Source organism: Haloterrigena gelatinilytica, from assembly GCF_013342145.1.
Lineage (GTDB): Archaea > Halobacteriota > Halobacteria > Halobacteriales > Natrialbaceae > Haloterrigena > Haloterrigena gelatinilytica.
The window spans coordinates 557,743-612,213 of sequence record NZ_JABUQZ010000001.1 but is presented as its reverse complement, the minus strand read 5'-3'; the positions used below and the strand labels follow the sequence as shown (position 1 = coordinate 612,213).

General features: G+C 65.8%; 56 protein-coding genes, 2 tRNA genes and 2 pseudogenes (2 of these 60 cut by a window edge). 23 read left to right on the top strand and 37 right to left on the bottom strand.

What is annotated here, in order from left to right:
- The 6 genes and pseudogenes from HTZ84_RS03025 to mvk form a co-directional block, all read right to left on the bottom strand.
- Window positions 1-657, bottom strand: partial view of a glutamate--tRNA ligase gene (locus HTZ84_RS03025; RefSeq protein ID WP_174679328.1) — the start only. Its footprint begins 1,068 nt before the window's first position; only the first 657 of its 1,725 coding nucleotides appear in the window; it begins with the start codon at window positions 655-657; its stop codon lies off the left edge, out of view.
- 592 nt (window positions 658-1,249) lie between these two features.
- Complete coding sequence (gene idsA3, locus HTZ84_RS03020; protein ID WP_174679327.1) at window positions 1,250-2,299, bottom strand: geranylfarnesyl diphosphate synthase; 1,050 nt, start codon at window positions 2,297-2,299, stop codon at window positions 1,250-1,252.
- A 1-nt stretch (window position 2,300) separates the two neighbouring features.
- Window positions 2,301-3,653 (bottom strand): ribonuclease J, encoded by a 1,353-nt coding sequence (locus tag HTZ84_RS03015; protein ID WP_174679326.1) that lies wholly within the window; start codon window positions 3,651-3,653, stop codon window positions 2,301-2,303.
- Between the two features lie 276 nt (window positions 3,654-3,929).
- Window positions 3,930-4,684 (bottom strand): annotated as a pseudogene (locus HTZ84_RS03010) (SDR family NAD(P)-dependent oxidoreductase).
- Window positions 4,685-4,747: 63 nt separating this feature from the next.
- Entirely contained in the window at window positions 4,748-5,494 is a 747-nt protein-coding gene (locus HTZ84_RS03005) for an isopentenyl phosphate kinase (protein ID WP_174679325.1), read from the bottom strand.
- Complete coding sequence (gene mvk, locus HTZ84_RS03000) at window positions 5,491-6,477, bottom strand: mevalonate kinase (protein WP_174679324.1); 987 nt, start codon at window positions 6,475-6,477, stop codon at window positions 5,491-5,493. The genes HTZ84_RS03005 and mvk overlap by 4 nt, the downstream gene beginning before the upstream one ends.
- A 102-nt stretch (window positions 6,478-6,579) precedes the next feature.
- Between mvk and HTZ84_RS02995 the strand changes: the two genes are divergently transcribed.
- The 3 genes from HTZ84_RS02995 (at window position 6,580) to HTZ84_RS02985 (ending at window position 9,973) form a co-directional block, all read left to right on the top strand.
- Window positions 6,580-7,503, top strand: a complete 924-nt coding sequence (locus tag HTZ84_RS02995; RefSeq protein ID WP_174679323.1) for a thiamine-phosphate synthase family protein — start codon at window positions 6,580-6,582, stop codon at window positions 7,501-7,503.
- A gap of 387 nt (window positions 7,504-7,890) precedes the next feature.
- A complete protein-coding gene (locus HTZ84_RS02990; RefSeq protein WP_174679322.1) occupies window positions 7,891-9,015 on the top strand; it encodes a DUF354 domain-containing protein in 1,125 nt (374 codons plus the stop codon).
- Between the two features lie 7 nt (window positions 9,016-9,022).
- A complete protein-coding gene (locus HTZ84_RS02985) occupies window positions 9,023-9,973 on the top strand; it encodes a glycosyltransferase family 4 protein (RefSeq protein WP_174679321.1) in 951 nt (316 codons plus the stop codon).
- 58 nt (window positions 9,974-10,031) lie between these two features.
- On the opposite strand, the gene HTZ84_RS23000 is transcribed toward HTZ84_RS02985, so the two are convergent.
- The 14 genes from HTZ84_RS23000 to HTZ84_RS02920 form a co-directional block, all read right to left on the bottom strand.
- Window positions 10,032-10,154: a hypothetical protein gene (locus HTZ84_RS23000; protein WP_256402104.1), complete on the bottom strand. Its 123-nt coding sequence runs from the start codon at window positions 10,152-10,154 to the stop codon at window positions 10,032-10,034.
- A 134-nt stretch (window positions 10,155-10,288) separates the two neighbouring features.
- The gene (gene rpsB / locus HTZ84_RS02980; protein WP_174679320.1) at window positions 10,289-11,095 is read right to left on the bottom strand and encodes a 30S ribosomal protein S2; all 807 of its coding nucleotides are present in this window, start codon (window positions 11,093-11,095) and stop codon (window positions 10,289-10,291) included.
- A complete protein-coding gene (eno, locus tag HTZ84_RS02975; protein ID WP_174679319.1) occupies window positions 11,092-12,297 on the bottom strand; it encodes a phosphopyruvate hydratase in 1,206 nt (401 codons plus the stop codon). Before eno ends, rpsB begins: the two co-directional genes overlap by 4 nt.
- Window positions 12,294-12,479, bottom strand: a complete 186-nt coding sequence (locus HTZ84_RS02970; RefSeq protein ID WP_174679318.1) for a DNA-directed RNA polymerase subunit K — start codon at window positions 12,477-12,479, stop codon at window positions 12,294-12,296. The genes eno and HTZ84_RS02970 overlap by 4 nt, the downstream gene beginning before the upstream one ends.
- A 2-nt stretch (window positions 12,480-12,481) precedes the next feature.
- Entirely contained in the window at window positions 12,482-12,676 is a 195-nt protein-coding gene (locus HTZ84_RS02965) for a DNA-directed RNA polymerase subunit N (protein ID WP_008894548.1), read from the bottom strand.
- 12 nt (window positions 12,677-12,688) lie between these two features.
- Window positions 12,689-13,087 carry a 30S ribosomal protein S9 gene (locus HTZ84_RS02960; protein WP_174679317.1) on the bottom strand — a complete coding sequence of 133 codons (399 nt, stop codon included), beginning with the start codon at window positions 13,085-13,087 and terminating at the stop codon, window positions 12,689-12,691.
- Window positions 13,081-13,524, bottom strand: coding sequence for a 50S ribosomal protein L13 (locus HTZ84_RS02955; protein ID WP_174679316.1), 444 nt, complete (start codon window positions 13,522-13,524; stop codon window positions 13,081-13,083). Before HTZ84_RS02955 ends, HTZ84_RS02960 begins: the two co-directional genes overlap by 7 nt.
- Window positions 13,521-13,874 carry a 50S ribosomal protein L18e gene (locus tag HTZ84_RS02950; protein WP_008894545.1) on the bottom strand — a complete coding sequence of 118 codons (354 nt, stop codon included), beginning with the start codon at window positions 13,872-13,874 and terminating at the stop codon, window positions 13,521-13,523. The genes HTZ84_RS02955 and HTZ84_RS02950 overlap by 4 nt, the downstream gene beginning before the upstream one ends.
- A gap of 155 nt (window positions 13,875-14,029) precedes the next feature.
- Window positions 14,030-14,114, bottom strand: a tRNA-Leu gene (locus HTZ84_RS02945).
- Between the two features lie 133 nt (window positions 14,115-14,247).
- A complete protein-coding gene (locus HTZ84_RS02940; RefSeq protein WP_174679315.1) occupies window positions 14,248-14,997 on the bottom strand; it encodes a DNA-directed RNA polymerase subunit D in 750 nt (249 codons plus the stop codon).
- 4 nt (window positions 14,998-15,001) lie between these two features.
- A complete protein-coding gene (locus tag HTZ84_RS02935; protein ID WP_006182145.1) occupies window positions 15,002-15,391 on the bottom strand; it encodes a 30S ribosomal protein S11 in 390 nt (129 codons plus the stop codon).
- 3 nt (window positions 15,392-15,394) lie between these two features.
- Entirely contained in the window at window positions 15,395-15,916 is a 522-nt protein-coding gene (locus HTZ84_RS02930; protein ID WP_174679314.1) for a 30S ribosomal protein S4, read from the bottom strand.
- Window positions 15,916-16,437 carry a 30S ribosomal protein S13 gene (locus HTZ84_RS02925; RefSeq protein ID WP_174679313.1) on the bottom strand — a complete coding sequence of 174 codons (522 nt, stop codon included), beginning with the start codon at window positions 16,435-16,437 and terminating at the stop codon, window positions 15,916-15,918. The genes HTZ84_RS02930 and HTZ84_RS02925 overlap by 1 nt, the downstream gene beginning before the upstream one ends.
- 95 nt (window positions 16,438-16,532) lie before the next feature.
- A tRNA-Ser gene (locus HTZ84_RS02920) sits at window positions 16,533-16,615 on the bottom strand.
- A gap of 215 nt (window positions 16,616-16,830) precedes the next feature.
- Between HTZ84_RS02920 and HTZ84_RS02915 the strand changes: the two genes are divergently transcribed.
- Window positions 16,831-18,816, top strand: a complete 1,986-nt coding sequence (locus HTZ84_RS02915) for an AMP-dependent synthetase/ligase (protein WP_174679312.1) — start codon at window positions 16,831-16,833, stop codon at window positions 18,814-18,816.
- Between the two features lie 36 nt (window positions 18,817-18,852).
- Here HTZ84_RS02915 and moaA read toward each other — a convergent pair whose 3' ends face one another.
- Window positions 18,853-19,845, bottom strand: coding sequence for a GTP 3',8-cyclase MoaA (gene moaA, locus HTZ84_RS02910; protein WP_174679311.1), 993 nt, complete (start codon window positions 19,843-19,845; stop codon window positions 18,853-18,855).
- Between the two features lie 147 nt (window positions 19,846-19,992).
- Between moaA and HTZ84_RS02905 the strand changes: the two genes are divergently transcribed.
- Both HTZ84_RS02905 and HTZ84_RS02900 read left to right on the top strand, forming a co-directional pair.
- A complete protein-coding gene (locus tag HTZ84_RS02905) occupies window positions 19,993-20,655 on the top strand; it encodes a helix-turn-helix domain-containing protein (protein WP_174679310.1) in 663 nt (220 codons plus the stop codon).
- 104 nt (window positions 20,656-20,759) lie between these two features.
- A complete protein-coding gene (locus HTZ84_RS02900) occupies window positions 20,760-20,975 on the top strand; it encodes a hypothetical protein (RefSeq protein ID WP_174679309.1) in 216 nt (71 codons plus the stop codon).
- Window positions 20,976-21,094: 119 nt separating this feature from the next.
- On the opposite strand, the pseudogene HTZ84_RS23185 reads toward HTZ84_RS02900, so the two are convergent.
- From HTZ84_RS23185 to HTZ84_RS02880, 4 genes and pseudogenes are all read right to left on the bottom strand, one after another.
- Window positions 21,095-22,346 (bottom strand): annotated as a pseudogene (locus tag HTZ84_RS23185) (RNA-guided endonuclease InsQ/TnpB family protein).
- Between the two features lie 275 nt (window positions 22,347-22,621).
- A complete protein-coding gene (locus HTZ84_RS02890) occupies window positions 22,622-24,082 on the bottom strand; it encodes an RtcB family protein (RefSeq protein WP_174679308.1) in 1,461 nt (486 codons plus the stop codon).
- A 116-nt stretch (window positions 24,083-24,198) separates the two neighbouring features.
- Window positions 24,199-25,023 (bottom strand): DoxX family protein, encoded by an 825-nt coding sequence (locus HTZ84_RS02885; RefSeq protein WP_254611801.1) that lies wholly within the window; start codon window positions 25,021-25,023, stop codon window positions 24,199-24,201.
- A gap of 122 nt (window positions 25,024-25,145) precedes the next feature.
- Window positions 25,146-25,670 carry an archease gene (locus HTZ84_RS02880; RefSeq protein ID WP_174679307.1) on the bottom strand — a complete coding sequence of 175 codons (525 nt, stop codon included), beginning with the start codon at window positions 25,668-25,670 and terminating at the stop codon, window positions 25,146-25,148.
- 246 nt (window positions 25,671-25,916) lie between these two features.
- On the opposite strand from HTZ84_RS02880, the gene HTZ84_RS02875 reads away from it, so the two are divergent.
- The 6 genes from HTZ84_RS02875 to HTZ84_RS02850 all read left to right on the top strand — a co-directional run bounded on the left by HTZ84_RS02875 (window position 25,917) and on the right by HTZ84_RS02850 (window position 31,573).
- A complete protein-coding gene (locus HTZ84_RS02875) occupies window positions 25,917-26,393 on the top strand; it encodes a GNAT family N-acetyltransferase (protein ID WP_012943716.1) in 477 nt (158 codons plus the stop codon).
- A 265-nt stretch (window positions 26,394-26,658) separates the two neighbouring features.
- Window positions 26,659-27,834, top strand: coding sequence for a DNA primase small subunit PriS (priS, locus tag HTZ84_RS02870; RefSeq protein ID WP_174679306.1), 1,176 nt, complete (start codon window positions 26,659-26,661; stop codon window positions 27,832-27,834).
- Window positions 27,831-28,865 (top strand): hypothetical protein, encoded by a 1,035-nt coding sequence (locus HTZ84_RS02865; protein WP_174679305.1) that lies wholly within the window; start codon window positions 27,831-27,833, stop codon window positions 28,863-28,865. Before priS ends, HTZ84_RS02865 begins: the two co-directional genes overlap by 4 nt.
- Window positions 28,866-28,999: 134 nt before the next feature.
- Window positions 29,000-29,563 carry a sugar O-acetyltransferase gene (locus tag HTZ84_RS02860; protein WP_174679304.1) on the top strand — a complete coding sequence of 188 codons (564 nt, stop codon included), beginning with the start codon at window positions 29,000-29,002 and terminating at the stop codon, window positions 29,561-29,563.
- A gap of 106 nt (window positions 29,564-29,669) precedes the next feature.
- On the top strand, window positions 29,670-30,149 hold the full coding sequence (bcp, locus tag HTZ84_RS02855) for a thioredoxin-dependent thiol peroxidase (RefSeq protein WP_174679303.1): 480 nt from the start codon (window positions 29,670-29,672) through the stop codon (window positions 30,147-30,149).
- Between the two features lie 140 nt (window positions 30,150-30,289).
- Window positions 30,290-31,573: an MFS transporter gene (locus HTZ84_RS02850; protein ID WP_174679302.1), complete on the top strand. Its 1,284-nt coding sequence runs from the start codon at window positions 30,290-30,292 to the stop codon at window positions 31,571-31,573.
- A 197-nt stretch (window positions 31,574-31,770) separates the two neighbouring features.
- Here HTZ84_RS02850 and HTZ84_RS02845 read toward each other — a convergent pair whose 3' ends face one another.
- From HTZ84_RS02845 to HTZ84_RS02835, 3 genes are all read right to left on the bottom strand, one after another.
- Complete coding sequence (locus HTZ84_RS02845) at window positions 31,771-33,429, bottom strand: outer membrane protein assembly factor BamB family protein (RefSeq protein WP_174679301.1); 1,659 nt, start codon at window positions 33,427-33,429, stop codon at window positions 31,771-31,773.
- A gap of 252 nt (window positions 33,430-33,681) precedes the next feature.
- Complete coding sequence (locus HTZ84_RS02840) at window positions 33,682-35,946, bottom strand: CDC48 family AAA ATPase (RefSeq protein ID WP_174679300.1); 2,265 nt, start codon at window positions 35,944-35,946, stop codon at window positions 33,682-33,684.
- Complete coding sequence (locus HTZ84_RS02835) at window positions 35,943-36,191, bottom strand: DUF7127 family protein (RefSeq protein WP_174679299.1); 249 nt, start codon at window positions 36,189-36,191, stop codon at window positions 35,943-35,945. Before HTZ84_RS02835 ends, HTZ84_RS02840 begins: the two co-directional genes overlap by 4 nt.
- A gap of 219 nt (window positions 36,192-36,410) precedes the next feature.
- Between HTZ84_RS02835 and HTZ84_RS02830 the strand changes: the two genes are divergently transcribed.
- A complete protein-coding gene (locus HTZ84_RS02830; protein ID WP_174679298.1) occupies window positions 36,411-37,202 on the top strand; it encodes an alpha/beta fold hydrolase in 792 nt (263 codons plus the stop codon).
- A 116-nt stretch (window positions 37,203-37,318) separates the two neighbouring features.
- On the opposite strand, the gene panB is transcribed toward HTZ84_RS02830, so the two are convergent.
- Entirely contained in the window at window positions 37,319-38,131 is an 813-nt protein-coding gene (gene panB, locus HTZ84_RS02825) for a 3-methyl-2-oxobutanoate hydroxymethyltransferase (protein WP_174679297.1), read from the bottom strand.
- 137 nt (window positions 38,132-38,268) lie between these two features.
- Here panB and HTZ84_RS02820 point away from each other — a divergent pair, with 137 nt between their 5' ends.
- Entirely contained in the window at window positions 38,269-38,502 is a 234-nt protein-coding gene (locus tag HTZ84_RS02820; protein WP_174679296.1) for a DUF5822 domain-containing protein, read from the top strand.
- Window positions 38,503-38,512: 10 nt separating this feature from the next.
- Here the strand turns inward: HTZ84_RS02820 and HTZ84_RS02815 are convergent, their stop codons facing one another.
- The 3 genes from HTZ84_RS02815 to HTZ84_RS02805 form a co-directional block, all read right to left on the bottom strand.
- Window positions 38,513-39,052 carry an HAD family hydrolase gene (locus HTZ84_RS02815; RefSeq protein ID WP_174679295.1) on the bottom strand — a complete coding sequence of 180 codons (540 nt, stop codon included), beginning with the start codon at window positions 39,050-39,052 and terminating at the stop codon, window positions 38,513-38,515.
- A gap of 56 nt (window positions 39,053-39,108) precedes the next feature.
- Window positions 39,109-40,104, bottom strand: a complete 996-nt coding sequence (locus HTZ84_RS02810) for a restriction endonuclease (protein ID WP_174679294.1) — start codon at window positions 40,102-40,104, stop codon at window positions 39,109-39,111.
- A gap of 84 nt (window positions 40,105-40,188) precedes the next feature.
- A complete protein-coding gene (locus HTZ84_RS02805) occupies window positions 40,189-41,370 on the bottom strand; it encodes an acyl-CoA dehydrogenase family protein (RefSeq protein WP_174679293.1) in 1,182 nt (393 codons plus the stop codon).
- 150 nt (window positions 41,371-41,520) lie between these two features.
- Between HTZ84_RS02805 and HTZ84_RS02800 the strand changes: the two genes are divergently transcribed.
- Window positions 41,521-42,606 carry a twin-arginine translocation signal domain-containing protein gene (locus tag HTZ84_RS02800; RefSeq protein ID WP_174679292.1) on the top strand — a complete coding sequence of 362 codons (1,086 nt, stop codon included), beginning with the start codon at window positions 41,521-41,523 and terminating at the stop codon, window positions 42,604-42,606.
- Window positions 42,607-43,179: 573 nt separating this feature from the next.
- Window positions 43,180-44,322: a twin-arginine translocation signal domain-containing protein gene (locus tag HTZ84_RS02795; RefSeq protein ID WP_174679291.1), complete on the top strand. Its 1,143-nt coding sequence runs from the start codon at window positions 43,180-43,182 to the stop codon at window positions 44,320-44,322.
- Window positions 44,323-44,391: 69 nt separating this feature from the next.
- On the opposite strand, the gene HTZ84_RS02790 is transcribed toward HTZ84_RS02795, so the two are convergent.
- The 3 genes from HTZ84_RS02790 to HTZ84_RS02780 form a co-directional block, all read right to left on the bottom strand.
- A complete protein-coding gene (locus HTZ84_RS02790) occupies window positions 44,392-45,303 on the bottom strand; it encodes a dihydrodipicolinate synthase family protein (RefSeq protein ID WP_174679290.1) in 912 nt (303 codons plus the stop codon).
- 137 nt (window positions 45,304-45,440) lie between these two features.
- Window positions 45,441-46,118, bottom strand: a complete 678-nt coding sequence (locus tag HTZ84_RS02785; RefSeq protein ID WP_174679289.1) for a helix-turn-helix domain-containing protein — start codon at window positions 46,116-46,118, stop codon at window positions 45,441-45,443.
- Between the two features lie 336 nt (window positions 46,119-46,454).
- Complete coding sequence (locus tag HTZ84_RS02780; protein WP_174679288.1) at window positions 46,455-47,726, bottom strand: HAD family hydrolase; 1,272 nt, start codon at window positions 47,724-47,726, stop codon at window positions 46,455-46,457.
- Window positions 47,727-47,851: 125 nt separating this feature from the next.
- On the opposite strand from HTZ84_RS02780, the gene HTZ84_RS02775 reads away from it, so the two are divergent.
- The 4 genes from HTZ84_RS02775 to HTZ84_RS02760 all read left to right on the top strand — a co-directional run bounded on the left by HTZ84_RS02775 (window position 47,852) and on the right by HTZ84_RS02760 (window position 51,057).
- Entirely contained in the window at window positions 47,852-48,949 is a 1,098-nt protein-coding gene (locus tag HTZ84_RS02775; RefSeq protein ID WP_174679287.1) for a glucose 1-dehydrogenase, read from the top strand.
- A complete protein-coding gene (gene gfcR, locus HTZ84_RS02770) occupies window positions 48,946-49,596 on the top strand; it encodes a transcriptional regulator GfcR (protein WP_174679286.1) in 651 nt (216 codons plus the stop codon). The genes HTZ84_RS02775 and gfcR overlap by 4 nt, the downstream gene beginning before the upstream one ends.
- A 283-nt stretch (window positions 49,597-49,879) precedes the next feature.
- Window positions 49,880-50,176 carry a hypothetical protein gene (locus HTZ84_RS02765; RefSeq protein WP_174679285.1) on the top strand — a complete coding sequence of 99 codons (297 nt, stop codon included), beginning with the start codon at window positions 49,880-49,882 and terminating at the stop codon, window positions 50,174-50,176.
- Window positions 50,177-50,478: 302 nt separating this feature from the next.
- A complete protein-coding gene (locus tag HTZ84_RS02760) occupies window positions 50,479-51,057 on the top strand; it encodes a DUF4399 domain-containing protein (RefSeq protein ID WP_174679284.1) in 579 nt (192 codons plus the stop codon).
- 72 nt (window positions 51,058-51,129) lie between these two features.
- Here the strand turns inward: HTZ84_RS02760 and HTZ84_RS02755 are convergent, their stop codons facing one another.
- Window positions 51,130-52,092 (bottom strand): transcription initiation factor IIB, encoded by a 963-nt coding sequence (locus tag HTZ84_RS02755; RefSeq protein ID WP_006108914.1) that lies wholly within the window; start codon window positions 52,090-52,092, stop codon window positions 51,130-51,132.
- Between the two features lie 162 nt (window positions 52,093-52,254).
- Here HTZ84_RS02755 and rnhA point away from each other — a divergent pair, with 162 nt between their 5' ends.
- Window positions 52,255-52,848 carry a ribonuclease HI gene (gene rnhA / locus HTZ84_RS02750; RefSeq protein ID WP_174679283.1) on the top strand — a complete coding sequence of 198 codons (594 nt, stop codon included), beginning with the start codon at window positions 52,255-52,257 and terminating at the stop codon, window positions 52,846-52,848.
- Between the two features lie 67 nt (window positions 52,849-52,915).
- The gene (locus HTZ84_RS02745; protein WP_174679282.1) at window positions 52,916-53,554 is read left to right on the top strand and encodes a DUF7108 family protein; all 639 of its coding nucleotides are present in this window, start codon (window positions 52,916-52,918) and stop codon (window positions 53,552-53,554) included.
- Between the two features lie 39 nt (window positions 53,555-53,593).
- On the opposite strand, the gene HTZ84_RS02740 is transcribed toward HTZ84_RS02745, so the two are convergent.
- On the bottom strand, window positions 53,594-53,953 hold the full coding sequence (locus tag HTZ84_RS02740; protein WP_008894507.1) for a PadR family transcriptional regulator: 360 nt from the start codon (window positions 53,951-53,953) through the stop codon (window positions 53,594-53,596).
- A 204-nt stretch (window positions 53,954-54,157) separates the two neighbouring features.
- Here HTZ84_RS02740 and HTZ84_RS02735 point away from each other — a divergent pair, with 204 nt between their 5' ends.
- Window positions 54,158-54,471, top strand: the 5' portion of a protein-coding gene (locus tag HTZ84_RS02735) for an inorganic diphosphatase (RefSeq protein ID WP_008894506.1). It continues 217 nt past the right edge of the window; only the first 314 of its 531 coding nucleotides appear in the window; it begins with the start codon at window positions 54,158-54,160; its stop codon lies off the right edge, out of view.

Below are 54,471 nucleotides of genomic sequence, written 5' to 3'. Positions count from 1 at the left end.
TTCGCCGCTGTTCTTCAGCTCCGAGAACTCCTCGCCGGAACACGAGCAGGTGTAGGCCCCGCCGAGCTCGATCAGTTCGCGGGCGTGCTCGTAGTAGGTCTCGAGGCGGTCGCTCGCCTTGTAGGTCGCGTCGGGCTCGAAGCCGAGGTAGTCGAGATCCTCGAGGATGGCGTCGTAGGCCTCGAGATCGGGGCGTTTCGTCTCGGGATCGGTGTCGTCGAAGCGGACGCAGAACCAGCCGTCGTAGCGCTCCTTGTAGGTGCCGATGACGGCGGGCATCCGGGCGTGGCCGACGTGCCACGGGCCGTTGGGGTTGGGCGCGACGCGCATCCGGATTTCGTCGTATTCCTCTGCGTTGGGTAGGTCGGGGAGGTCGTGTTCGTCCGCCTCGTCCTCGGCCTCGATTTCGGCGAGTTCCTCGGGGGCGAGGTCCTCGAGTCGCTCGCGTTTCTCCTCGTACGAGAGGTCGTTGACCCGGCCGATGACGCCGCCGGCGATCCCCGGGATCTCGTCGCCGTGCTCGCGGAAGTCGGGGTTGTCGCCCATCAGCGGCCCCATGATCGCGCCGACGTCGGCGTCGCTCTCGTGTTTGACGGCGTTCAACAGCGCGTGCTTCTCGGCCTCGCGCTCGATGCGCTCGCGCAACTCGTCGTTCATTACGCTGCGATAGTCGTGCCCGGACCAAAACGTCCGCGATGTCCACGCGTCGTTTGCGGCTCGCTCCCCGCGAATCTCGAAGCGGCGACGTCGACGCTCGATTCGTTCCGACGACGGACCAGTCGTCTGGCATGCGGTGGCGCGCGCTGTCGACCGGCCGAGCGAAAGCGAGGCCGGGCAGCAAATTCGTGCGAGGGATGAGCGACCAACGGGAGTGAATCGGCTGGGGAGGGGGTGGCAACTCCCCGTTGCCACGGTATCAGAAGTCTATTTTCATTGATGGTTCTTTAGACCACGGTTCAGATTTCGTATGCTGTATCGTGGCACCAGTGATTCCACGTCCTCCCCAGCCGACTCGCTCACTCCTGTAGTCGCTCGCTCGTCCCTCACGCACTGTCGTCGACCCACCTCACTCACGTTCGGCGGGTCGACAGCACGTGCCACCGCAGATAGATGCATCGGGCCGTAACGATCCGTTCTCGACCCCTGCGGTCCCGCGTCCGAACCGAAGTCCCACCACTACTCGAGCGAACCACTCACACGACCGAAAAATAGCGCCGAAAAGCGGCGACCGAACGACGCTACCGAAGACTCAGTAGCCGCGTTCGATCAGGTAGTCCGCGATGTCCCGAAGCAACTCGCGGGCCTCGTTGTCCGGCAGGACCTCGAGTCGCTCCTTGCCCTGGGCGACGAGGTCCTGAGCCGTGGTGTTGGCGTACTCGATCGAGCCCGAGGCCTCGAGTTGGGCGACGGCGTCGTCGATCTCGGCTTCGGTGACGGCCTCGACGTCGTTCGTGTCGACGAGATTGTCGACGTCGACGCCCTGATCGCGGGCGTGGACCGTGATCAGCGTCTGTTTGTTCTCGACGAGGTCGCTGCCCCGCTGTTTACCGAGCTTCTCGCTCGGGACCGTCAGGTCGAGGACGTCGTCCTGGATCTGGAACGCCCGGCCGATGTCGAGCCCGTAGCCGTAGAGGGCGTCGACCGTCTCCTCGTCGGCCCCCAGCAAGATCGCGGGGAGACACGCCGAGGCGGCGTACAACACCGCGGTCTTCTGCTCGACCATCTCGAGGTACTCGTCGGGCGAGACGTCCGCGCGTTCCTCGAAGGTGACGTCCAGGGACTGGCCCTCGCAGATCTTGGTACAGGTCGTCGCGAGCACGTTGAGCGCTTCGACCGACCGGTCGGGTTTCGCGCCGGTCTCGAGCATGATCTCGAACGCCTTCGAGTAGAGCGTGTCGCCCGCCAGAATGGCGGTCTCGAGATCGTACTCCTCGTGGACGGCGGGGACGCCGCGGCGGAGGTCGTCGTCGTCCATGATGTCGTCGTGGATGAGGGTAAACGACTGGATGACTTCGACGCTGACCGCCGCGTCCATGATGTCGATGCGGTTCCCGTTTAGCGTCGGGAACTCGCGGTAGTCGGTGCCCAGGGGCTCGACGTCCAGCAGCGATTCGGCCGCCGTCAGCAGGACGGTCGGACGCAGTCGCTTGCCGCCGGCGTCGAGTAGGTAGCGCGACGCCTCGTAGAGCCGTTCGGGACGCTGGATCGGTAGCTCCTCCGGGATGGCCTCGTTGACCCGCTCGCGGCGCTCGCGGACGGCCTCGAGCACCGCCTCCTCTCGTGCCTCGGGACTGGTCATATCAGTCGACGAGTTGGATGAGGTTGCCGTTGCGCGTGACGTGGAGGTCACGGCCGAGCTGGTACCCCTCGCTCTCACAGAGGTTGACGTAGCTGGAGTAGCCGCTCATGTCCTGGTGAGCGGGGATGATGTGCTGGGGCTGGAGCGCGTCGAGCATCTCGTAGTGGCCCTCCTGATTGAGGTGGCCCGAGACGTGGATGTCGTCGTAGACGCGGGCGCCCTGCATACCGAGCAGCTTCTCGGCCTGGTAGCGCTGGCCCTCGTTGGTCGGCTCCGGAATGACCCGGGCCGAGAAGACGACCTTGTCGCCGTCGTCCAGCTCGTAGGGCGTCTCGCCGCGAGCCATTCGGGTGAGCATCGCGCGGGGCTCGCCCTGGTGGCCGGTGACGATGGGCAGGTAGTTCTCCTTGCCCTCGTTCATGATCCGCTTGAAGGTGCGGTCGACGGACTTGCGGTGGCCGAACATCCCGAGGTCGTCGGGGAAGTCGACGAAGTCGAGTCGTTCCGCCGTGCCGGAGTACTTCTCCATCGAACGGCCGAGCAGGACGGGCTGGCGGCCGATGTCCTTGGCGAACTCGACCAGCGACGTCACCCGCGAGATGTGACTCGAGAAGGTGGTGGCGACGATGCCGCCGTCGTAGTCCTCGATGCTGTAGAGGACGTCCCGGAGGTGCTCCCGGGCGACCTTCTCCGAGGGCGTGCGGCCCTTCTTGTTGGCGTTGGTACAGTCCTCGATGTAACACAGCACGCCGTTGCCTTCGCGGCCGATCTCGCGGAATCGCTCCATGTCGATCGGGTCGCCGATGACGGGCGTGTGGTCCATCCGTTTGTCGAGCCCGTAGACGACCGCGCCTTCGGGCGTGTGGAGGACGGGGTTGATCGCGTCGATGATCGAGTGGGTGACGTTGACGAACTCGAGTTCGACCTTGCCGGAGTCGCCGATCGACATCGTCTCGCCGGCGTCCATCTTCACGAGGTCGTTCTCGACGCCGAACTTCTGCTCGCCCTCGATCTGCTGTTTGACCAGTTCGATCGTGAAGGGCGTGGCGACGACCGGCGCGTTGTATCGGTGGGCCAGCTTCGAGATGGCGCCGATGTGGTCTAAGTGACCGTGAGTCGGGACGATCGCTTTCACGTCGCCCTCGAGATCCGACATCACTCGGTCGTCGGGGATCGCTCCCATGTCGATCAGGTCTAAGCTGTGCATCCGCTCGGTTTCGACGTTGTCGTGGATCAGGACCTGCGAGAGGTTCAGACCCATGTCGAAGATGACGACGTCGTCTCCGGCGCGAACGGCAGTCATCTGCCGTCCGACTTCCTCGTAGCCGCCGATTGTTGCGATTTCGATTTCCATAGTTCGTTGTACTGAAAGCCGCGATCGACTCTCATCGAAACGGTCCGCGGACTCCCGGTTGTGCGGCCCCGGCGTCTTACAGCGCGTCGGCCATCCCGCTATGCGCACGGGGAGGCAATCGCCTCCGATCGGTCGAGGTGTCACACCGTCGACCCCGAGCGCACTTGCCCGCGGGTTTCGCTAGTGGCCACTACACGCCGGGGTGTTAAAAACGCAGTGGGTTGGGCATCCCGCTCGAGCGCTCCCTCAAAAACGGCGAACGCGGCGGTCTCGGCCCTATCGACTGAGATAACCGCCGTCGACGCCGAACGCCTCCCCGGTGACGAACGACGCCTCGTCGCTACACAGCCACGCCGCGGCGTTCGCGACCTCTTCGGGCGTCCCGAGTCGATTCATCGCGTGCATCCCGCGATCTGGTCGCGCTCCTCCACGGCCACGTCCGCCTCGAGGAGCGGCGTCTCGATGAAGCCGGGGCAGACGCTGTTGATCCGAACGCCGGTTTCGCCGTTCTCGAGGGCGGCGCTTTTCGTGAGTCCGAGAACGCCGTGTTTGGCAGCGGCGTACGCCGAGGAAGTTTCGAACCCGACCTTCCCGAGAACCGAAGCGTTGTTCACGATCGCGCCGCCCGCGTCCTGTGCCTGCATCCGGGCGATCTCGGCTTTCATGCAGTTGAACACGCCGTTCAGGTTGACGTCGACGACGTCGTGCCAGCGCTCGGCGGGATACTCGTCGACGGTGGCCCGCTCGCCGCCGATTCCAGCGTTGTTGAACGCGCAGTCGAGGCGTCCGTACTCCTCGACGGCGGTATCGACCATCGCTTGCGCCGATTCCGGATCGGTCACGTCCGTCTCGACGAAGATCGCGTCGCCGCCGTCGCCCTCGATCGTCGCGACCGTCTCCTCGCCGCCGTCGACGTCCAGATCCGCGACGACGACGCGCGCTCCGCGCCGCGCGAACTCGAGGGCCGTCTCCCGTCCGATTCCCGATCCGCCGCCGGTGATCAGTGCGGTCGTCTGGTCGAACGAACCCATACCGGAAGACGACACGAAGAGGGAGAAAAAACGGAGCCAGTCGTGTGCGCTGTCGGTCGCCGACTACGACGAGTCGATCGTCGTCCCCGGCTCGTCGCCGGCGAGGAACGCCTCGAGGTCCTCGAGGCCGAAGATCGAGGCCTCGGCCTCGAGGGTCAGCAACGCCTGTACCTTCGCGGCCATGCCGCCGGTGACGTCGGTCGCCGCGCTCTCGCCCAGCACGCCGGCGACGTCCTCGTAGGCCGCGATGCGGTCGATCACCGCATCGTCGTCGTCCAACACGCCCGGCACCGTCGAGCAGAGGCCGATCCGGTCGGCCTCGAGGTCGCGGGCCAGCGCCGTCACGAGTTCGTCGCCGCTGACGACGGTCGCGCCCGCACCCGCGTGGGCGACCAGATCGCCGTGGAGCACGGGGACGAACCCCTCCGCGAGCAGCGTCGCGACCTGCCCGGTCGGCAACTCGAGGTCGCCCTCGACGTCTCGGTGGCCCGCCGAGAACGGGTGGACCGGCACCGCCTCGACGCCGCGCTCGAGCAGTCGGCTCAGGACGAACCGGTTCAGGGTCGTCATCGCCCCGTGGATGTCGAGGGCGGCGCCGGCGTCGCGGGTTCCCTCGGCGGTCGTGACGCCGTGCTCGCTGGCGTTGTGGTGGCCGAAGCTGCCGCCGCCGTGGACGATCACGAGGTCCTCGACGCCGCCCTCGAGCGCCGCGGCGACCGCGTCGGCGGCCCGCTCGAGGGCCTCGCCGTCGAGCGTCTCGGGACGGTCCTTGTCGGTGATGACGCTGCCGCCGAGTTTCAGGACGATCATTCGAGTCGGGCCACCCCCGTTTCGGCGAGTTCGGCGCGGAAGGCGTCCTCGCAGCCGGGCGTGTACGACAGCGCCGTCTCGGTCTCGTTGGTGTCGTCCAGCGAGACGATGCAGCCGCCGCCGCCGGCCCCCGTCAGCTTCGCGCCCATGGCACCGGCGTCGCGGGCCGCCCAGACCATCGAGTCGAGCGTTCGGGAGGAGACGCCGAGCGCCGAGAGGAGTCCGTGGTTGAAGTCCATCAGCCGACCGAGTTCCTCGATATCGCCCGCGGCGAGGGCGTCCTCGCCGCGCCGGACGATATCGCCGATGGCTTCGACCGTGTCGGCCGCGAAGTCGTACTCCTCGCGGAGGCCGCGGACGCCCGCGACGAGTTCGCCCGTGTCGCCCGCACCGCCGTCGAAGCCGATCACGATCGGGAGCTCCGGCGCCTCGAGCGAGCGGCAGTCGTCGCCCTCGACGCGGACGGCACCGCCCGTGGCCGAGCAGAACGTGTCGGCGCGGGAGGCCTGTCCGCCCTGGACCTCGTGTTCCGTTCGGTAGGCGCGTTCGGCCAGATCGTCGATCTCGAGGGTCGTGCCGAGTTCGCGGGTGCCGGCGTCGATGGCGGCGACGGCGACCGCCGCCGAGGAGCCCAGCCCCGCGCCCAGCGGGATGTCGCTCTCGATGGTGACGTCGAAGCCGACGTCGTCCTCGCCGGTAACCGACCGGACCTGCTCGATCGCGCTGTCGACGTAGCCCATCGCGGCGTTGAGCAGCGACTCCGAGACGTCGACGTCGGGCCGCCCCTCGGGCTCGCCGGCGTACTCGACCGTGAAGCCGTCCAGGCTCAGGTCCTCGGCGTGAACCCGGAGTTTGCTGTCCGCCCGTTGCTCGACGTCGACCCGCGCCCGTAACTCGATCGCACACGGGACCGCGGGCTCGCCGTAAACCACCGCGTGCTCCCCGAACAAGTACACCTTCCCGGGAGCGCTCGAGACTGCCATATCCCGCCGTTCGTCCGACGACGGTTAATAGCTACTCTTCTCGCGGCCCCGGGGTCCCGGAGGAGTCGGATTTAAGCGGGTGTCGCCGCAACGCGGTCGTATATGTCTCTCGTCCTGCCGAGCGAACTCGTCGTCGACCGCTTTCTCCCCACCGTGCGGGCGATGCTGGCGACTCGCCTCGCCGAACGCGGCATGACCCAACAGGAGATCGCAACGAAACTCGGCGTCACGCAGGCCGCCGTCAGCAAGTACGTCAGCGGCGAAAGCGGCGGCGACGACCGCTTTCGCGACCACCCCGAGACCGTCGCCACCGTCGACCGCATCGCCGACGGCCTCGCCGGCGGCGAGATGGACGGCTACGACGCGCTGGCCGAACTCCTGGCGCTGATCCGTGACTTAGAGGATCGCGGCCCGATCTGTGAACTCCACGAGGAAGAGATGCCCGCGCTACGGGGGCTCGGCTGTGATCTCTGCGTCCGCGGCCTCGATCCCGACGTCCGCGCCGAACGCGACGTCCTCGCGAACGTCAGGACGGCCGCCAGAACCCTCGCCTCGATCCCGGAGATGGCCGCGGCCGTCCCGAACGTGGGGACCAACGTCGGGATGGCCCTCCCCGACGCGCACGACGAGACCGACGTGGCCGCCGTCCCCGGCCGGATCTACGAGATCGGTCGCCGAATCGAAATCCCCGCCAACCCGGAGTTCGGCGCCTCGAAACACGTCGCGACTGCGATCCTCGCCGCCCGCTCGGTCGACCCCGCGGTTCGCGGCGCGGTCAACGTCGCGACCGACGACGCGCTCCTCGAGGCCGCCCGCGCGCTCGGGTTCGACCCCCTCGAGTTCGACGCCGACTACGAGGATCGGGGCGAACACCTCCGCGACCGGTTCGCCGAGCGCGGGAGCGTTCCGCGGGTGGCCTACCACCGCGGGGCGTTCGGGATCGAGCCGATCACCTACGTCTTCGGCGAAACGGCCGTCGACGCGGCCGACCTGGTCAGCGACCTACTTGCGGAGGCGTCGGCCTGACGGCACAGTAACCGACGCCGCGGGTGGGTCGGGAGTCGCCCGCGAGACTCCGATCGAATTCCGGCCGATACCCTCGACGGCGTCTCGGCAAGCTTGGTATGCGTGCAACTGTTTCGACGCCGTCGTTTCGCTCGCGAGCGACCGTTTCGTCGGCGAAACCCGGACGCGCGAATGTCACTCCGCTAAGGCGTGGGTGAGAATTCGGCCGGTGGGAATCGCCTCGGTCGCGACGGCGCCTCGAGACACTTATTATCCGCGAAACTATTTCTCCCCGTCATTTCGCTCGCGAGCGACCGTTTCACCGGTGAAATCCGGGAGGGATAATATCACTCGGCTATGAATACTATAATAATATGACCGACATGAGTCGCCTCGATCACGAGACAGATGGATATTATTATCACTATCCAGCACGCGGCGAACGTTCACCTCTTCAAGCACGTCGTCCGCGACCTCGAGACCGCGGGTCACGACGTCCACGTGTTCGGCCGCGAGAAGGGGGTTACGGGGAAACTCCTCGACGCCTACGACATCGATCACGAACTGCTCTGTGGGGAACCCGACGGCTGGCTCGGACTGGGACTGACGCAGTTGCGCTACGAGTACCGGCTCCTCCGCCGGGCGCGGGCGATCGATCCGGACTACATCGTCTCGAGCCACGGGATCGCCGCGACGCACGTCGCCAAACTGGTCGGCGCGGAGAGCCACGTCTACATCGACACCGAGACGGCGATCAACGGCGGCAACCGACTCACCCTCCCGTTCGCGGACGTGCTCTACACCCCGGACAACTTCCGCGAGGGCTACGGCGACGGTCACGTCACCTATCCCGGCTACCACGAACTCGCGTACCTCCATCCGGATCGGTTCGAGCCGGACCCGTCGGTCCTGCGACGCAACGACGTCGATCCCGACGAGCGGTACGCCGTCATCCGGTTCGGCGCGTGGAACGGCAACCACGACGTCGGGAAGGAGGGGATCTCTCCCTCGGCGCGTCGCCGGATCGTCGACGTCCTCGCCGACGACGGACGAGTGTTCGTCTCCGACGAGGGCGACGGCCCGCTGCCGGAGGACACCGAACCGCTTCCCGTGCCGCCGGCGGCGTTTCACCACCTGCTCGCGTTCGCCGACGTCGTCGTCGGCGAGGTCGCGACGACCACCCTCGAGGCCGGCCTCCTCGGCACGCCGACCGTTCGGATCAGCCCGTTCGCGGGCGCGGACGACATGGGCAAGTTCGACGAACTCGAGGCGTACGGCCTCGTCCGGTCGTTCCACACGAGCAGCGAGGCCGACGCGATCGAGACCCTCGAGCGGATCGTCAACGACCCGACCGCCGACGAAACCTGGGCGGACCGACGCGAGGCGATGCTCGAGGAGAAGATCGACGTCACCGCGTACGTGCTCAGCCGGCTCCTCGCGGACGTCGACGAACCGACGCCGGGGGCGCCCGCGCAGGCGGAGCGCGAGTCGGAGTCCGACGCGGACGAACGCGGCGAGCCGGTCCCTCAGTAACGCCACCATGATCCGCGTCCTGAGTCTCACCACGACCGACTGGCGCAGCTTCTATCAAAGCCAGATGACGGCCCTCGAGCGCGCCGGCGTCGAGGTGACGACGCTGCCGGTCCCCAGCGAACACCGGGCCCGCGAGGACGACGTCCAGCGGCGGACGCCGCTCGATTACGCCCGCTACCTCCCGCAGGTACTCCGAGCGGCGCGCGAGGACTACGACCTCGTCCACGCCAACTACGGACTCACGTTCCCGTTCGCCGTCGCGGCGTCGGCGCTGCCGGGGACCGACCTCCCGGTCGTCTGTACGCTCTGGGGCGGCGAGTATCGCGACAACCCGTACGCCGACGTCATCAGGTGGTTCACCGCGCGCGCCGATCGCGTCGTCGTTCCCTCGAACGCGATGGCCGATCGCGTCGATCGACCCTGTCACAACGTCCCGTTCCCGGTCGACACCGAGCGGTTCCGACCCGTTCCGCGGGACGAAGCGCGCGAGCGCGTCGGCTGGGAGACCGACGAGCGGATCGTCCTCTTCCCCTACGCCCCCTCGCGCGAGGAGAAGAACTATCCGCTGGCCGCACGGGTCGTGGACGGACTCCCCGACGACGTACGGTTGCGAACCGTCGCCAACCAGCCCTACGAGGAGGTGCCCTACTACCTGAACGCCGCCGACGCCGTCCTGATCACCTCGCGCTACGAGAGCGGACCGATGACGATCAAGGAGGCCGCGGCCTGTAACGTTCCGGTCGTCTCGCGCGACGTCGGCTTCGCCCGCGAGGTGCTCGAACCCGTCTCCGACTCCCACGTCGTCGCCGACGACGACGCACTCCAGTCGCGACTGGCCGACGTGCTCGCGGGCGATCGCCGATCGGACGGGCGAGCGCACGTCACCGAGTACACCGTCGACGAGATGGGGGACCGACTGCGCGCCGTTTACCAGCGCTGTCTCGAAAGCGAGGCGTAACGAACGGTCGGCGACGACTCACGCCGCTGCTCGCCTCGGTCGAACCGTCTCGACCGAGTCAGAAGCCGACGAAGGCGCGGTACGGGATGCCGACGGCGAAAATCGCGATCAGTGCCGCCGCGGCCAGCACGACCGGCAGCGGGATGACGTCCTCCTCGAAGTGAAACAGCGAATCGATCATAGTCGCCCGTTGTGCGGGTGCTCATGTAACTCCTTTGCTCAGCAGGTGTGACTCGAGCCCGCGACGCGGACGGCGCGGCCGCTCGGCGAGACGGTAAAGCGAGAGCGAAAACGATCAGTATCGGTTCGAACGGATTAGACGCCGCTTTCGAAGTCGTCGAGCGAGTAGGACGGCTCGGCGCCGCGTCGATCGAGGACTTCGTTGGCGAGCAGCCAGTAGACGACCGAGAGGGCCTTGCGACCCTTGTTGTTCGTCGGAACGACCAGGTCGACGTTGCTGACCTGGTTGTTCGAGTCACACATCGCGATGACCGGGATGCCGACCGTGATGGCCTCCTTGACGGCCTGGGCGTCGCCGATCGGGTCGGTGACGACCAGCACGTCCGGCTCGATGTAGCCGTCGTACTTGGGGTTGGTCAGCGTGCCCGGGATGAAGCGACCGGTGCGGGCGCGAGCGCCCACGGCCTCGGCGAACTTCTCCGCCGGGAACCGACCGTACTGGCGACTCGAGGTGACCAGGATCTGCTCGGGGTCGTAGTTGGCGAGGAAGTCCGCGGCCGTGCGGATGCGGCCGTCGGTCTTCGAGACGTCGAGCACGTAGAGACCGTCGGTCCGGACGCGGTGGATGAACCGCTCCATGTCCGAGGTCTTCTGCTGGGTCCCGATGTGGACACCGGCGCCCAGGTAGTCCTCGACGGGGATGAGGAGGTCGGCCTCCTCGTCGCTCATAACGTCGTCGTCGAGGGAGGGTCCGGCGTCTTCTTCCTCCTCGGTAGCTGGTTCGGCGTCGGCGTCGGCCTCCGCGGCCTCGGCGTCGGCGGATTGTTCGTCTACAGGCTCGACGTCCTCCTCGGCGGCGGGACCCGGCCCCTCGGCCGGCTCCTCGTCGATTTCCTCCTCGGCGGCGTCGAGCCCTTCTTGGGTTGCGTCGTTGTCTGTCATGTCGCGTCGTCTGCGATTCTGATGAGCTCGTTGAGTTTGGCGGTTCGCTCGCCGCCGACGGCGCCCGTCTTGATGAAGGGTGCGTCGGTCGCGACGGCGAGGTGTGCGATCGTCGTGTCCTCGGTCTCGCCCGAGCGGTGGGAGATGACCGGATCGTAGCCGTTCTGGGCCGCGAGTTCGATCGCGTCGAAGGCGTCGGTCAGCGTCCCGATCTGGTTCGGCTTGATCAGGATGCTGTTGGCCGCACCGCGGTCGATGCCCTCGACGAGTCGATCCGTGTTCGTGACGAACAGGTCGTCGCCGCAGATCAGCGTCTGGTCGCCGACCTCGTCGGTGAGGTCGGCGAAGGCGTCGTAGTCGTCCTCGTCGAGGGGGTCCTCGACGTAGACCAGATCGTACTCGCGGACGAGCTCCGCGATGTACTCGATCTGCTCGTCGGTGTCGCGGCTCCGGTCGCTGTACTCGTAGGTACCGGCGTCGCCGTCGTACAGCTCCGCGCCGGCGACGTCCAGTCCGAAGCCGATGTTGAAGCCGACCTCGTCCTGGACGATCGAGACCGCTTCGTCGACGATCTCGAAGGCCTCGCTGTCGTCGATCGACGGCGCCCACGCCCCTTCGTCGCCCTTGCCGCAGGGAACGTCGCGTTCCTCGAGCAGGTCGGCGACGGTGCTGTGAACGGTGGCGTTGGCGAAGACGGCGTCCTCGACGCTGGGTGCGCCGACGGGCGCAACGAGGAACTCCTGAATGTCGGTCGCGTCGGCGGCGTGTTCGCCGCCGCCGACGACGTTACCGAGCGGGATCGGGAAGTTCTGGCCGCGGAACGCGCCGCCTAAGTGCTGGAACAGCGGCGCGCCGAGCACGTCGGCACCGGCCTTCGCGGCGGCCATCGAGATGGCGACCGCGCTGTTGGCGCCGATCTCCGAGAAGTCGTCGGTCCCGTCGGCGGCGTGCAGTGCGGCGTCGACCTCGCGCTGGTTCCCCGCGTAGGCTTCACCGACGAGTCGCGGGACGGCGTCCTCGCGGGCCGCGGCGATCGCCTCGCTCGGCGGTCGCTCGACGGCCTCGTACTCGCCGGTGCTGGCACCGCTCGGCGCCGCGGCGCGGCCGAACCCGCCGCTTTCGGTCACCACGTCGGCCTCGACGGTCGGATTGCCCCGCGAGTCGAGGATCCGACGCAGGCGAACGTCAGTGATGAGCGTCATTTTCGGTCGTACCCCCGTTTGACGGTGAACGGAAGCGCCTCGGCGTCGTACTCTTCGGCGGCGATGAGGATCGGCTCCGACTGGTCGGTGTCGACCAGCACCGGCGCGCCGTAGGAGATCTGCAGCGCTCGAGCGCCGAGGATGCGTGCTTTCTCGTAGCGGTTGTGCTGTTGTTGTTGCATTGTTACTGGTACGGGGAGACGACGTCGACGAGGTCGCGGTGACTGACGAGCATGCGCCGACAGCAGTAGCGCTCGACGCCGAGTTCGTCGAGGACCTTCTCGGGATCCTCGTCGCCCTCGTTCGCTCGTTCGTCGAACTCCTCCCAGTGTTCGGCGACGACGTTGCCACAGGTGAAACACCGGACCGGTACCATCATGCTTGAATCACCTTAGCGGTAGGACTTCTGGTAGCGCGCCCGAGCGCCCGGGCCGCCCCATTTCTTCGGTTCGGACTGGCGAACGTCGTTGACCAGCAGCGACCGATCGAACTCCATGTAGGCGTCGCGGAGTTCGGCGTCGTTGGTGTGCTGGACGATGCCGCGTGCGATGGCGGTGCGGACGGCGTCTGCCTGTCCGCTAATGCCGCCGCCTTCGACGCGGATGTCGATGTCCATCTCGCTGCGCAGGTCATCGCCGGCGATGCGGAACGGCTCGAGCATCTTGAGCCGGGACATCTCCGGTTCGACCAGTTCGACTGGCTTGGAGTTGATTCGGACGCGACCCTCGCCCTCGCGAACGGTCGCGCGGGCGACGGCGGTCTTTTTCTTTCCACTCGTGTTCGTTACCATGTGACGTTAGCACCTAACTGTTCGGAGACTTCGCCCAGCTGGACGAAGCGGATGTTCGAAAGCCGGTCCAGCGACGTCCCCTCGAGCACTTCCGCTTCCTGGTCGCCCTCGTAGGGGTTGCCGACGTAGACACGGATGCTGTCGAGCGCCTCGCGGCCGCGGGGCTTCTTGTACGGCAGCATGCCGCGAACGGAGCGCTTGAAGATCGTGTCCGGCCGCTTCGGGTAGTAGGGACCGCTGTCGGACTGCAGCTGCAGTCGCTTGCGGTAGGTGCCGAAGACGTCCTCCTTGTCGCCGGTGATGATCGCGTCCTCGGCGTTGACGACGGCGATGCTCTCGCCGTCGAGTGCGCGCTGTGCGACTTCGCTGGCGACGCGACCGAGGATGCAGTCTCGGGCGTCGACGACGACGTCTGCGTCGAATTCCGCGATACTCATCGAATCACCCGGACGTTAGATCCATCGGGGTTTGCTTCGAGCGCCTGCTCGAGCGGTACTGATTCGCCGACCTGTTCGATCTTCGTCTCGGCCGAGGAACTGAAGTCGACGGCCGCGACGGTAACCGATTTCTGTAGTGCGCCGGAGCCCAGCACTTTGCCGGGAACGACGACGGTCTCTTCTTCGCGTGCGTATCGCTCGATGCGGCCCAGGTTCACCTCTGCGTGGGTGCGCCGGGGCTTCTCGAGTCGATCCGCGACATCTCGCCAGACGTCGGCGTCCGTCTCGCGGGACGTCGACTTCAGCTCGGCGATGAGATCGTTGAGCCTCGGATTAGTTTTGCTACTCATTGGTTTCCTCCAAAGATACGGAACCGACGGGACGAGGAACCGTCTCGTCGGTCGTGGAATCGCTGTCGTGTCGAACGGCCCGAACGCGCACAGCTCGGCGTCCGGTACGGACGGTCGGCTGTTCGGTCGTAGACGTTCGACGAGTGAGAAGTGGATGCAGGGAGCAGGATTTGAACCTGCGGACTCCTACGAGACAGCGCCCTGAACGCTGCGCCGTTGGCCTGACTTGGCTATCCCTGCTCGCACTTCTGTGTATCCGCCGCCCCTTCAAACCCCTTTCGATTCCATCGGACGAGCCCGCGCCGGTCTCGTTGCTAACGGCGCCGGCGAACGCGGGCTCTCGGTGTCGGGAATTGGGGCGGAACATCTGTTGCTATAGCTGTACTGCGTCTTCGAGTTCGGTCGCTCGGGACTCGATCGAGTCGGCGGCTCGCGTGACCAGTTCTTCGACGCTGAAGGAGCCGTCCGTCTCCACGTGGAAGACGAAGGCGTTGGGCACGTCCTCGACCTCGACCTCCTTCCCCGGATACCGGTTCGAGAGGTCGTGGTCGAACTCGCTCGTGGGAACGAGTTCGCCGTCGTCCTCGATGACGCCCCGAACGATTCGGGACTCTTCTTCCTCGAACTCGGGAAGGTCACCGACGACCTCCACCTGCTGGAGGTGTCGGTAGCCGACGGCCACGCCGCCCTGATGTTTGGCGTGGTCTTTCCCGTAATCGACGACGGCGTCGGCCTCGGCCTCGAGGCGCTGGTCGTCTTTGAGGTCGATGATCGGGACGTTCTCGTCGGCCGGTTGGACGAGCTCGTCGTTCGAGACGAGATCGCCCGAGTAGGCCGTGGCCGGCCCTTCGACGTCGATCGAGAGCGTGACGGTCTCGTCCTCGCCGAACTCGCCTTCCGGCGGCGTCGTCAGCGGAACGAGCCCGAGCCGGAGCGCGAGCTGCTCGTCGAACATGACCGACGAGTTCTCGACGAACCGGACGGTGTCGATCGCCATCGTCGGCACGTCGGCGAGCATCGCTCGCCGGATACCGTTGGCGAACCCGGGGGTCACGCCCCGAACGAGGAACCGCGCCTCGCGTTCCCCGCGTTCGACGAACTCGACGTCGTACTCTTCAGTCATGGATCTAGTAGCCGCCCTTACCCTTCGGTGCGCGCGATCCGTCGTGCGGGATCGGCGTGACGTCTTCGATGCGACCGATCTCGATACCGGAGCGGGCGAGCGCGCGAATCGTCGCCTGCGCGCCCGGTCCGGGGGACTTCTGGAGGTTGCCGCCGGGGCCGCGCACGCGAACGTGCAGACCCGTGATGCCGGCTGCCTTGACCTCCTCGGCGACGGACTCGGCCATCTGCATGGCCGCGTACGGCGACGCCTCGTCGCGGTTCTGCTTGACCGCCGTCCCGCCGGAGGACTTGGCGATCGTCTCCGCGCCCGTGAGGTCGGTCACGGTCATGACGGTGTTGTTGAACGATGCGTGCACGTGGGCGATGCCCCACTTTTCGTCGTCCTGGCTCATGGTTTACTGACCCTCCGCTCGTTCGGGGTGGAGTTCGTCCGCGAGGGGACTGTTCTCGTCGAACGCGACGAGGTCCTCCTCGTCGACGTCGACGACGTACGACGGAACCCGGTGGCGCTGGTCGCCGATCACGATGTGCCCGTGGGTGATGTACTGTCGGGCCTGCTGGGTCGTGTTGGCCAGCCCGTTCCGGTAGACGACCGTCTGGAGGCGACGCTCGAGGATATCCTCGATCTCGAGCGACAGGATGTCGCCGAGTTCGTCGCTCTCGTCGAGAATGCCGACGCGCTTGAGTCGACCGAGGAACTCGTCGGAGCGGCGCTGGACGGTCTCGTCGTCCTGGGCCTGACCGAGGAGTTCGCGGGCCTCGCGCCGGTAGGAGCGAAGCTCGGACTGGGCGCGCCAGAGCTCTTCTTTGTTCGAGAGCCCGTAGCGGTCGACCAGCGAGTGCTCGGAGGCGATGCGTTCGCCCTGGTATGGGTGGTTCGGCGTCTCGTATTGTTTGGTGTCAGTGCCGAGTGGCATTATTCACCCTCGTCCTCGTCGGCGGCCTCTTCGGCCTGTTCTTCGCGGATCTCTTCGACGTTGACTCCGATGGTGCCCTCCGTTCGGCCGGTGGACTTGGTTCGCTGACCGCGAACCTTCTGTCCGCGCTTGTGGCGGACGCCCTTGTAGGAGTCGATCATCTTCATCCGGTTGATGTCGTGCTGACGGGTCAGCTGGAGATCGTTCCCGATCTCGTGGGTCGTTTCGCCGGTGTAGAAGTCCGACTGGCGGTTGTTGAGCCAGTCCGGCACTTCCTCGGCGTAGTTCTCTACGGTTTCGACGACCTCGTCGATGACGTCGTCATCGAGTCGACCGAACGTGGCCGTTCGATCGACGTCCGCTTCGTCGGCGATGAGTCGGGCGGTCCGTCGACCGACACCGTTCAGCTCCGACAGCGAACGCTCGACAGTCTTCGTCCCATCGAGGTCCGTCTGCCCGATGCGGACGAAGTACTGGAGGTCTTCGTCGTCCTCTTGTTCTTGAGGTGCTTCCTCACTCATGTGTCGTGTATCTGTGTCTGGTGTGCGCGCGGTTCAAACGACTGGCGAAAGAACGCCAGGGAATGCTACTGACGAGGAGTCGCCAGCGTATCCGACGTTGTGGCGGGGATTCGAACCCCGGAGGCTTGACGCCACATGGTTAGCAACCATGCGCCTTGGGCCGCTTGGCTACCACAACACCGTGTCTCTATCGTCGCCCTTCCGGACTCGGGGACCGGCTCCCCTACACGTATCGCACCCGAACCTACCGGCGACGGGTACTTAAGCGCAACGAAAGGCCCCGGCCCCGGTATCGAGTCCCACCCCGTCTTCGTCGCCCCGCGGGCCGGCGATCACGCCCTCGAGTTATTTTCTCATCATTTATAGTGTCTGGACAGAAACTAGCAACCGTTCATGAGTTTGTCCGAGGCCGAGGCCGCGTTCGACCATCCCGTACTGGAACTCGAGACGCTGGCCGAGATGTTCGAACGGAGCGCCGAGCGAAACGGCGACACTGCCGCGCAGCAGTACAAGGGCGGGATCTACGATCGGTCGCTCGCCGGAGACAGTGACGCCGCGCCCCTCGAGCCCGCGCCGGAGGGCGAGTACGCGTCGATCACGTACGACGACATGGCCGGCCTCGTCCGCCGGATCGCGGCCGGCTTCCGCGACCTCGGGATCGCCGACGGCGAACGCGTTGGAATCTTCGCGGACACGCGCATGGAGTGGGCCCTCTCCGACTTCGGGATCCTCGCCGCCGGCGGCGTCGTGACCACCGTCTACAAGAGTTCCTCGCCGAACCAGATCCGGTACCTCCTCGACGATCCCGACGCTTCGGGCGTCGTCGTCGAGAACGAGACCCTCCTCGAGCGCGTCCTCGCGGTCGAGGACGAACTCGACCTCGAGTTCTACGTCGTCTTCGACGCCCTCGAGAACGACGCGTACGCGGACCGCGAGGACGTGATCACGCTCGGCGATCTCTACCGGCGCGGCGACGAGGGGTTCGACCGCAGTAAGTACGAGTCGTGGCTCGCGACCCGGGACGTCGACGACCTGGCGAGTCTGATCTACACCAGCGGCACGACGGGCAAACCGAAGGGCGTGAAACTGACCCACCGGAACCTCCGATCGAACGTCACCCAGCTCTACCGGCGGTACGGCCCGCGCGACGACAAGGACGAAGACGACCCCTCGATCACGCCCGAGTCGCGGGCGCTCTCCGTTCTGCCGCTGGCCCACGTCTTCGAGCGGACGGCGGGCCACTTCATGCTGTTCGCGGCCGGGGCCTGCATCGCCTACGGCGAGAGCCCCGAGACCTTCGCCGAGGATCTCGGCGCGGTCGGCGCCACCAGCACGACGGCCGTCCCGCGGGTCTACGAGAAGCTCTACGACGGGATCCGCGAGAACGCGGCCCGAGACGAGGACACGAAGGAAGCCCTCGAGTGGGCGTTCGACGTCGCGCGCCGGTACAACGCGGCCGACGACCCCGACGAGGAACTCGAGACCGAACTCCAGCAGGCCGACGAACTCGTCTTCGCGACGATCCGCGAGAAGCTGGGCGGCAACGTCGAGTTCCTCGTCAGCGGCGGCGGGAGCCTCTCTCCGGACCTCTGTCGTCTCTTCCACGCGATGGGACTGCCCATCTTGGAGGGCTACGGGATGACCGAGACGTCGCCGGTCATCGCGACGAACCCGCCGAGCGATCCGCGCGTCGGAACCGTCGGTCCCTCGCTGTCGGACGTCGAGACGAAACTCGACACCTCGGTCGTCAGGGACGAGGACTTCGACGACGAGGGGACGGTTGGAGAACTCCTCGTCAAAGGCCCGAACGTCACCGAGGGCTACTGGGAGAAGCCCGGCGCGACGGACCGCGCGTTCACCGAGGCGGGATGGCTCCGAACCGGCGACATCGTCCACGAACGGCCCGACGGCTACCTCGAGTTCCGCGAGCGCACGAAACAACTGCTCGTGCTCTCGACGGGAAAGAACGTCGCGCCGGGCCCGCTCGAGGACGCCTTCGCCTCGATCGACGTCGTCGAGCAGGCGATGGTGGTCGGCGACGGCGAGAAGTTCGTCGGCGCCCTGCTGGTTCCCACCGTCGACGAACTCCGGAGTCGCGCCGCGAGCGAGGGCGTTTCCCTTCCCGAGGAGATCGAGGCCCTCGTCGAGAACGAGTGGGTGCTCGAGCGAGTCCAGGCGGCCGTCGACGACGTCAACGAGGGCTTCGAGTCCTACGAGACGATCAAGGAGTTCCGACTGGTCCCCGAGGGCTTCACCGAGGAGAACGACCTCGTGACGCCGACGATGAAGAAGCGCCGCTCGAAGATCGCCGAGCGCTACGCGCACCTCGTCGAAGACATCTACGCCGGCGACCACGCGGCCGACGTGGGTTCGGACTGAGCGATTCCGGTCGCAGTCGATCGGCTTGAGTAGCGATCAGTCCGCCGGCGGCTCGACCTCGAGATACTCGTCGTTGAGTTCCCACTCGCCGTCGCCGTTCTGGATCATGTACTCGCCGTAGTAGGGCACCCGATTTGCGACGACCTCGCGGAACGCCTCGCGGATCTCGGGTTTGGACATCTCGCCCATCGACTTGAGGTCGTCGTTGCGGTTCAAACAGCCCTTCAGGTAGCCCTCGTGGGTGACCCGCACGCGGTGGCAGTTCGCGCAGAAGGTGGGGTTCTCGACGGGGTCGACGATCTCGACCATCCCGCCGTCGTCGTCCGCGGTTCCCCCGACCCAGTAGCGCTTGCGGTCGTGCATCTCCCGGTGTTCGATCTCGTCGGCCTGCTCGGCCAGCCAGTCGTGGACCCGCTGAATGTCGACGTTCCACTCGGGCTTGCCCGTCAGTTCGGGCATGTATTCGATCAACTGCAGTTGGAGCCCGTCGTTTTCCGCGACGTGGTCGACCATCTCGGGCACGTAGCCCGCGGTGTGTTCGAAGACAACCATGTTGAGTTTCACCGGATCGAGTCCCGCGTCCAGCGCGGCCTCGACCCCCTCGAGGACCTTCTCGTAGGCGCCGCTTTTCGTGATCTCGGCGAAGTCCTGCGGATCCAGCGCGTCCTGGGAGACGTTGACCCGCTCGAGTCCGGCGTCGACGAGGCTCTCGGCGCGGCCCGGAAGGAACGTGCCGTTGGTCGTCAGCGAGACCTCCATCTGATCGGGGGTGCGTTCGATGATCTCTTCTAGGTCCTGGCGGAGCATCGGCTCGCCGCCGGTGAACTTGACCGCGTCGACGTCGAACTCGGCGGCGACCTCCAGAAATGCGACGACGTCGTCGGTCGACATCTCGTCGTCCTGGGGATCCATCGGCCCGCGGGTGTCACCCAGCCCCTCGTTGTGACAGTAGACGCAATCGAAGTTACACCGATCGGTGAGGGAGACCCGAACCCCAGTTACCTCCCGCCCGAAGTCGTCGGTGAGCATGCTATCGAGTTGCAGGCGGATCCGCTTAAGCACGCCGGGTATTTCCACACCTCCGTAACCGTTTTCGGTTTCGTTATCGGGCGATGAGGGGCCGAACGATCTCGTTCGGGTCGGTCACTCATGCCGGTGGCCGTGGTGGAGACGACCATGAGTACTATCGCAGAGTTGACTGTTCCGGCCCGGGAGTTCGCGCTCCGGGAGACGCTCGAGGCCACGGACGACCTCGACGTCGAAATCGAGCGCGTCGTCGCCTACGATCCCGACCACGTGATGCCCTACGTCTGGTTCGCCGACGACGAGGCCGCCTTCGACGGACTCGAGGACGCGCTCGCGGACGACCCGACCGTCGAGGCGGCGGAACGGTTGACGGACCTCGACGACGAGCGACTCTATCGGATGCACTGGGTCGACGACGTCACCGTCATCCTTCACCTGCTGACCGAGGAGCGGGCGACGGTCATGGACGCCAGCGTCGAGGGTCGGCAGTGGCGGTTCCGAGTGCTCGTTCCCGAACGCGAGTCGCTCTCGCGCACCTACGACTTCGCGACCGAGCAGGGGCTGACGATCGAGGTTCGGAAGATCCACCGGCTGGAGGACGACCGTCGGGGTCGGTACGGACTGACCGACGCCCAGTACGAGACGCTGGTCGCCGCCCTCGAGCACGGCTACTACGAGATTCCGCGCGCGGTGGACATGGACGCGCTGTCGGACGAACTCGACGTCTCCCACCAGGCGCTCTCGGAGCGGCTCCGACGGGCCCATCTGACGCTGGTCGAGGAAGCTATCGAGGTCGGCAGCGGGGACGAGTAGGTTGCGGTCTACAGGTCGGGACCTCGCGGCCGATACCGCTCGATCGACCTCGATGGTGACACCTCGGCGGAAGAACTACCCGGCCCACTGACAAACGGGGACGTATGGACGAGGACATGCTCGAGGACCAGCGTCGGCTGGTCGAACTCATCGAGGAGGAGGGATGGGACGTGACCGACCTCGAGATCTCGGCCTACGACAGCCCGTGGGCCGACGAGGACGACCCCGAAGCGACGGTGACGATCACGGCTCGGAAGCCCTACGAGAACGACGACGAAGAGGGCGACGGAGACGACGACAACCCGTATCGACTGAAGTAACGCGGTATCGACCCAACGGACGGCCTAGAGGCGTCTTGTTCGCGAGTACCGCTTCCATTCGGTGGTCCTTCTCTGACAGGGAACCCCTTCACACCGTTATCGAAGTCAGGTACCCACCGCTAAAGTGGGCTTGTCAGTGGACTCCCGCTCTGACCACAAGACGTGGTAGACGAATACTCGCCGTTCGCATTCAACATCCCTGACTTCAGGGCGACCTGACAATTCGCCCGTCCAGCACCAGACTTGAGCCAGTGCTGGACAAGCCGCCACGCTATGTTCCGCGCCGCGTTATAATCCGCGTGCAGTTCTTTACCACACTTCAGACACTCGAACTCGTCACCGGTACGGTTATCTTCGTGTGTGAACCCGCATTCCGAGTGACTGCACCGCTGTGACGTGTACTGCGGCTTCACAGTGTCCACAGGAATGCCATATTCTCCGGCCTTGTACTCGACGAGGTCTTGGAGCTCCTTAAACGCCCATTGCTGGAATTTGCTCCCGTTCGAAATGCGCTTACGGATGTGTTTTAGGTTCTCGAACGCTATCGCGTCACAATCGTGTCGCCGCGCTTCGAGAACCAGTCCAAGAGCGACACGATGCAGGTAGTCTCCGCTCCAATTCGAGAAGCGATTCCCGATCGACAGCAGTGTCAAGTGGGCGCTCCGAGTACCTGTCTGCTGCAAGCTCCCGCGACGCCGTTCGTACTCGCACGCTTGTGATTGAGATAGTCAGCGTTGCCGAGGAACGCCCCTGTTGAGGTGACGGCGAGGTAGCCGTCAACGTTCAGGTCTACGCCGAGCACCGTTCCGTACTCGGTCGCAGACGCCTCTTCGTCGCGTTCCTTTTTCATCGAGACGTGCAAGTAGTACGTCCCATCGCGCTTGTGAAGCGTAGCCTCCCCTCGTTTCCAGTCATCGTTCTCCCAGTATTTCGCAAATGGCGTCCACACGATTCGTCTGGAAGAACATAGTCCGCGATGATGCGCCCATCCACAGTGGACAACGTACAGTGGTCGTCGTTGTACGTTATCGTACGAGCGTCGTAGACGACGACGCTACCGCGGAAGTTTGGTTTGCTCGCTTTCTTACCGTCTTCGAGGATACGATCTTTACAATTGCCGAGTGCGTTCGCGGCGAGACTGCGAGCAGCTTGGACGTGGTTTGCGGTGAGGTCCGTTTCCGCGCGCACGCCGGCGTACGTCGTGTCGTTGAGTTTGCTCTTACTGTCGATTATCTGGGTTGGATCGTCAGACCAGCCGTAGTCTGCTACGTGCTGCGCAGCGTAGCGGAATTGTTCGAACGCCTCATCGAGGACGGAGTGGTCGTCCTCTGCGACGTCAAGTTTGATCTGGATGTTCCTTACGACCGCCACAAATCAAATACGAGAATAATATTATTTAAACTATTTAATTCCAGTAGAGAAATACTGCGTCTAGATGCATGGTCGGGTTCCCAAGTGATGGCTTCTTCCGACGGCTCCAGTCGTGGGTTTCTGCGCTGTACTGTGTGAAGTCTGTTCGCTGAACCCGATATTCTGGCCGATGAGCCGTGTATTCGTCGAAGGTTCTGATTATTATGAGAGGACAGGGATTTATTCGACCGCGGTTCTCCTGTCCATCTCGAGGGTAAGGCGAACCGTGAACGCTGTCACCCCTTGATGTTACACACGGGGAACGTCCGCGCGACCTTGTCGCCGATGCCGAGTTCGTCGGAGACGCGGACGACCTCGTCGACGTCCTTGTAGACGCCCGGGGCCTCCTCGGCGACCGTCGCGCCCGACTGAGCCTTGACGTAGATCTGATCCTGTTCCTCGAGTTCCTGCTGGACGTCGCCGCCCCAGTACTCGCTTTTGGCCTGGGTGCGGCTCATCAGCCGGCCCGCGCCGTGGGCGGTCGAACCGAAGGTGAGGTCCATCGAGTTCTCGCCGCCGCGAAGGACGTAGCTGCCGGCGCCCATGCTGCCGGGGATGATGACCGGCTGGCCGACGTCGCGGTACGCTTTCGGCACTTCGGGGTGGCCGGCGGGGAACGCCCGCGTGGCGCCCTTGCGGTGGACGTAGAGTTCCCGCTCCTCGCCGCCCACAGTATGGATTTCCTTCTTCGCGATGTTGTGCGCCACGTCGTACAGCAGGTGCATGTCCATCTCTTCCCACGAGCGCCCGAAGACGCGCTCGAAGACCTGCCGCGTGCGGTGCATGATCAGCTGGCGGTTGACCCACGCGAAGTTGATCGCCGCGTTCATCGCCGCGTAGTAGTCCTCGGCGAGTTGCGAGCCCGCGGGCGCGGCCGCGAGTTCCTTGTCGGGCAACTGGTTCAACAGCCCCTGGTGTTGCTTCTCGATCTTGCGCAGGTAGTCGTTACACGTCTGGTGGCCCAGCCCGCGGGAGCCACAGTGAATCAGGACGACGATCTGGTCCTCCTCGAGCCCGTAGGCCTCGCCAACGTCGCCGTCGAAGACGTCCGTGACGCGCTGGACCTCGAGGAAGTGGTTGCCCGAGCCCAGCGAGCCGATCTGGTTCTTCCCGCGGTCCTTCGCTTTCTGGCTGACCTTGTCGGCGTCGGCGCCCTCGCGCATCCCCTCGTCCTCGCAGTGCAACAGGTCCTCCTCGACGGCGTGGCCGTGCTCTAAGGCCCAGTCGACGCCCCGTTCGAGGATCTCCTCGACGGTGTCGACGCCGGCCTCGACGACGCCGCCGCCGCCCAGCCCCGACGGAATATTGGTAAACAGCGAGTCGACGAGTTCCTCCTCGCGGCCCTGCAGCTCGTCGTAGGTCAGGTTCGTCCGCATCATCCGGACGCCGCAGTTGATGTCGTAGCCGACCGCGCCCGGCGAAATACAGCCGTTTTCGGCGTCGAGTGCACCTACCCCGCCGACCGGGAAGCCGTAGCCCTGGTGACCGTCGGGCATACAGATCGCGTAGTTGGTGATGCCGGGCAGGTGGGTCGTGTTCGTGATCTGTTCGAGCGTCTTGTCCTCCTTGATCTCCTCGAGCAGCGCCTCGCTGGCGAGCACCCGCGCCGGCGCGCGCATGTCGCCCTCCTGCGGGATCTCCCAGACGTACTCACGCACTTTCTCGAGCGTGATGCCGTCGGCGTCGAACGTGGTCATACTCGAGTATCGGTCCCCATCGATGAAAGGTGTTCGTCTCTCCGGTCGGCATCGCTAGCCGTTCCCACCGTCGTCGCCGGATCGTCCGCGCCGGAAATCGTCGTGCGACCGCACGGTCACGCCGCATCCGGTACGTCCGCATTCGGCGCGTCGGCCTCCTCGTCGGCCCCGTACCCCTCGAGCCACCCGTCGACGGCATAGGGGCCGCTCCCGGTGATGAGCAACGCCGACGCCAGTCCGAAGAGGCTGACGTGCGCGAGCACCGGATCGTCGGGCAGCGCGAAGAGCGTGAGCGAGAAGACGCCGATCGCCGTCGCCGCGCTCGCCCGCGTAAAGAACCCGATTATCAGCGCGAGTCCGAGACCGACTTCGGACAGGCCCGCGCCGAGGACCCACAGTTCGGGGCCGACGCGAACGATCGTCGGCAGGAACCTGCGGTACGGATCGATCCGCGTCTGAAACTCGCGCGCGTAGTCGTAGATCGGGTCGAATCGACCGTAGACCGTCCCCGACGTGCCGGCGACCCGCTGGAGGACGTGATCCCCGCTCGGTCGCCCGCCGCCGAGCAGCGCGATCGCCAGCGTTCCGGGCACGAACTCGAGTTGCAACAGCAGGATCGAGTCGATCGCGAGGCCGACGAGGTAGACGGCGAGCGCGAGCACGGCGGCGAGCCGCGTCGCCAGCCCGAACAGCAACAGGAAGCCGAGCGCGACCTGTAGGAGTCGCGCCTCGAGGCCGAGCGCGGGACTGATGAGGTAGCCGCCGAAGCCGGCCCCGATCAGCGGGATGCCGATCGAGATCCGCAGCAGCCAGGGCACGTACGCGGTGTACTCCCGCATGACGGCTCGGAACGCCGCGACGTCTCGCTGTACGGGTCGAACGACCAGGTAACCCCCGAGCGCCGCCCGACTGACCAACAGCGCGGTCGGGAGTCGACGCAGGGAAACGTCCTTCCCTGAACCGACGATTGCCACGATCAAAATGCGTCTCCCGGCAGACTCGTCGCCGGGTCGGTTCCCCCTCGACTCCCGTCCGTGGTCGTCCGGGGCCGATCGTCGAGCGATCAGACGTCGAAGACGACGTAGGCCTCCCAGCCCTCATCGCCCCCGTCCCCAGTTTCGTCCCCGCGGCGCTCGAGGCGCATCTCGGAGTAGGTGACGGCTTTGATCTCCCGGGCGTCGACCGCGGCCAGCGGGACGCCGCGGGCACTGGCCTCGAGCGTCCAGCCGTCGGCTCGGGATTCGTCGCCCGACGCACCGTTATCGTCGCCGCCGCTCTCGGCGCCTTCACCGTCGCGTCCCGGCCCCGCGATCGTCTCGACGCGGTGATCGACGGGGAGTTCCGCGCGGACGTCTCGGAGGTAGATCAGTTCGTCCAGGTAGTCGAACAGCAGGGCCTCGCGACTCTCCGCGGCCACGGAGAGCGGGAATCGCTCGCCCGATTCTTCGGGAATCTCGTCGCAGGAGGCGGCCGCCAGCCCGTCGGCGACCGCCGCGAAGACCGACTCGAGTGCGTCGCCGCTGGCCGCGACCGCGACGTCGGCCGTGTGATCCCGGAGTTCGAACCGTCCGCCCTGCGCTCTGGTCATCGCTTCTCGAGGGTTGGGCGGGCGGAGTGGTATGTGCGTCGGTTTCGATCGCGAGCCGAGTGGATGGCGGACGCTGCGACGCCGACCGCGTTCTATCAGAAATCGCGACTCCATTCGGCCCGGACTCGATCTACGGAGGCGGGCGAGATCGGAAACGCGAATCGTCGACGGATAGTACGGACGTCTGACGTTACGTATCGGTGACTGCCGGTGGAATTATATTGGCGACGGTGATAGACCTACGTAGTGAGCGTCAACATCGACAGTCGAGTCGTCGCGCCGGGGAGCGACGACTTCGTCGACGAAGCCTGGCAACTGAAGGAGGAGATCAACCGTCAGGAAGGCGTGCTCAAACAGCGATACGACTTCTTTACCGACGCGTATCGTCGGTCCAAGGTTCACTGCTACGTCCAGGAGGACGAACTGGTCGGCTTCGCGGCCGTTCGTCGCGACGGGTACATCCTCTTTCTGGCGGTTTCGCCGGACCTGCGGGGGCAGGGGATCGGCAAGCAACTGATCGCGCGCGTCGCGGAGGACCACGATACCATCACGTGTCACGCTCGAACGAGCAACGAGAACGCCCTCCAGTTCTACGAACACCTCGGATTCGAGATCAAACGACGCATCGACGACTACTACGAGGACGGCGGGGACGCCTACTACCTGAAACTCGGTTCCGACGTCGGCATCGCCGACAAAATCTCGGAACTGATGCGGCGCTGACCGCGGCCGATCGATACTCCGCTCTGATATCGTCCCGTCGTCTCCCCGGACGACGGTCGCAACGAACACACGCCGAAGAACCGCTAGCGGCAACTTCGAACGTCTCCTCGAGGAACGTCCAGTAACGCTCGATTTCCTACCGCTGAGAACGCACTGCGATCTCAATCGTCAGTTGAGTCCCATCCCGTCCGGTCTCGAGACGCCCTCCCGCGGAGTCGAACTTTCGGCAGGATTATACGCTCCCACCCACGACTACTCGAGTCGTATGGAGGAGCGAACGAGGGCGTATCTGCGGGGGCGATTTCGCGACCACTACCGACGCACGGAGATCACGCCGCCGCCCGCGGCCAACGAGCGCGAGTGGGGCTTCATCCCGTGGACGGAGGGCCCCGATACCACGATGGTTCGCCACCGTTCGCTGCTCGAGTTAGGCGACCTCTCGGAGTTTCTCGTCCGCAAGCGCCCGCGACACGTCTACTTCTCGGCGGGGCGCTTTCGGGACCCCGGCGCGAGTTCGATGAACGCCAAGGACTGGCAGTCCGCGGACCTCGTCTTCGACTTAGACGCCGACCACCTGCCGAGTGTCACCCTCGGCGAGGACTCCTACGCGGAGATGCTCGCGAAGTGTAAGGGCGCCCTGTTTCGGCTGCTCGACTTTCTCGAGGACGATTTCGGTTTCGAGGACCTCGAGATCGTCTTCTCCGGCGGTCGCGGCTACCACGTCCACGTGCGCGACGAGACCGTTCTGCGCCTGGATCGGGAACACCGCCGGGAAATCGTCGACTACGTCCGCGGGATCGGCCTCGAGTACGAGCACCTGATCGAGACCGAGACCGTCGCTGGGCTGGGCCGGAAGACGCCGACCGAGCGCCGCACGCTGGAAATCGAGGGCGGCTGGGGCAAACGCACGCACGCCCACCTGATGACGTTCGTCGACGGCCTCCTCGAGATGGACGACGACGACGCCCTCGAGCGCTTACAGGAGTTCGACGGAATCGGCGAAGGGAAGGCCGAAGCGACGCTCAACGCCGCGCGAAACAATCGCGAGCAGCTGGCGGCCGGCAACGTCACCGTCCACACGGCGGTCTCGCAGCTGGCCGAGCGGTTCGCCGAGCGCACGGTCGCCGACGACAACGCGCCGATCGACGAACCCGTCACGACCGACACGAACCGGCTGATTCGCCTCCCGGGGAGTCTCCACGGCGGCAGCGGCCTGCAGACGGTGCGCCTCGAGCGCGACGAACTCGACGCGTTCGATCCGCTGGTCGACGCCGTCCCCGACACGTTCCGGGGCCACGAGATCACCGTCGACGTGACCGATCCCGGCGAGGTCGAACTCGGAGGAGATAGCTTTACGGTCACGGACGGTGACCAGTCATTACCCGAGTACGTCGCCGTGTTTCTGATGGCACGCGGCCGCGCGGAGAAGGAGAAAGAATGAATCTCGACGAGTTACGTTCGGTCCAGAGCAAGGAGCGCCAGAAGGATAGCCTCCAGAATCTGCGCCCCTCGTTCTACCAGGAGGTCGGCGAGTACATCGCCGACTTAGAGGACGAACGCGACCGCGTCGCCGAGGAGAGCGACGACCCCTTCTCCTCGCCCGAGGTCGGTCGGTTGACCGACGAAATCGAGACCGCCAAGGACGTCGTCGAGGCCATCTACGAGCGCCGAATGGGCAAACTCGTCAAGCAGGCCAGCCTCGCCGCGGCCGGGATGCCGGCCGACGACGACGGCCTCACGGCCGAAGAGGCCGACCTCTTCGACGATCTCGTCGACCGCATCAGCTCGAACAAGTCCCGCGTGCTCGACGTCCTCGAGGGCGTCGACACCGAAGCCGCCGCGGGCGATACCGAAGCCCCGACGGGGAGCGAGGGGGCCGGAACCGGACCGGCCGACCCGCGGGACGCCGCCGATCCGACGCGAGGGGACTCGAGTCCCGCGCCCGGAACGGACCCGACGGCCGCCGATCCGATGGCCGATCCTGGGACCGCGGGCGACCGCGACGTGGCACCCGCCGACGCGGGCGATGACGACGCGCCGCCGGTTCCGCCCCAGGAGCCGCCTGCGGACGCCGACGACGGCTCGGCCGCGGATCCCCGGCCCGCTCCCGAACCCGGATCTGGATCCGGCGACTCGAGCGGCGTGACCCCCGCGGACGTCATAGGCGGGGACGGACCGGATCTCGACGACGAGGCGGTCGGGGAGTCGCCGCCCGTGCCTGACGATGCTCCTTCGGACGCGCCGCCGGCCGAGCCCGCGGGTGTCGCGCCGGACGATTCCGACGCTGGTGCAACGGGTACCGACGCCGACACCGACATCGATCGCGTCACCGTCCGAATCACCCGCGACGTCGGCCCGATTCTCGGCGTCGACGACCGCGAGTACTCACTCTCGACCGACGATATCGTCACCCTCCCCGAACAGAACGCCGACCCGCTGCTCGAGCAGGACGCCGCCGAACCGCTCGAGTGATCGGTTTTCCGCTCGAGCGGTATCAGGTACGGCCGCAGTCTGGTCACTCGCCCGGCACGGTCGTTCGAACTGCGAACGGAACGCTGCGGAGCGACAGCGGAAACGCCTATCGAGTTCGGTAGTCAGTATCAGTCGTGAGCAGCGAAAAGGAACGGATGCTTGACGGAGAACTGTACGACCCGACCGATCCCGAACTCGTTGCCGATCGGAACCGTGCGCGAGACCTCACGAGACGATACAATGCCACGGCGCCGGACGACAGGACCGAACGGCGGGAGCTGATCGGAGAACTCTTCGAATCGGTCGGCGACGAGTGTCAGATAGAGCCGCCGTTTCGCTGCGACTACGGGTACAATATCCGCGTCGGCGAGAACTTTTACGCGAACTTCGACTGCGTCGTTCTGGACGCGGGCCGAGTGGAGATCGGTCGGAACTGCATGATCGCGCCGGGCGTCCACATCTACACGGCGACCCACCCGCTCGACGCGAGCGAGCGAATCGAGGGGCCGGAGTACGCGAAACCGGTCGCGGTCGGCGACGACGTCTGGATCGGCGGACGAGCCGTTATCAATCCCGGCGTGACCGTCGGAGACGAGAGCGTCGTCGCCTCCGGCGCGGTCGTGACCGAGGACGTTCCCGACGGGGTCGTCGTACGGGGCAATCCCGCGACCGTGGTGAAAGACCTGAGCGAGAACTGATCCCGCGCGTATCCGAACTGAGAGAGGCTCTACTGCCGATACCGTGTCCGAAATCGGACTCGACTGAAACCACAACGCATACATCTGCCGTCGCTAACCCACCCCCATGCTCGACGTCGGCGACGAAGCACCCGAGTTCGAACTGCCCAACCAGCACGGCGAGACCGTCCGGCGCTCCGATTTCGAGGGCGAACGGCTCGTCGTCTACTTCTATCCGCGGGCGAACACCGAGGGCTGCACCACCGAAGCCTGCGCGTTCAACGACGCGGAACCCGACTTCGACGACCGCGGCGTCACCGTCGTCGGGATCAGCGACGACCCCGTCGCGGACCTCGAGTCGTTCGCCGACGACTACGACCTCGCGTTCGACCTCCTCTCGGACGAGATGGGCGAAGTCGCGACGCTGTACGACTCCTACGGCGAGAAGCAGCTGTTCGGCAACACGTTCGACGGCGTCTTCCGCAACACCTACGTCGTCGGCCCCGACGGCCGCGTCGAGGCGGTCTACGAGGACGTGACTCCCGAGGGCCACGCCGAGGAAATCCTCGCGGATCTCGAAGAGTCGTCGACCGAACTCGCGCCCTAGACCGCGGTCTCCGTCTCGGTCTCATCGGCCAAGCGATTGCTGAAGTCCGAGATTCTATCGATATCCTAACACATCCGCGTCCCGTTTCCGAGTCCTGAAGTAGCCGGACGCGCACCGGCCAGTATCGACTGATCGACGAAATGACGCTGAACGACAACGACCGATCGATCGCGGCCTTCGCGATGCTCGCCCACGCGACCGTCCACTGGTTCGAACTGGCCATTCCGATCTTTCTGGTCGTCTGGCTCGAGACGTTCGAGATTTCCATCGCGGCCGCCGGCGTGGTCGTCGCCGCCGGCTACGCGCTGTTCGGCGTCGGCGCGTTACCGGCCGGACTGCTCGCCGATCGGTACGGACCGAAGCGGCTCGTGCTGGCCTGTCTCGTCGGCATGAGCCTCTCGTTCGCCACGCTGGCGCTGGCGACCTCGATCTACGCCATCGCGGCCAGCCTGGTTCTCTGGGGGATCACCGCGAGCGTCTACCACCCCGCCGGCCTCGCGCTCATCAGCACCGGCGTCGAGGAGCGCGGGACGGTCTTCGCCTGGCACGGCATCGCCGGCAACGTCGGCATCGCGCTCGGCCCGTTCGCGACCGCGACGCTGTTGCTCGCCCTCGATTGGCGGATCGTCGCCGTCATGCTGGCGGTGCCCGGCGCGCTCGGCACGCTGTACGGGCTCCGGGCCCGGTTCGATCCGACCGCGGCCGTCGCGGACGACGACGGGTCGGCCGCCGACGGGTCGAACGACGCGCTCTCCGCGGACGAGTTCGTTTCGAACACCCGATCGCTGTTCACCGGCTCCTTCCTGCTGGTCTTCGCCGTCGTCACGGTCGTCGGCCTCTACTACCGGGGCGTCCTCACCTACCTGCCGGAGCTCCTGAACGGGCTCCCGGCGATGGAGGGAATCGAGCCGCCGGCCGCGCTCGAGGAGTTCTCGCTGGGCGACTACGTCTACGTCGCGCTGCTCGTCGCGGGGATGGCGGGCCAGTACGTCGCCGGAAAACTAACTAGCCGCGTCCCCGTCGCCCGCGGGCTGGTGGTGGTCTTCGTCGGCCTCGCGATCATCGCCGTCGCGTTCGTCCCGGTGTCCGCGATGGGGATCGAGTCGATCCTGCTGTACTGTACCGTCCTGGGCTTCGCGCTGTTCGCGATCGAACCGTTCTACCAGGAGGCCGTCGCGGTCTACACGCCGCCGGACGCCCGCGGGCTCTCCTACGGCTACACCTACCTCGGGATGTTCGGCCTCGGCTCGCTCAGCATCGCCCTCGGGGGCTTCCTGCTGGACCACGCGACGACGGCGGCGCTGTTCGCGACGCTCGCGGCGATTGCGCTCCTCGGCGCCGTGATCGCGCTAAAACTGCTGGTCCGACCGGAGCCGGGCAGCGAGTCGGCGTCGACGGAATCGACGACCGCTGCCGACGACTGACTAGGTGCGAGATCGAGGCCGTCGCGGTCGGCTCGACTCGAGTCAGCGGCCGAATTGGTTCGTCTTCGCTCGAAGTCCAATAACCGCCCAGTACAGGGAATCTGGGTCGTCGGACACGGTGAAAACGTACTCGATGAGGCGAGGGTTCCGATACGTCGTTCGGTGATCTCGTCCTGGTTTGCCCGATCCGAGGTCCCTTACTCAGACGGTTCGTTCACGCCGGTCGATTCGTCGACGCCGGCCTTCCGGCGCAGCCACTCGAGGCCGAGCGCCCCGCCGAGAAGTCCGCCACCGGTCGTGAAGCCGGGCACGTTGTCGGCGTCAGTGTCGTTCTCGGTGTCCGTCTCGTTTCCAGCGTTCGTCTCGTTTCCAGCGTTCGTCTCGTTTCCAACGTCCCCATCTCCGGTGGTTCCGTTCCCGACATCGCCGTCATCGACGGACTCTCCGTCGCCACTGGATCCGTCGTCGTCAGCCGGATCGTCGTCCGGACAGGGGCACTCGTCTTCGTCGTCGCTGTCGTCTTCTCCCGCGTCGCCGTCGTCTTCGCCGTCCTGCTGATCGTCTCCCTCGTCGGATCCGTCTCCCTCGTCATTTCCGCCGTCCGTGTCGTCGTTCTCGTCGCTCTCGTCGGACTGGTCGTCCGTATCGGTTTCTTCGCGAAGCGCCACGAGTTCGCCGTCGTGGTCGACGTAGATCGTCTCGCCGCTGACCGCACGGATCGATCCGACCGGTGCATCGTCCGTCGAGAGCGCCCACTTCTCGGACCCGTCGTACTTATTCAGGGCGACGAGTTCCTCGTCGTAGTCCCGCCACTCGGGATCTGGGGGACCCCCGTCCCGGGTGAAATACACGAACACGGTTTCGCCGCTGATGACGGCTTGCCCGTAAGTGTACATAACGTCGAGACCCCAACTGTACTCGTCGCCCCGGATCGAACTGCCGCCGTACCCGTTGTCGCCACCGCCGACGTGGATCTCCTCGCCGAACGCTATTTGTCCGTACCCGATGTCTACGGACTCGCCCGTTTGCGCATCGTGCAACGGCACCTCCGGAGAGCCACTGATGTCGTAACCGACTGCTGCCGACGTTGCGTAGATGGCATTGGTATAGTCACTGGAGCTAACGTAGGTTCCCTCCTGCCAGACTTCGGTACCTGTCTCGGGTTCGAGAGCGATCGGACCGGCACCCGTGACACTGTATATCACGCCGTTTGCCGCGGCGGTCGCTGCAACGAACTCGTACTCGTCCTCCTCGTTCCCGTATGGCGCAGCGGTGATCGACTCTTTCTTCCACCGAACCGAGCCGTCGTCGGCTTCGAGTGCGTACAGCGTGCCGCCGACGACGACGTACACGCCGCCGTAGGCGACCGTCTGCCAGACGATCTCCGCCTCGGGATCGAACTCGCTCTCCCAGCGGACGCTTCCGTCCGACCGGTCGAGCGCCACGATTTCGTTACCCGTGAAGAAGACGGTCTCGCCGGCGACCGACGGATCGCTCGCGTCCACGTCCGCGTTCTCCCAGACGACGGTGCCGTCCGCCGCGTCGAGGGCGACGACGCCGCCGTCGGTCGACGCGTAGACCGTCTCGTCGGCGACGGCGACGGAATCCGCGCCCGCACCATCGACGGACCACGCGGCCTCGAGTGCTCCCCCGTCGAACTCGTGACCGTCCGCGACGTACCTGGCGTGACCGGGGTCGCCTCGGTGTGACGGCCAGTCCTCGTTCGGTCCCGGATCGCGATCCGGATCCGGAAGCTCGTCCACGTCGGCCTCGGCGGCTCCGGCCCCTACCGAAGCGAGTCCGGTTCCGATCGACAGCGCTGCACCAGTCGCCAGCACGGATCGACGTTTCCACATAGTTACACGAGCCAGCACGAATACCAGTCATAACTGTATGTAGCAAATAAAATGTTTTAGGCCGTACAACTATCTCAAACGAGAACGGTTACACCCCTATCTCGTAGTTAACTTGACTTTTTAGCTGTGCAAGCGTCTCGAACCCTCCCACAGTCAGCGCTCTCTCGCGGGTTTTCGGACGCTCCGCTATCGAACGGGCGGGTTATGGCTTAAAAACGGAAAACCGCGACGGGAGACCGCTACGAGTCGTCCTTACTGGAAGGTGCGACCGAGCTGGTCCTCTTCCTGGGCCGGTTCGGCGGTGTCGAACTGCTCTTCGATCTCCTCGTACTGCTCGCGCGTCTCGGGAGTCACGCTCGGGTTGACCTCCTCGAGGGCGTGCTCGAAGTGTTCCTTGCCGATGCGGACGTTGCCGATGGTGTCGTCGATCTCCTCGGGGTCGACCGAGTTGATGAACTCGCGGCTGGCGGCCATCGAGGCCTCGCGGCAGACCGCTTCGATGTCAGCGCCGACGTAGCCCTCGGTTTCGGCGGCGAGCCAGTCGAGGTCGACCGATTCGGCCAGGGGCTTGTCGCGGGTGTGGACCTCGAAGATCTTGCGGCGGCCGCCCTCGTCGGGAACGGGCACGTGGACGTGGCGGTCCAGGCGTCCGGGACGGAGCAGCGCCGAGTCGATCAGGTCGGGGCGGTTGGTCGTGGCGATCACGATGACGTCCTCGAGTTCCTCGAGGCCGTCGAGTTCGGTCAGCAGCTGGCTGACGACGCGTTCGCCGACGCCGGAGTCGCTCTGCTGGCGACCGCGCTGGCCCGCGATCGAGTCGATCTCGTCGAAGAAGATCACGGTCGGGGCGTTCGCGCGGGCCTTCTCGAAGACCTCGCGGACGCCCTTCTCGGACTCCCCGACGTACTTGTTCAGCAGTTCGGGCCCCTTGATCGAGATGAAGTTCGATTGGGCCTCGTTGGCGACGGCCTTCGCGAGCAGCGTCTTCCCGGTGCCCGGCGGCCCGTACATGAGGACGCCCTTGGCGGCCTGCATGTCCAGCTGGTCGAACACCTCGGGGTAGTCCAGCGGCCACTGGACGTTCTCGCGGAGGCGCTCCTTGGTGTCCTCGAGCCCGCCGACGTCGTTCCACGTGACGTCGGGGACCTCGACGAACACCTCGCGCATCGCCGAGGGCTGGATGCCCTTGAGGGCCTCCTTGAAGTCGCCCTCGGTGACCTCGAGGGTCTCTAAGACCTCGGCGTCGATCTCGTCTTCCTCGAGGTCGAGGTCGGGACGGATGCGTCGCAGGGCGTTCATCGCGCCCTCGCGGGCGAGGCTCTCGAGGTCGGCGCCGACGAAGCCGTGGGTGTTCTCGGCGTACTGATCGAGGTCGATGCCCTCCTGGAGCGGCATCCCGCGGGTGTGGACCTGCAGGATCTCCTTGCGGCCGTCCTTGTCCGGGACGCCGATCTCGATCTCGCGGTCGAAGCGACCGCCGCGACGGAGCGCGGGGTCGATGTCGTCGACGCGGTTCGTCGCGGCGATGACGGTGACGCGACCGCGCTCCTCGAGCCCGTCCATCAGGCTGAGCAGTTGGGCGACCACGCGCCGTTCGACGTCGCCGCCGGCGTCTTCGCGCTTGGCGGCGATCGAGTCGAGTTCGTCGATGAAGATGATCGCGGGGGCGTTCTCCTCGGCCTCTTCGAAGACCTCGCGAAGCTGCTCCTCGCTCTCACCGTAGTACTTCGACATGATCTCCGGGCCGGAGATCGTCTCGAAGTGGGCGTCGATCTCGTTGGCGACGGCCTTGGCCATCAGGGTCTTCCCGGTGCCCGGCGGACCGTGCAGCAGGACGCCCTTCGGCGGCTCGATGCCGAGTTGCTGGAACAGCTCGGGGTGGCGCATCGGCAGCTCGATCATCTCGCGGACCTGGTCGAGCTCGTCGTCTAAGCCGCCGATGTCCTCGTAGGTGACGTTCGGGACCCCCTCGGCGGAGGCGCCGCTACCCGAGCTCACCTGCTCGGCGGGCGTCTCGGAGATCTCGATGTTCGTCGAGTCCGTGATGACGACCGTGCCCGACGGCGAGGTGCTCGCGATCTTCAGCGGCACCGACTGGCCGGAGCTGGCCATCGGACCGAACGAGAGCGAGAACGGCACCGTCTGGCCCTCGGTGACGGCCTGTCCGGACAGCTTGTCGCGGACGAGCGGCCCGATGTCTCCGCGAATGCGGAGGTTCTGGGGCAGCGCGACCGTGACCGACTTGGCGGGGTTGACGTCGGCGGGCTCGACGCTGACGTTGTCGTCGATCCCGACGTCGGCCTCCTGTCGCAGGCGGCCGTCGATTCGAATGATCCCCCGTCCCTCGTCCTCCGGGTAGCCGGGCCAGACGCGCGCGACGGCCTGACTGTCGCCCGCGCCCTCGATTACGATGTAGTCGCCGTTCTCGAGGTCGAGCTCGCGCATCGAGACGCGATCGATCGCGGCGAGTCCGCGGCCGGCGTCCTTCTGTTTCAGTGGTTTAACGGTGAGTTTCATAGATCGCCCTCCACTTCGACAGTCAGGACCCCGTTTTTGATAAACGTGTGCGCGTCGTCTGCACCCTCGGGGAGTTCGAACTCGTACTGATCGTCGTCGACGACGACGATGACCGTGTCGTCGACGGTGTCGACCGAAGCCGACGCGTGTTCGGCCCCGAAGTCGACGGCTACCACGGTCTCGTCGCCGTACTCGTATCGACGGGCTACCTGCCCCTCGTCTCTGGTGAATTGCTCGAGAGTCATGCTGTAACTAACCCAATGTAAGCGCTTCTAGTATATAAGAGTTTCGCCGACAAACCCCGGGACGGCGTCGGGTTCGGTTCGAAGACAGTTGTTCGTAGTTCACAGCGGAGCGGTCGGATCCGGACGGCCGTTACGCGGTCGCGGGTTCGAACGGTCCGGGCCGACCGGACGCCCGACCCGGATCGAGTCTTTATCCCTGTTCCTGTCGTTCGACTACGTATGGAGACGGTATCACACCACGGCCGAGAGACGGCCTACGAGGTCGCCGACCGCGGCGGGGACGGGCCGCCGATCTGCTTCGTCCACGGGAGCGGCGGTTCGCGCGACGTCTGGTCCGCCCAGCACCGCCTCGCCGATCGCAACCCGGTCGTCGCGCTCGATCTGAGCGGCCACGGCGACTCCGACGACATCGACGCCCGCGCGGGCTACGCGGCGCTCTCGGCGTACGTCGACGACGTGCTGGCCGTCCTCGAGGCGACCGACAGCCGCGTGCTGGTGGGCAACTCGCTGGGCGGCGCGGTCGCCCTGCAGCTCCTGATCGAACGCGACACCGATCTCGACGCGGCGGTACTCGTCGGCACCGGCGCCCGGCTCGGCGTCTTGGAGGACTTACTCGACTGGCTGGCCAACGACTTCGAGCGCGCGGTCGAGTTCCTTCACGGCCCGGATCGGCTCTTTCACGACCCGGAGCCGGAGCTCGAGGAGGAGTCGAAGCAACAGCTCCGCGAGACCGGACAGGCCGTCACCCACCGAGACTTCCTGACCTGCCACGGGTTCGACGTGCGCGACGACCTCGGCGCGATCGACGTCCCCTCGCTGGCGCTCTGTGGCGAACACGACCAGCTGACGCCGCCGTGGTACCACGAGTACCTCGCCGAGGAGATCGACGACGCCTGGATCGCGGAACTCGAGGACGCGGCCCACCTGGCGATGGTCGAGCGACCGACCGCGTTCAACGCCGCACTCGGCGAATTTCTGGATATCGTCTTCGAGCGGGGCGACGCGGCGTAAGGCGGCCCGGCTCTCGCTCGAGATCGACCGGAATCGGAGCGACGACTCGATGAGTCGGAGAATCGACGACGCGACGACTCGAGTTCTCGGTCGATACCGAGTCGCGACCGATCTGTTCAGTAGAGGTCCTCGAGGTCGCTCTCCTCGTGGCTGTGTTCTTCGGTCGGAAACGCGCCGGATTCGACGGCGTCGACGTAGTCGTCGACGGCCGACTCCATCTCCGCGCGGACGTTACCAAATTGCTCGGAGAAGGAGGGCGTCCACTCGCTGATGCCGACCGCGTCGTCGAACACGAGCACCTGCCCGTCGCAGTCCGGACCGGCGCCGATGCCGATGGTCGGAATATCGAGCGCCTCGGTGATCTCGGCCGCGACGTTCGACGGCACGTGCTCTAAGACCAGCGAGAACGCGCCGGCTTCCTCGTGTTCGATCGCGAGTTCGAGCATCCGCTCGGCGGCCGCCTGATCGGTCCCCTGGCGGGGGTAGCCGCCGTACTGGTTGACGTGCTGGGGCGTCAGGCCGAGGTGGGCCATCACCGGAATCCCGAGCTGGACCATCTTCTCGGTGAGGTCGACGGTGTGGGGGCCGCTCTCGAGTTTGACCGCCTGCGCGCCCTCCTCCTTGAGCATCCGGCCGGCGTTCTCGATGCTCTCGCTCTCGTCGACGCCGAAGGAGAGGAAAGGCATGTCTGCGACGACCAGCGCGTCGTCGGTGGCCCGCGAGACCGCGCCGACGTGGTGGGCGATCCCGTCGACGGTGACGGGAACCGTCGTCTCGTGGCCAAGCACCACGTTCCCGACGCTGTCGCCGACGAGAATGATATCGACGCCCGCGTCGTCGACGATCTCGGCCGTCGGCGCGTCGTAGGCCGTCAGCATCGTGATCGGTTCCTCGCTCGCCCGCTCTCTGACGTCCCGTACGGTAGGCATACGCACAGGTTCGTCGCCGACGATTAAATGGCTCCGTTTCCGACGCGCTCCGGCGGGTCGCGTCGCTGTCAGCGGTCAGCGACCGTGGCGGAGCCGAATACGCGGTTATTAAGAGGGACGGGCCGCCACTGTCTGCCGTGCCAGAACGCGTCGAAACGACGAATCCGGAGGGAGTCGACTACGGCTGGGTGATGCAGGTCACCTTCGTCGTCACGATCGTCATCGGCGCGCCGATCGTCGCCTTTCTCTCCGTAAACGCCGACCTGTCGTCTTGGGGCGCCCGCGCGGAGTTCGCGGTCCGCGTCGGCGCGCCGATCTGGTTCTGTACCGCTCTCATCGTTTTCGCGTACGCGAAGCGCAACCAGGCCTAGGCCTGACCACTCAGACGCCCGAGGGGCCGTCGCCGACGAACTCGAAGGCGACGCCCGCCCGCTCGGCGGTCAGCCGATCCCGGTCCGAATCGCCCACGAACAGCGCCTGACCGGGCTCGGCGCCGAGTTCGCCGACCGCCTCGAGCAGCGGTTCCGGATTCGGCTTCCGGGTCGCGACCGTGTCCCGGCCGACCACCGCGTCGACCGCCTCGGCGAGATCGTGTTCCTCGAGGGCGATCCGGCAGGCCGCCTCGCAGTTCAGCGAACAGACCCCGACGGGGACCGCCCGCTCGAGGAGTTCGTCCGCGTGGGCCAGTCGCGGAGCCGTCTCGGCGCCCGTGCGCTCGTGAGCGGCGATCGTCGACTCGACCTCGGGGCCGAGGCCGACGTCGCTCGCGGCGTCGAGCAGCTCCCACAGCTCTCGGCTCGGCGGCTCGATATCCGCGGCTTCGTAGACCTCGAGGACGTCGGCGGCGACGGCGTCCCAGTCGACGTCGAGATCGGCGAGCGTTCCATCGAGATCGTAGACGACGGCGTCGTAGGCTGTCACGCGTGCTGATACGACCGGGAAGGGAATATACTGTTCGCCGTCGATCCACGGCGAAGCTACCGATACGATTCCGACTCGAGGCCGTTCACGTCGAGGAGATCGCAGAGGCTGCGCCCGTCGATGAGTTCGACGCCGGTCGCGTCGTCGGCGAACCGCTCGGCGGGAGTCGTGAATCCGGAACTCGTGACGAGAACCGCGCGGTCGAACTCGTCGCGTGCGGTCTGTCCGGCGACCTGCTGCGTTTCGGGTCCCGTCGCCGACGTCTCGAGATATCGCTTAACCTGGATGGCGATCCGTTCCGTGTCGGTCGCGGCGACGACGTCGATCCCGCCGTCCGGCCCCGCTCCGGTCTCCTCCGTTCGATACCCCATCGCGTCCCAGAGGTCGGCGACGAGGGACTCGAACTGGAGGGGGTCGAGCGATTCGAAATGGGTTCGCTCCCACGAGCCGGTCGGCTCCGAGGCGGGGGCATCCTCCTCGAGTCGCGCCGTCGCCCACGCGGCCGCCTCGCGGACGTATTCGGACTCGTCGCGGAGTCGGTCCTCGAGCGCGTCTCGAGCGTCGTTCGACTCGAGGGTCCCGAGCGCGAGACACGCCGTTCCCCGAATCCGCGCGTTCGGATCGTCGAGGCAGGCCCGGAACGCGTGGGTCGCGCCGCCGATCGCGTACGGCGCCCGGACGGCGAGGTGGTAGAGACAGCGAATGGACAGCCCTCGTTTGAGGTCGTTTCCGCTGGTCAGCAAGGCGAGCAGGTCGTCGACGTGACCCGCGAAGGCCTCGGGTGGCTCCTCGGCGACCGCGCTGAACGTGATCAGCGTTCCCTCCGCGAACCCGTCCGACGTGCGCAGTTCGCGGAAGAACGCCGCCGGATCGTCGACGAACAGCGCCGGCTCGTCCTCGAGGAACCTGTAGACGGCCAGCGTGAGCCGTTGGTGTAGTTCGTCGTCGTCGACCGCGTCGGCCGATTCCTCCAGTTCTTCGAGGAGTTCGCGCGTTCGTTCCCCGTCCGCGGCGCGTTCGAGCGCCGCTTCCGCTCGCTTGCGAGTGGGCATTCGTCCGCAATCGTCGCCGAAGGTGAAAGAAGGCCACGTCTCGCCCGTAGTGCAGTCCGTCCTCCGTCCCGGTCTCGGATTGGCTCACTCGAGTAGCTCTCGAGCGATCACGGTCTTCTGGATCTCCGTGGTCCCCTCGTAGATCTCGGTGATCTTGGCGTCGCGGTAGAGGCGCTCGACCTCGCCTTCGGTGACGTAGCCGTAGCCGCCGTGGATCTGGACGGCCTCGTTCGTGACGAACATCGCCGTCTCGCTCGCGAAGTACTTGGCCATGCTGGCCTCGAGCGCGCCCGTGCCGTCGGTTTCGTGGCGCGTCCGTGCGGCGTGGCGGGTCAGCAGGCGCGCGGCCTTCGTTCGGGTGGCCATCTCGGCGAGTTTGTGTCGGATCGACTGGATCTCCGCGATCGGGTCGCCGAACTGCTCGCGCTCCTGGCTGTAGGCCAGCGCCTCGTCGAGGGCCGCCTGCGCGAGGCCGACCGATTGGGCGGCGATGGCGATTCGCCCGCCGGTGAGGATGTGGAAGGCGGCGGAGAGGCCCCGACCCTCCTCGGTGAGCCGGTTTTCCGCCGGGATCCGGACGTCGTCGAAGGTCAGACTCGTGGTGTCGCTCGCGCGGAGGCCGAGTTTGTCCTCCTTCTCGCCGACGGTGAGGCCGTCGACGTCGCCGGGGACCAGAAACTGCGTGACCGAGTCGGGGTCGTCGCGGTCGGTCTTCGCGAAGAGGATGTAGACGCCGGCGCGTTGCCCGTTCGTAATCCACTGTTTCTCGCCGTTAATGACGTACTCGTCGCCGTCTCGAGACGCTTCGGCTTCCCGAGGATCGGCCGAGGTTTCCTCGGCGGAGTCTCGTCTGGCCTCGGTCGACATCTCGGCCGGGTTCGACCCCGCGTGGGGTTCCGAGAGCGCGAACGCGCCGACCGGGCGTCCCTCGGCCATCTCGGGTAGCCAGCGCTCCCGTTGTTCGTCGTTGCCGAACTCCGCGATACATGAGGTCGCCAGCGAGTGGACCGACAGCGCCGTCGCCACCGCCAGGGCGCCGTAGGCGACCTCCTCGTTGACGATGGCGGCGGTGATCGGATCGGCGTCGTAGCCGCCGTACTCCTCGGGGACGGTCAACGCCGTCAGATCCAGTTCGGCGAGGCCGTCCCAGATCTCCTCGGGGAACGACTGGCTCTCGTCGGCGTCCGCCGCGACGGGTCGGATCTCCTCGGTGGCGAACTCGCGGACGACGTCCCTGATCGCCGCTCGCTCGTCGGTCCGTTCCATACGCCGCCCTACGACGGCAGGGCACAAAGGCGCTCACATCGCCCGAGAGACCGCCGCCGAAAATTCCCGGCACGGTGCGTCGGAAAGTATGTCGCAACATATACATTCTAACCGAAGATATTATCTGACGTTACTGTCACTGGCTGGATAATGTCTGACGAACTTTCCCGGCGAACCTTCATTCGCAGTAGCAGTGCAACCGCCGCGACGGTCGGTCTCGCCGGCCTCGCCGGCTGTACGAGCAGTCTTCCGTTTCTCGGGAGCGATGGTGCGGACCTCTCCGACTGGGTTTTCACTCCGTCATTCGACGACGTTCTCGACAACGACGACGCCGAGGTCGAAGATCTCGTAACGAAAGACCGATCGTTCGTTTCCATCGATCCGGAGGCGGTCTACGAGAACGAAGACGAACTCGAGACGCACGTGTTCATCTCCATCGGATCGAGTGTCCGCGGGCGAAGCGGCGCGGCAGCGGTGGACACCGACTGGGCCCTCCGGCAGAGCGTCGAGTGGGAGTACGAACTGAGCACGTCGGGGTCCGGAACCGCGGACGTCTCCGCCGAGATCGTCGCCGGCGAGTTCGATACCGGAACCGTCGTGGACAACCTCGAGAAGTGGGCCGACGATCAGTACGAGAACACCGAGGACGAGGAGGTGCTCGAGAGCGCCGGCTCCCAACCCGGCTTCGAACTCTACGAGGTCGAGGGCTACGCGTTCGGCGTCAGCGAGGAACACCTGATTCAGGTCGAGGCGAACCACCCCGTGGACGCGGTCGCCGTCGTCGAAGCGGCGATCGACGCCCGCGAGAACGAAACGGGTCGCTGGACCGAAGACGACGACGGCGAGGAACTGCTGGCGGAGTTCGACTGGGGCGACTTCGGAATCGGCGGGCTCCAACGGCCGGAAACGGTCGAGACCGAACTGGAAGACCGATACGACGATCCCGACCAGGCCGACGAGGAGGAGCGCGAAGCGATCGAAGACGACATCGACGACTGGGAGTACGGGCTCGTCGGAAACGGGAGTTCGTGGACGTTCGACGGCGACACCAGCGATATCACCCAGGTCTTCCTGTACGAGAGCGAAAGCGACGCGGACAGCGACGCGCTCCTCGAGCACGTCGAGGCCAACCGCGACTACGACGAGAGCTGGGATACCCTCGAGGAGTACTCGATCAGCGAGGAGGGCCGCGCGCTGGTCCTCACCGGCACGGTTCAGACGCAGTCGATCCTGTAACCGCGGCTGGCACGTCGTCGATCGCCGCCAGTCAGGCGTCGCGTTCGGTCACGTTCGGTCGCGCTCGAGACCACTGACCGCGTCGGAATCGCGGTCGACGCGTCCGATCCCACCGCCGATGCCGGTGGCATCGTGAATCCGGATAGCGATCCGCTCGTCGTATCAACCTCTCGACGGATGGCTTCACGTTATCCCTTTTCGATATATCGTTCGCCGTCGCTAGCGGTGACGAAAACCGAAGCGGGGAGGGCGTCCTCAGCGGCACCCGCGCCAACCGCCGTGTGCCGACCGGGCCGGCCAGTGTCCACATCGTCTCGAAACGACTCGTAGCCGCCGTGCGAACGGGTGACTCTGCTACTCGATTACACCGGGAGCGTGGCAACGAAACCCACGAAACGGCGACTGTTCGGTTTCTCCGCTACCGTGTTCAGGGGTACACTCGAGTCACAGGGACCGTTGCCGCCGTCTGCGGCTGATTACGGCCGGTTCTCCAATGAAGTTATCAGAAGTCATTCGAATGTAAATACAAGAAAACCGAAGATATTATCTGGCGTTACTGTCACTGGGTGGATAATGTCTGACGAGCTTTCCCGACGGAACTTCATCCGTACTAGCAGTGCAACCGCCGCGACGGTCGGTCTCGCCGGTCTCGCCGGCTGTACGAGCAGTCTTCCGTTTCTCGGCGGCGACGACGTGGAACTAAACAGCTACCTCTTCGAGCCGTCGTTCGACGCGATCCTCGACGGGGACGAGGTCGGGGACGACAACGAACTCGAGGAGTCGGAACGGGAGTACATGGCGTTCCGGCACGTGGTTCCCGAAGGGATCTACGATAACGTGGACGACCTCGGCACGGACGTTCCGCTCGGCAGAGCATCCGACCTCCGGGGACGAGCCGGCGTCGCCGCGCTGGACAGCGACTGGGCCCTCGAGCAGGAGGCCGAGTGGTACTACGAGCTGAGCAACTCTTACCGGCGCCGAACCGCAACCGTCGACGTCCAGATGGTCGTCGGCGAGTTCGAGACGGGGACCGTCAAAGACAACCTCGAGAAGTGGGCCGACGATCAGTACGGGGACAACTACGACGACGAGAGCGACGAGCAGGCCTTCGAGAGCGCCGGCTCCGAACCCGGATTCGAGCTCTACGAGGTCGAGGGCTACGCGTTCGGCGTCAGCGAGGACCTCCTGATTCAGGCCGAGGGAAGCTACCCCGTGGACGCGGTCGCCGTCGTCGAGGAAGCGATCGCCGCCCGCGAGAACGAAACGAATCTCTGGACGGACGACGACCACGGCGCGGAACTCCTCGCGGAGTACGACGAGGGCGACTACGCGTTCGGCGAGATCCACCGGCCCGAGACCGTCGAGGCCAAACTCGAGCGGGATTACGACGAAGAGGAACGCGACAACCTCGACGACGAGGACCGCGAGGAGATCGAACAGACCTACGAGGAGCAGATCGAGGACTGGGAGTCCGGACTCGTCGGCAAGACGCGCTCCCGGAGCCTCGACGGCGACACCATCGAACTCCACCAGGTCTTCCTGTACGAAACCGAAGGCGACGCGGACAGCGACGCGCTCCTCGAGCACGTCGAGGCTAACCGCGACTACGGCGAGAACTGGGATACGCTCGAGGAGTACTCGATCAGCGAGGAGGGCCGCGCGCTGGTCCTCACCGGCGACGTTCGTGCGCGGGCGGAGTCCTTCTCCGACCGATAGCGAACTCGATCATTTGGCGGCGAGCTCGCTCGAGCACTCCCCGTCCGTTCGGGTCAGACCGTCCCGGCGTTACAGCACGTCGAGGTCAGCGAGCGTTTCGCGCATTTCGGCGGCCGAGTTCTCGTCTTTCAGCCGGAGGGGACTCCGGAGCGGGCCGGCGTCGAACTCGCGGGCCCGGAGCGCCGTCTTGACGCCGGACATGTACCCGCCGCCGTGTTTGAACGCGTCGCGGACGTCGAACACCCGGCTCTGCAGTTCGCGGGCGCGCTCCTCGTCGCCGTCGTCGTAGGCCTCGTAGACGTCGACGACGAGTTCCGGGAAGACGTTCGCGACGGCGCTGACGAGACCGGAACAGCCGATCTCCAGCCCAGTAAACAGCAGCGAGTCCGACCCCGCGAGGAAAGTCAGGTCGGGGTGGGCGTCGATCGCCTGGGCGAGCCAGGGGACGTTCTTGCTCGAATCCTTGACGCCCGCGAGGTTGTCGATCTCGGCGAGTTCGTCGAGCGTCTCGAGGGCGAGTTCGTTGCCGGTCTTGCTGGGGATGTGGTAGACGTAGACCGGCAGGGAGACGGCCTCGGCGACGCGCCGGTAGTGGGTGAGCGCGGCCTCGTGGTCGACCGGATAGTAGTAGGGCGTGACGACGACGATGCCGTCGGCGCCGACGGATTCGGCGTGTTCGGCGTGAGCGATGGTCTCGTAGGTACTCGGCGCGCCGACGCCGGCGATGACGGGCACCTCGCCGCCGACTTCGTCGACGACGGCCTCGACGACGCCCCGTCGTTCCTCGCCGGTCAGCAGCGGGAACTCGCCGTTGGTTCCCAGCGGGAAGACGCCGTGGACGCCCCGGTCGACGACGAAGCGGGCGTGTTCGGCCGTCGTCTCGTAGTCGACCGATTCGTCCTCGTGGAACGCGGTGACCGTCGGCGGGACGACGCCGTGGAGATCCAGCGGGTCGTCGGCTCCGGGTTCGTGGTGTGACATGGCCGTTCGTCCGCCGTGAACGGCCATAAAAGACAGCCTTACGGCACGGTAGATCGACGGAACGCGTCCGGCGAGCCACACCGATCCCGCGTTCCGACGCCCTTCGGTGCGACTTGCACGCCGATTCGGCCGGACCGCTACTCGGTCGCGAGTTCGCCGGTCGGCTCGTCGAGTTGCTCGCTGGCGAGCACGCGGTTGGCCCGACGGAGCCGCTCGGACAACGCCTGGTGAGAGATATCGAGTTCGTTGGCCAGTTCCTCGAGCGAAATCTCCCGCGGGACGTCGTAGTAGCCCTGGCGGTAGGCTTCGGCGATCGCCTCCTGCTGGGGCTCGGTCAGCGCCGCGGTCGTCTCGAGGTCCTCGTCCTGGCCGGCTTCGACCATCCGGCGGACGTCGACGCGAGCCCCCTGTTCCTCGATGGCCGAGACGGCGTCGGAGAGCTCCTCGCGCTCGGGGAAGAGCAGTCGGAGCGTCCACTGGCCCTCGCTGACCTGCGCGTCGAGTAGCGTACCGCCGTTGGAGTAGACCGCACAACAGACGGAGCCGACGTCCTCGCCGTACTGGAGGCGGTAGAACCACTCGTCGTCGTCGGTGTTCTCGAGGAGTTGCTGGTAGTCGGCGACGGTGGGATCTGCCGCGAGGGCCTCGTCGATCGCGTCGGGATCGACGTTCGAGAACCAGACGAGAGGCATCGTCCGTACCGGGCCCTCGGCGACGACGCTTTCGACGCGGACCTCCATCTCCGGCAGTCGCTGTAACGTCTCGGCGAGCGCGAACTCGTCGGTCGAAAGCGTGAGCTCTGCGATCGTCGTCATCGGTCGATCACCTCGTTGGTAGAGCTCGAGTCCGGTCGATGAACGATGCCGCTGTCGTACGTGCGTGGGGACCCGAATCGTCTCATAATTGTCTCGCCGATCCACGTCAGGGGTGGCGAGAGCGCCTGTCGGCACTCGGCGATGCCGGCGTGCTCGTCGGCGCCACACCCGCTCGGATCGTGCTACCACTCGATAGCGCTCCCGTCTGGTTGATGAGCAGGCTTTTGTCTTCCAGCCGTTTAAGACAGCCTCTCACTGCCGATAACGGTCAGCGTTCCATGATAGTCAGTTCGAGCCGAGCGGATCGGATCGCGGGCGACTCGAGGGCGGGCTCGCTCAGTCGAGTCGCGCCAGTCTGTTCATCGCGTACACCGTCCGCAGGACGTCCACGCTCTTCCCGCGATCGAAGACGAGTTCGTCGGTCTCGAGGACGTGCTCTAAGGTGTCCTGGGAGGCGTGTTCGGGTGCGGCGGCGATCCCCGCGTCGTGTTCGTCGGCCCACTTCATCACGCGCAGGTCGCTCTTCGAGTCGCCCATCACGAGCGAGAACGGATCGTCGACGCCCAACACGTCCAGCGCGCGTTCGACGCCGACGACCTTGTTCAACTCGAGGCTGCCGATCTCGGCCGCGTCGGCCTCGTAGTAGGCGACGTCGATCCGGTCGAGGACGTCAGTCAGCGGCTCGGGGACGGCGTCGCCATCGAGGTCGGGATAGCCGCCCTCGCTCTCGAGGACGCTCCTGATCTCGGGGTCCTGATCGGCGTAGAAGGCCCGCGTCCAGTCGGTGACCGTCTCGCCCGCGAGCTCGATCTCTCCGTCGTCGCGCGACGCCTCGAGGGCGGTGCCGACGGCGTCGGCCAGCAGGTCGATCAGGTAGACCAGCGCCGCGTCGATGGTCTCCCGGGCCTTCGCGGAGCCGGTCTCGTAGTTGGGCTTCATCGTGACGTTGAACTCGTTGCCCTGCAGGTGACAGCCCCGCCGGAGGTCCTCGGGGGCCTCGGGAAGCACCCGCGCGCGAACGTCGTCGAAGACGTCCCGGATCTCGGCGTCTAACTCCTCGTAGAGCAGTTGCTTCGTGTCGGCGCCGTGGCCCGGCGTGAACACGCCCGTCCCGGCCTCGTAGACGATCGAGAGGTTCCCCGAGTGGACGATCTCGCTGCCCAGCCCCTGGATGGCAAAGCCCTTGACGTTCTCTAAGGTCTGGCCGGTACAGATGACGATCGGAACGCCCGCCTCGTGGAACTCCGTCAGGACGTGGAGCGTGTCGCGGGGGATCTCGTTGTCCGTTCCCCCCGCAGAGCGCAACGTCTCGTCGACGTCCAACACGAGGACGTTGACCGCGCGACCGTACTTCGCCTCGAGGTCCAGCGCGGTGAAGGCCTGATCGCGGTCGGCGCGGGCGGCGACCTCCGCGAACGTCTCGCCGGCCGCGAAGTCGCCGCGGATCTCGTCTTTCCGCCGCTCGAGTTCCTCGTTGGCGCTCTGCCAGTGCTCGAGTGCGACGCGGGAGTCGATCGCCGGGAAGACGTCGACGAACGCCTGGTACTCCCGCAGCCGGTCCGTGTCGTACTCGTCGTAGAGCCGATAGACGAGATCGTATCGTTCCATGAGAGCTACTGACAGGAGCAGCCGGATAATCGTTTTCAGTGCCGGCGACGACGCGCGAGCGGGAGCGCTGTGTTTTTACTCGAATAGGAATAAATACTTAGTTCTGCGGTGCGTAGGCAGTTCACATGAAGGCTATCGCAGTCGAGCCCGGGGCGGGGACGCCGTCGTTGATCGACTTACCCGTTCCCGAACCAGCCCCCGGCGAAGCGCTCGTTCGGACGCTCCGCGTCGGCGTCGACGGCACCGACGACGAGGTCATCGCCGGCGGTCACGGCGGCGTCCCCGACGGCGACGACCGCCTCGTCCTCGGTCACGAGGCCGTCGGCGTCGTCGAAGATCCCAACGGCACCGACCTCGAGGAGGGCCAGTACGTCGTCCCGACGGTGCGACGACCGCCGCCGGATGTCGAGACGAACGTCTACTTCGAGCGCGGCGAGCCCGACATGGCGCCCGAGGGCGCGTACGTCGAGCGCGGAATCGTCGGCGCCCACGGCTTCATGGCCGAATACTTCACGAGCCCCGCCGACTGCCTCGTACCCATCTCCGCCGACCTCGCGCCGGTCGGCTTCCTCGTCGAGCCGATCAGCATCACCGAGAAGGCCATCGAACACGCCGCCGCGGCGCGGTCGGCGTTCGACTGGCAGCCCGAGTCCGTGCTCGTCCTCGGTAACGGTTCGTTAGGCCTGTTGACGGCGGCGATGTTCCGGACGACGATGGGATACGACCGGGTCTACTGTCTGGGCCGGCGCGACCGACCCCACCCGTCGATCGCCATCCTCGACGAACTCGACGTGACTTACATCGACTCCCGCGAGACGTCGGTCCCGGAGATTCCCGAGGTCTACGAGCCGATGGACGTCGTCTACGAGGCCACCGGCTACGCGAAACACGCGTTCGAGTCGATCGAGGCGCTCGCGCCCAACGGCGTCGCCGCCCTGCTGGGCGTCCCCGGCGACTGGAGCTTCGAGGTCGACGGCGGCCGCCTCCACCGCGAGATGGTCCTGCACAACAAGGCCGTCGTCGGCAGCGTCAACTCGAACCGCGACCACTTCGCGTCGGCCATCGATACGCTGGCCGGCCTGCCGTCGTGGGTCATCGAAGACGTCGTGAGCGGCGTCTACGGCCTCGAGGAGTACGAACGGGCGTTTTCGGACCCGACCGACGACGCGACTGCCGACGACGACACGACTATAAAAACGGCCGTCGAATTCAGTAATATATGAAAAACGTCGACGACCTCATCGAGAGCGCGGCCGAGCTCGCAGCCCGGGGCCTCTCGAAGGGAGAGATCGCGGACGAACTGAACGTCTCCCGGGAGACGGCGAGCTGGCTCGTCGAGCGCAGCGACGCGACGACACAGCCCAGCGACCGACCGCAGAACGGCGCCGCGAGCCCCAGCGGCCCCCAAGACATCCACGTCGATTGGTCGGCCATCGGCCGGGACAGCAAACGCATGGGCGCGATCGCGGAGGCGATGGCCGACATGCTCGCCAAACACGGCGAGGACGTCGACCTGACGATCGGCATCGAGAAGGCCGGCGGCCCCATCGCGACGCTGGTCGCCCGGGAACTCGAGACCGACCTGGGAACGTACACTCCCGCGAAACACCAGTGGGAGGAGGGCGACATCGATGAGTTAGGCGGTACGTTCAGCCGGAACTTCGCGGGCATCCGCGACCGCGAGTGCTACATCGTCGACGACACGATCACCAGCGGCACGACGATGCGCGAGACCATCGAGGCCATCCGCGCGGAGGGCGGCGAGCCGCTGGCCTGCGTGGTCCTCGCGGACAAGCAGGGCGTCGAGGAACTCGAGGGCGTCCCCGTCTACTCGCTGTTGCAGGTCATCAGCGTCGGCAAGGAGGAGTGAGCGAACCGACCGGTCGCGGTCGTCGCGCCGTCGCGACTCGGACACGGGAGCGACCGCCGGGTCAGTAACGGTTCGTTTTCCGATTCGATGTCGCCGAGTCGGGCGCCGGATTTCGCCCGAGCCGGTCGCCTCGGTCGCGCGTCCCCGTCGTCTCGGTCGGTCGATACCGGCTCGTCGGTCGCGCCTCGATCCCGGCCGCGTAAACACGCGTTGGTATCAGCGCCTCGCGGCTAGGCTCCACATTCTCTTGACTCTCACTCGCCGGCAATCTAGCGAGGCCACAATGACGACCCAACCTACTCGCAGACGAGTGATCGCACTGAGCGGCGCAGTCGGTCTCGCGGCGCTGGCCGGCTGTGGCGATGGTGGCGGCGGCAACGGCGAAGACCAGGAGGGACCGGAGGAAGAACCGGCGGCGCCGGAAGACAACGAATCGGAGACGCCGGAAGAAAACGAGAGCGAGGAGGAGAACGGTTTCGCGACCAACGAGACCGAGGACAACGAAACGAACGAGACTGACGGCAACGAGAGCGACGGCAACGACTCCGAAGAAAACGAAACGAACGGCGGCGGCGAATAACGCCGTCGAGGCGCGTCTCCGTCCCGAATCGAGATCGCACCGCGCACGGACTTCCCCGCGGGATACCGGTTGCGCTCGGCTCGGGACGGGGCGTGTTCCCCTCGAGCGCCGGGACGGGCTGGCTCCGTAGCGAACGCAGGGCGTGGGTTTTTCGCCGTGAAGCCGCCAGATTGGGTACAGATTGCCGTCTCCGTGAGTCGACGGCGCGCTCGCCGGCCCGGCCGCGGTCCGTCGTCGAGCGGGCGCCAGGAACGCGCCGATCGACCGGATTCGATCACCCACCGCCGAGTTACCGATTTCCCATGACACGAACACCGACGCGACGCCAGTACCTCACCGCAAGCGCTGTGGCCGGAATCACCGCCGTCGCCGGCTGCGGCGGCGACTCAAACGAAGACGAAGGACCCGAAGAGAACGAGACCGACGACGAACCCGTCGAGAACGTCAACTACTCGGATCCGGAGGGCGAGCTCGCGTTCGTCCAACCGGAAGACGGCGCCGAGGTCTCGAGCCCCGTCGGAATCGAAATGGAGGTCGAGAACTTCGAACTGCAGCCGGTCGGCGAGGATACGACGGCCGAGAACGGGGCCGGACACCTCCACGTGATCGTCGACGAGGGCTGCGTCGAACCGGAGTACGTGATTCCCCAGGAAGACGGCTTTTACCACCTCTCGGAGGGCGAACTCGAGACCGAACTCGAACTCGAGCCGGGGGAGCACGAGCTCTGTGCCCAGGCCGGTGACGCCCAGCACAACGCCTACGACATGACCGACGAGATCTCGATCACGGTCACCGAGGGCGACGGCGGGGAGAGCGGAAACGAAAGCGAAGACGGCAGCGGAAACGAATCCGACGGCGAGAGCAACTCCAGCGACGAGTAATCGCCTTCGGAGCGTTGTGCAGTCGCTGGTGACGGGTAGCGTCGATAAAAAGACGGAGCAGTCGTGGACGAGTTAGCCGTGGATTCCCATCGCTTCGATCTGTTCTTGGTACCGGTTCCGGATGGTCACTTCCGTGACCTGCGCGACGTCGGCGACCTCTCGCTGGGTCTTCTTCTCGTTACAGAGCAGCGAGGCGGCGTAGATCGCGGCGGCCGCGTAGCCGGTGGGCGACTTGCCCGAGAGGAGCCCTTCCTCGGCGGTCTTCTCGATGATCTCGTTGGCCTTGGTCTGGACTTCCTCGGAGAGTTCGAGTTCGGAACAGAAGCGGGGGACGTACTTTTTCGGGTCGACGGGGCGCATCTCGAGACCGAGTTCCTGCGAGATGTACCGATACGTGCGACCGATCTCTTTGCGTTCGACGCGAGAGACTTCCGAGATTTCCTCGAGGGAGCGCGGGATGCCTTCCTTCCGACAGGCGGCGTACAGCGCGGAGGTGGCCACGCCTTCGATCGAGCGGCCACGGATGAGGTCTTCCTTCAGCGCGCGGCGATAGATGACTGAGGCGACCTCGCGGACGGACCGAGGGACCCCGAGCGCGGAGGCCATCCGGTCGATCTCGCTGAGCGCGAACTGCAGATTCCGCTCCCCGGCGTCTTTGGTACGGATGCGTTCCTGCCACTTGCGCAGTCGGTGCATCTGACTGCGCTTCTTCGAGGAGATGGAGCGACCGTAGGCGTCTTTGTCCTTCCAGTCGATGGTCGTCGTCAGTCCCTTGTCGTGCATCGTCTGGGTCGTCGGCGCGCCGACGCGGGACTTCTCCTGTCGCTCCTGATGATTGAACGCCCGCCACTCCGGGCCGGGGTCAATTTTTTCCTCCTCCACGACGAGCCCACAGTCTTCACAGATGAGCTCACCCCGGTCGGAGTCCTTTACGAGATTGTCCGATTCACACTCGGGGCAAGCGCGTACCCCTTCCTGATCCTCGGTCTCGTCCGTCTCACGCGTTCGCTCCCGCTGGCGGGTGGACCGTGTCATCGCACTTTTATAGTAGTATCACCATCGCATATAAATCCTTGGTCGGTGTTTTCCGCCACTGAGGAATATCGGACGATATCGGGAACTACAGCGCTTCAGAAGCGGGGTTTACGATTTGATACCGGAAAGACTTTATCCGATTCCGGCGGATATCGGCAACGAATGCCGGTCATCGAGTGCGACGTCGAGACGGCTCGAGCACGACTCGAGGAAGCAGGGGTGTCGGTCGAGTCCGGAAACACGGATCACGAGCGTTGGCGGGCGAGCCGCGGCTCCGCGACGGCCGTCGCCTACGACGAGAAGGTCGTCATCCAGGGATCGAACCCGCGGGACCTCGAGGCGCTGTTGCGCGAGGGCGGCGGGCGCGCGCACGTCTACTTCGACGGCGGCTCGCGCGGGAACCCCGGCCCGGCCGCGATCGGCTGGGTGATCGTCACCGGCGACGGGATCGTCGCCGAGGACGGCGAGACGATCGGAACGGCGACCAACAATCAGGCCGAGTACGAGGCGCTGATCGCCGGCCTCGAGGCCGCTCGCGACTACGGCTACGACGAGGTCCACGTCCGCGGCGACTCCGAACTGATCGTCAAGCAGGTCCGCGGCGAGTACGACACCAACAACCCCGAGCTCCGCGAGAAGCGCGTCACCGTCCACGAACTGCTCGGCGCGTTCGACGAATGGACCCTCGAGTACGTCCCGCGCGAGGTCAACGACCGCGCGGACGGGCTCGTGAACGAGGCGCTGGACGCGGCCTGAGCCGGACCTCCCGTCCGGCCGGCGCGGACCGGCAAGGGAAAAAGTCCTCGAGGCCGTACGGTTCGGTATGACCGACTCGAACGAATCGCTCGCCGAAACCGGCGCCGACTCCGACGACGGAGCCGGCGACCTCGAGACCACGGAACTTCCTGCAGACGTCGTCGACGAGGCCGAACGGCTCACGCGGATCGCGCGCGAGACGCCCGACGAGAACGAGGCCGAAGCGCGCAGGGAGCGGCGCGCGACGCTTCTCTCCGAGTACGATTTCACCGCCCGGGTTCGCGACGACGACGGCGGCGACACCCTCGTCCTCCATCCCGCGGAGTGGCACGACAGTGAACGGGGCGTCATCCGGACCGACCGGATCGCCGACCTCTCGCGCGCGGTCGAGATCCCCCTCGAAGGGACGGGCGATCCGGACGACTGGAACGACGTCGCGGCGCGCAACCGGGAGCTCGTCGAGCGCGTCCGCGAGAACCACGGCGACGTCCACGGCGACAACGCCGCGACGCTCGCCGATTTCGCGAGCAACCACTACGCGAAGCCGATCGCGGAGCTCACGGACGCGGAGCTCCGGGAGTTCCGTACCGAGTACTTCGTGAGAAATGCGTGGCCGTCCGCCGAACAGCGGGACGCGATCGCGGAATCGATCGAGCTGATCTCCGAGACGGCCGATCGTTCGGTCCCCGACCGCCGGGGCCGATAACCGCAACGAGTGGTTCTGGTGGAATCGCAGCCGCGTGCGTTAGTAGCTGTTCTCGACGATGTCGCGGATCTCGTCGGCGCGCTCGTCGTCGGTGACGATCTTCGAGAGCGACCACTGGACGCCGTCGAGGACGGCGTCGTAGCCGTCGTCGGTCAGCGAGTACTGGTTGGTTCGCTTGTCGAGTTCGCTCTTCTCGACCAGCCCGAGGTCGACGAGTTCGTCGAGGTTCGGGTAGAGACGCCCGTGGTTTACTTCCGTTCCGTAGTAGTCCTCGAGTTCGCGCTTGATCGCCAGGCCGTACATCGGCTCTTTGGCCAGGATCGTGAGGATGTTGGTCTGGAACGCGGTGAGTTCGCGTGCAATACTCTGTTCGCCGGTGATTGATTGTGCCTCTGACATACTTGTGCAAATGTCACCAGACTATTTAAGACTTGTCAACTAATCCCTCGTATGCGCGACCGGCGGCTAGCCGATCGGCTCTGCGACCGCCGGACACTGGTGGGTCTTGTCCGGATCTCATGTCGTGTATCTGGCAACCGTCGTCTACAATGTGACACTCGATTACGAAAGTACTTTTTGATCCACCGATGGAGTCTCCGGTACATGGTCAACCTCTGGGAAGACCTCGAGACCGGACCGAATCCGCCAGAAGAGATCTACGCCGTCGTGGAGTGTCTCAAGGGCGAGCGAAACAAGTACGAGTACGAGAAGGACATCCCGGGCGTCGTCCTCGACCGCGTGCTCCACAGCAACGTCCACTATCCGAGCGACTACGGTTTCATCCCGCAGTCCTACTACGACGACGAGGACCCCTTCGACGTGCTCGTCCTCGTCGAGGATCAGACGTTCCCCGGCTGCGTCATCGAAGCCCGTCCCGTCGCGCTGATGAAGATGGACGACGACGGCGAGCAGGACGA

Bases quoted from the DNA above. Each gene is read 5' to 3' on its own strand.
- gfcR (WP_174679286.1), top strand. From the start codon at position 48,946: ATGAAAAACGTCGACGACCTCATCGAGAGCGCGGCCGAGCTCGCAGCC.
- HTZ84_RS02765 (WP_174679285.1), top strand. From the start codon at position 49,880: ATGACGACCCAACCTACTCGCAGACGAGTGATCGCACTGAGCGGCGCA.
- HTZ84_RS02790 (WP_174679290.1), bottom strand. From the start codon at position 45,303: ATGTCACACCACGAACCCGGAGCCGACGACCCGCTGGATCTCCACGGC.
- priS (WP_174679306.1), top strand. From the start codon at position 26,659: ATGGAGGAGCGAACGAGGGCGTATCTGCGGGGGCGATTTCGCGACCAC.
- HTZ84_RS02840 (WP_174679300.1), bottom strand. From the start codon at position 35,946: ATGAAACTCACCGTTAAACCACTGAAACAGAAGGACGCCGGCCGCGGA.
- panB (WP_174679297.1), bottom strand. From the start codon at position 38,131: ATGCCTACCGTACGGGACGTCAGAGAGCGGGCGAGCGAGGAACCGATC.
- HTZ84_RS02905 (WP_174679310.1), top strand. From the start codon at position 19,993: ATGAGTACTATCGCAGAGTTGACTGTTCCGGCCCGGGAGTTCGCGCTC.
- HTZ84_RS02900 (WP_174679309.1), top strand. From the start codon at position 20,760: ATGGACGAGGACATGCTCGAGGACCAGCGTCGGCTGGTCGAACTCATC.
- HTZ84_RS02970 (WP_174679318.1), bottom strand. From the start codon at position 12,479: ATGCAACAACAACAGCACAACCGCTACGAGAAAGCACGCATCCTCGGC.
- bcp (WP_174679303.1), top strand. From the start codon at position 29,670: ATGCTCGACGTCGGCGACGAAGCACCCGAGTTCGAACTGCCCAACCAG.
- HTZ84_RS02925 (WP_174679313.1), bottom strand. From the start codon at position 16,437: ATGAGTGAGGAAGCACCTCAAGAACAAGAGGACGACGAAGACCTCCAG.
- HTZ84_RS02755 (WP_006108914.1), bottom strand. From the start codon at position 52,092: ATGACACGGTCCACCCGCCAGCGGGAGCGAACGCGTGAGACGGACGAG.
- HTZ84_RS02740 (WP_008894507.1), bottom strand. From the start codon at position 53,953: ATGTCAGAGGCACAATCAATCACCGGCGAACAGAGTATTGCACGCGAA.
- HTZ84_RS02865 (WP_174679305.1), top strand. From the start codon at position 27,831: ATGAATCTCGACGAGTTACGTTCGGTCCAGAGCAAGGAGCGCCAGAAG.
- HTZ84_RS02890 (WP_174679308.1), bottom strand. From the start codon at position 24,082: ATGACCACGTTCGACGCCGACGGCATCACGCTCGAGAAAGTGCGTGAG.
- rpsB (WP_174679320.1), bottom strand. From the start codon at position 11,095: ATGACAGACAACGACGCAACCCAAGAAGGGCTCGACGCCGCCGAGGAG.
- idsA3 (WP_174679327.1), bottom strand. From the start codon at position 2,299: ATGACCAGTCCCGAGGCACGAGAGGAGGCGGTGCTCGAGGCCGTCCGC.
- HTZ84_RS02880 (WP_174679307.1), bottom strand. From the start codon at position 25,670: ATGACCAGAGCGCAGGGCGGACGGTTCGAACTCCGGGATCACACGGCC.
- HTZ84_RS02780 (WP_174679288.1), bottom strand. From the start codon at position 47,726: ATGGAACGATACGATCTCGTCTATCGGCTCTACGACGAGTACGACACG.
- HTZ84_RS02775 (WP_174679287.1), top strand. From the start codon at position 47,852: ATGAAGGCTATCGCAGTCGAGCCCGGGGCGGGGACGCCGTCGTTGATC.
- HTZ84_RS03015 (WP_174679326.1), bottom strand. From the start codon at position 3,653: ATGGAAATCGAAATCGCAACAATCGGCGGCTACGAGGAAGTCGGACGG.
- HTZ84_RS02965 (WP_008894548.1), bottom strand. From the start codon at position 12,676: ATGATGGTACCGGTCCGGTGTTTCACCTGTGGCAACGTCGTCGCCGAA.
- moaA (WP_174679311.1), bottom strand. From the start codon at position 19,845: ATGCTCACCGACGACTTCGGGCGGGAGGTAACTGGGGTTCGGGTCTCC.
- HTZ84_RS02935 (WP_006182145.1), bottom strand. From the start codon at position 15,391: ATGAGCCAGGACGACGAAAAGTGGGGCATCGCCCACGTGCACGCATCG.
- HTZ84_RS02745 (WP_174679282.1), top strand. From the start codon at position 52,916: ATGACCGACTCGAACGAATCGCTCGCCGAAACCGGCGCCGACTCCGAC.
- HTZ84_RS02795 (WP_174679291.1), top strand. From the start codon at position 43,180: ATGTCTGACGAGCTTTCCCGACGGAACTTCATCCGTACTAGCAGTGCA.
- eno (WP_174679319.1), bottom strand. From the start codon at position 12,297: ATGACGCTCATCACTGACGTTCGCCTGCGTCGGATCCTCGACTCGCGG.
- HTZ84_RS02785 (WP_174679289.1), bottom strand. From the start codon at position 46,118: ATGACGACGATCGCAGAGCTCACGCTTTCGACCGACGAGTTCGCGCTC.
- HTZ84_RS02930 (WP_174679314.1), bottom strand. From the start codon at position 15,916: ATGCCACTCGGCACTGACACCAAACAATACGAGACGCCGAACCACCCA.
- HTZ84_RS02985 (WP_174679321.1), top strand. From the start codon at position 9,023: ATGATCCGCGTCCTGAGTCTCACCACGACCGACTGGCGCAGCTTCTAT.
- HTZ84_RS02950 (WP_008894545.1), bottom strand. From the start codon at position 13,874: ATGAGTAGCAAAACTAATCCGAGGCTCAACGATCTCATCGCCGAGCTG.
- HTZ84_RS02940 (WP_174679315.1), bottom strand. From the start codon at position 14,997: ATGACTGAAGAGTACGACGTCGAGTTCGTCGAACGCGGGGAACGCGAG.
- HTZ84_RS02850 (WP_174679302.1), top strand. From the start codon at position 30,290: ATGACGCTGAACGACAACGACCGATCGATCGCGGCCTTCGCGATGCTC.
- HTZ84_RS02810 (WP_174679294.1), bottom strand. From the start codon at position 40,104: ATGCCCACTCGCAAGCGAGCGGAAGCGGCGCTCGAACGCGCCGCGGAC.
- HTZ84_RS02835 (WP_174679299.1), bottom strand. From the start codon at position 36,191: ATGACTCTCGAGCAATTCACCAGAGACGAGGGGCAGGTAGCCCGTCGA.
- HTZ84_RS02990 (WP_174679322.1), top strand. From the start codon at position 7,891: ATGGATATTATTATCACTATCCAGCACGCGGCGAACGTTCACCTCTTC.
- mvk (WP_174679324.1), bottom strand. From the start codon at position 6,477: ATGGCAGTCTCGAGCGCTCCCGGGAAGGTGTACTTGTTCGGGGAGCAC.
- HTZ84_RS02845 (WP_174679301.1), bottom strand. From the start codon at position 33,429: ATGTGGAAACGTCGATCCGTGCTGGCGACTGGTGCAGCGCTGTCGATC.
- HTZ84_RS02995 (WP_174679323.1), top strand. From the start codon at position 6,580: ATGTCTCTCGTCCTGCCGAGCGAACTCGTCGTCGACCGCTTTCTCCCC.
- HTZ84_RS02960 (WP_174679317.1), bottom strand. From the start codon at position 13,087: ATGGTAACGAACACGAGTGGAAAGAAAAAGACCGCCGTCGCCCGCGCG.
- HTZ84_RS02805 (WP_174679293.1), bottom strand. From the start codon at position 41,370: ATGGAACGGACCGACGAGCGAGCGGCGATCAGGGACGTCGTCCGCGAG.
- HTZ84_RS02955 (WP_174679316.1), bottom strand. From the start codon at position 13,524: ATGAGTATCGCGGAATTCGACGCAGACGTCGTCGTCGACGCCCGAGAC.
- HTZ84_RS02830 (WP_174679298.1), top strand. From the start codon at position 36,411: ATGGAGACGGTATCACACCACGGCCGAGAGACGGCCTACGAGGTCGCC.
- HTZ84_RS03005 (WP_174679325.1), bottom strand. From the start codon at position 5,494: ATGATCGTCCTGAAACTCGGCGGCAGCGTCATCACCGACAAGGACCGT.
- rnhA (WP_174679283.1), top strand. From the start codon at position 52,255: ATGCCGGTCATCGAGTGCGACGTCGAGACGGCTCGAGCACGACTCGAG.
- HTZ84_RS02760 (WP_174679284.1), top strand. From the start codon at position 50,479: ATGACACGAACACCGACGCGACGCCAGTACCTCACCGCAAGCGCTGTG.
- HTZ84_RS02915 (WP_174679312.1), top strand. From the start codon at position 16,831: ATGAGTTTGTCCGAGGCCGAGGCCGCGTTCGACCATCCCGTACTGGAA.
- HTZ84_RS02800 (WP_174679292.1), top strand. From the start codon at position 41,521: ATGTCTGACGAACTTTCCCGGCGAACCTTCATTCGCAGTAGCAGTGCA.
- HTZ84_RS23000 (WP_256402104.1), bottom strand. From the start codon at position 10,154: ATGATCGATTCGCTGTTTCACTTCGAGGAGGACGTCATCCCGCTGCCG.